This window comes from Streptomyces iranensis (assembly GCF_017874715.1).
In the GTDB taxonomy this organism is placed as follows: Bacteria; Actinomycetota; Actinomycetes; order Streptomycetales; family Streptomycetaceae; genus Streptomyces; species Streptomyces iranensis.
In genome coordinates this window covers 55,841-111,843 of record NZ_JAGGLR010000025.1, presented here as the reverse complement: position 1 = coordinate 111,843, position 56,003 = coordinate 55,841, and the positions used below count along the sequence as shown (strand labels likewise).

53 protein-coding genes, 7 tRNA genes and 3 pseudogenes (1 of these 63 cut by a window edge) are annotated in these 56,003 nt (G+C 70.2%); 22 read left to right on the top strand and 41 right to left on the bottom strand.

Features of this window, described 5'->3' with window-relative positions; all coding sequences use genetic code 11:
• Positions 1-76, top strand: partial view of a peptidylprolyl isomerase gene (locus J2Z30_RS37465; protein WP_044568560.1) — the final stretch only. Its footprint begins 791 nt before the window's first position; only the last 76 of its 867 coding nucleotides appear in the window; the start codon falls outside the window, past its left edge; its stop codon occupies positions 74-76.
• Between the two features lie 209 nt (positions 77-285).
• Positions 286-1,515, top strand: coding sequence for a DUF349 domain-containing protein (locus J2Z30_RS37460; RefSeq protein ID WP_044568561.1), 1,230 nt, complete (start codon positions 286-288; stop codon positions 1,513-1,515).
• Positions 1,516-1,601: 86 nt separating this feature from the next.
• Here the strand turns inward: J2Z30_RS37460 and J2Z30_RS37455 are convergent, their stop codons facing one another.
• The 15 genes from J2Z30_RS37455 to pgsA all read right to left on the bottom strand — a co-directional run bounded on the left by J2Z30_RS37455 (position 1,602) and on the right by pgsA (position 17,712).
• The gene (locus J2Z30_RS37455) at positions 1,602-4,133 is read right to left on the bottom strand and encodes a RelA/SpoT family protein (RefSeq protein WP_044568562.1); all 2,532 of its coding nucleotides are present in this window, start codon (positions 4,131-4,133) and stop codon (positions 1,602-1,604) included.
• 194 nt (positions 4,134-4,327) lie between these two features.
• Positions 4,328-4,924: an adenine phosphoribosyltransferase gene (locus J2Z30_RS37450; RefSeq protein ID WP_209469004.1), complete on the bottom strand. Its 597-nt coding sequence runs from the start codon at positions 4,922-4,924 to the stop codon at positions 4,328-4,330.
• A 17-nt stretch (positions 4,925-4,941) separates the two neighbouring features.
• Positions 4,942-6,060 carry a protein translocase subunit SecF gene (gene secF / locus J2Z30_RS37445; RefSeq protein WP_044568563.1) on the bottom strand — a complete coding sequence of 373 codons (1,119 nt, stop codon included), beginning with the start codon at positions 6,058-6,060 and terminating at the stop codon, positions 4,942-4,944.
• A gap of 1 nt (position 6,061) precedes the next feature.
• On the bottom strand, positions 6,062-7,846 hold the full coding sequence (secD, locus tag J2Z30_RS37440) for a protein translocase subunit SecD (protein WP_044568564.1): 1,785 nt from the start codon (positions 7,844-7,846) through the stop codon (positions 6,062-6,064).
• A 151-nt stretch (positions 7,847-7,997) separates the two neighbouring features.
• On the bottom strand, positions 7,998-8,561 hold the full coding sequence (gene yajC, locus J2Z30_RS37435) for a preprotein translocase subunit YajC (RefSeq protein ID WP_044568565.1): 564 nt from the start codon (positions 8,559-8,561) through the stop codon (positions 7,998-8,000).
• A gap of 273 nt (positions 8,562-8,834) precedes the next feature.
• On the bottom strand, positions 8,835-9,923 hold the full coding sequence (gene ruvB, locus J2Z30_RS37430) for a Holliday junction branch migration DNA helicase RuvB (protein ID WP_044568566.1): 1,089 nt from the start codon (positions 9,921-9,923) through the stop codon (positions 8,835-8,837).
• Positions 9,924-9,990: 67 nt separating this feature from the next.
• Positions 9,991-10,611 (bottom strand): Holliday junction branch migration protein RuvA, encoded by a 621-nt coding sequence (gene ruvA, locus J2Z30_RS37425; RefSeq protein WP_044568567.1) that lies wholly within the window; start codon positions 10,609-10,611, stop codon positions 9,991-9,993.
• Positions 10,608-11,213, bottom strand: a complete 606-nt coding sequence (gene ruvC, locus J2Z30_RS37420; RefSeq protein ID WP_044568569.1) for a crossover junction endodeoxyribonuclease RuvC — start codon at positions 11,211-11,213, stop codon at positions 10,608-10,610. Before ruvC ends, ruvA begins: the two co-directional genes overlap by 4 nt.
• 155 nt (positions 11,214-11,368) lie before the next feature.
• Positions 11,369-12,121, bottom strand: coding sequence for a YebC/PmpR family DNA-binding transcriptional regulator (locus tag J2Z30_RS37415; RefSeq protein WP_044568570.1), 753 nt, complete (start codon positions 12,119-12,121; stop codon positions 11,369-11,371).
• 105 nt (positions 12,122-12,226) lie between these two features.
• On the bottom strand, positions 12,227-12,847 hold the full coding sequence (pdxT, locus tag J2Z30_RS37410) for a pyridoxal 5'-phosphate synthase glutaminase subunit PdxT (protein WP_308280219.1): 621 nt from the start codon (positions 12,845-12,847) through the stop codon (positions 12,227-12,229).
• A gap of 91 nt (positions 12,848-12,938) precedes the next feature.
• Positions 12,939-13,859, bottom strand: a complete 921-nt coding sequence (pdxS, locus tag J2Z30_RS37405; protein WP_078956525.1) for a pyridoxal 5'-phosphate synthase lyase subunit PdxS — start codon at positions 13,857-13,859, stop codon at positions 12,939-12,941.
• 227 nt (positions 13,860-14,086) lie between these two features.
• On the bottom strand, positions 14,087-14,644 hold the full coding sequence (locus tag J2Z30_RS37400) for a hypothetical protein (protein ID WP_044568572.1): 558 nt from the start codon (positions 14,642-14,644) through the stop codon (positions 14,087-14,089).
• A 292-nt stretch (positions 14,645-14,936) separates the two neighbouring features.
• Positions 14,937-16,097: a glycosyltransferase family 4 protein gene (locus J2Z30_RS37395; protein ID WP_044568574.1), complete on the bottom strand. Its 1,161-nt coding sequence runs from the start codon at positions 16,095-16,097 to the stop codon at positions 14,937-14,939.
• The gene (locus J2Z30_RS37390; protein ID WP_044568575.1) at positions 16,094-17,047 is read right to left on the bottom strand and encodes a phosphatidylinositol mannoside acyltransferase; all 954 of its coding nucleotides are present in this window, start codon (positions 17,045-17,047) and stop codon (positions 16,094-16,096) included. The genes J2Z30_RS37395 and J2Z30_RS37390 overlap by 4 nt, the downstream gene beginning before the upstream one ends.
• A complete protein-coding gene (gene pgsA, locus J2Z30_RS37385; RefSeq protein ID WP_044568577.1) occupies positions 17,044-17,712 on the bottom strand; it encodes a phosphatidylinositol phosphate synthase in 669 nt (222 codons plus the stop codon). The genes J2Z30_RS37390 and pgsA overlap by 4 nt, the downstream gene beginning before the upstream one ends.
• A gap of 206 nt (positions 17,713-17,918) precedes the next feature.
• Between pgsA and J2Z30_RS37380 the strand changes: the two genes are divergently transcribed.
• Together J2Z30_RS37380 and J2Z30_RS37375 are read left to right on the top strand one after the other, a co-directional pair.
• Complete coding sequence (locus tag J2Z30_RS37380) at positions 17,919-20,126, top strand: elongation factor G-like protein EF-G2 (RefSeq protein ID WP_044568578.1); 2,208 nt, start codon at positions 17,919-17,921, stop codon at positions 20,124-20,126.
• 257 nt (positions 20,127-20,383) lie between these two features.
• Entirely contained in the window at positions 20,384-22,036 is a 1,653-nt protein-coding gene (locus J2Z30_RS37375) for an AbeC-like domain-containing protein (RefSeq protein ID WP_044581128.1), read from the top strand.
• Between the two features lie 105 nt (positions 22,037-22,141).
• Here J2Z30_RS37375 and J2Z30_RS37370 read toward each other — a convergent pair whose 3' ends face one another.
• The 4 genes from J2Z30_RS37370 to J2Z30_RS37355 all read right to left on the bottom strand — a co-directional run bounded on the left by J2Z30_RS37370 (position 22,142) and on the right by J2Z30_RS37355 (position 26,775).
• The gene (locus J2Z30_RS37370; protein ID WP_044568580.1) at positions 22,142-22,708 is read right to left on the bottom strand and encodes an HIT family protein; all 567 of its coding nucleotides are present in this window, start codon (positions 22,706-22,708) and stop codon (positions 22,142-22,144) included.
• Positions 22,709-22,799: 91 nt separating this feature from the next.
• Positions 22,800-24,779, bottom strand: coding sequence for a threonine--tRNA ligase (thrS, locus tag J2Z30_RS37365; RefSeq protein ID WP_044568582.1), 1,980 nt, complete (start codon positions 24,777-24,779; stop codon positions 22,800-22,802).
• A gap of 215 nt (positions 24,780-24,994) precedes the next feature.
• Positions 24,995-26,197, bottom strand: a complete 1,203-nt coding sequence (locus tag J2Z30_RS37360; protein WP_107073257.1) for a hypothetical protein — start codon at positions 26,195-26,197, stop codon at positions 24,995-24,997.
• A complete protein-coding gene (locus J2Z30_RS37355) occupies positions 26,197-26,775 on the bottom strand; it encodes a DUF4365 domain-containing protein (RefSeq protein WP_044568585.1) in 579 nt (192 codons plus the stop codon). Before J2Z30_RS37355 ends, J2Z30_RS37360 begins: the two co-directional genes overlap by 1 nt.
• 160 nt (positions 26,776-26,935) lie before the next feature.
• Here J2Z30_RS37355 and J2Z30_RS37350 point away from each other — a divergent pair, with 160 nt between their 5' ends.
• A complete protein-coding gene (locus J2Z30_RS37350) occupies positions 26,936-27,661 on the top strand; it encodes a 3'-5' exonuclease (RefSeq protein WP_044568586.1) in 726 nt (241 codons plus the stop codon).
• 72 nt (positions 27,662-27,733) lie between these two features.
• Here J2Z30_RS37350 and J2Z30_RS37345 read toward each other — a convergent pair whose 3' ends face one another.
• The 12 genes and pseudogenes from J2Z30_RS37345 to J2Z30_RS37290 form a co-directional block, all read right to left on the bottom strand.
• Positions 27,734-28,105 carry a VOC family protein gene (locus tag J2Z30_RS37345; RefSeq protein WP_020867103.1) on the bottom strand — a complete coding sequence of 124 codons (372 nt, stop codon included), beginning with the start codon at positions 28,103-28,105 and terminating at the stop codon, positions 27,734-27,736.
• A 114-nt stretch (positions 28,106-28,219) separates the two neighbouring features.
• Positions 28,220-28,294 (bottom strand) — tRNA-Val (locus J2Z30_RS37340).
• A gap of 66 nt (positions 28,295-28,360) precedes the next feature.
• The gene (locus J2Z30_RS37335) at positions 28,361-28,870 is read right to left on the bottom strand and encodes an SRPBCC family protein (protein ID WP_044568588.1); all 510 of its coding nucleotides are present in this window, start codon (positions 28,868-28,870) and stop codon (positions 28,361-28,363) included.
• Positions 28,871-28,874: 4 nt separating this feature from the next.
• A pseudogene (locus J2Z30_RS37330) lies at positions 28,875-29,093 on the bottom strand (exo-rhamnogalacturonan lyase family protein); the annotation flags it as partial.
• Positions 29,094-29,202: 109 nt separating this feature from the next.
• Positions 29,203-30,369, bottom strand: coding sequence for an RNA-guided endonuclease InsQ/TnpB family protein (locus J2Z30_RS37325; protein ID WP_245388876.1), 1,167 nt, complete (start codon positions 30,367-30,369; stop codon positions 29,203-29,205).
• A gap of 115 nt (positions 30,370-30,484) precedes the next feature.
• Positions 30,485-31,456 (bottom strand): annotated as a pseudogene (locus tag J2Z30_RS37320) (exo-rhamnogalacturonan lyase family protein); the annotation flags it as partial.
• A gap of 92 nt (positions 31,457-31,548) precedes the next feature.
• A complete protein-coding gene (locus tag J2Z30_RS37315) occupies positions 31,549-32,172 on the bottom strand; it encodes a YesL family protein (RefSeq protein ID WP_078956526.1) in 624 nt (207 codons plus the stop codon).
• Positions 32,173-32,179: 7 nt separating this feature from the next.
• Entirely contained in the window at positions 32,180-33,025 is an 846-nt protein-coding gene (locus J2Z30_RS37310; protein WP_044568591.1) for a carbohydrate ABC transporter permease, read from the bottom strand.
• Entirely contained in the window at positions 33,022-34,071 is a 1,050-nt protein-coding gene (locus J2Z30_RS37305) for a carbohydrate ABC transporter permease (protein WP_044568592.1), read from the bottom strand. Before J2Z30_RS37305 ends, J2Z30_RS37310 begins: the two co-directional genes overlap by 4 nt.
• An 11-nt stretch (positions 34,072-34,082) precedes the next feature.
• Positions 34,083-35,363 carry an ABC transporter substrate-binding protein gene (locus tag J2Z30_RS37300; RefSeq protein WP_044568593.1) on the bottom strand — a complete coding sequence of 427 codons (1,281 nt, stop codon included), beginning with the start codon at positions 35,361-35,363 and terminating at the stop codon, positions 34,083-34,085.
• Positions 35,364-35,617: 254 nt separating this feature from the next.
• A tRNA-Val gene (locus J2Z30_RS37295) sits at positions 35,618-35,689 on the bottom strand.
• A 90-nt stretch (positions 35,690-35,779) separates the two neighbouring features.
• A complete protein-coding gene (locus tag J2Z30_RS37290) occupies positions 35,780-36,235 on the bottom strand; it encodes a TIGR02611 family protein (RefSeq protein WP_044568594.1) in 456 nt (151 codons plus the stop codon).
• A 190-nt stretch (positions 36,236-36,425) separates the two neighbouring features.
• On the opposite strand from J2Z30_RS37290, the gene J2Z30_RS37285 reads away from it, so the two are divergent.
• Positions 36,426-36,839, top strand: coding sequence for an SsgA family sporulation/cell division regulator (locus tag J2Z30_RS37285; RefSeq protein WP_003959770.1), 414 nt, complete (start codon positions 36,426-36,428; stop codon positions 36,837-36,839).
• 308 nt (positions 36,840-37,147) lie between these two features.
• The gene (locus J2Z30_RS37280; protein ID WP_044568596.1) at positions 37,148-37,717 is read left to right on the top strand and encodes a CGNR zinc finger domain-containing protein; all 570 of its coding nucleotides are present in this window, start codon (positions 37,148-37,150) and stop codon (positions 37,715-37,717) included.
• A 37-nt stretch (positions 37,718-37,754) separates the two neighbouring features.
• On the opposite strand, the gene J2Z30_RS37275 is transcribed toward J2Z30_RS37280, so the two are convergent.
• Together J2Z30_RS37275 and J2Z30_RS37270 are read right to left on the bottom strand one after the other, a co-directional pair.
• Entirely contained in the window at positions 37,755-37,928 is a 174-nt protein-coding gene (locus tag J2Z30_RS37275) for a hypothetical protein (RefSeq protein ID WP_209469003.1), read from the bottom strand.
• A 68-nt stretch (positions 37,929-37,996) separates the two neighbouring features.
• Entirely contained in the window at positions 37,997-38,458 is a 462-nt protein-coding gene (locus J2Z30_RS37270; RefSeq protein ID WP_209469008.1) for a hypothetical protein, read from the bottom strand.
• A gap of 133 nt (positions 38,459-38,591) precedes the next feature.
• On the opposite strand from J2Z30_RS37270, the gene J2Z30_RS37265 reads away from it, so the two are divergent.
• Entirely contained in the window at positions 38,592-39,107 is a 516-nt protein-coding gene (locus J2Z30_RS37265) for a DsbA family protein (RefSeq protein ID WP_044568598.1), read from the top strand.
• 45 nt (positions 39,108-39,152) lie between these two features.
• Here the strand turns inward: J2Z30_RS37265 and J2Z30_RS37260 are convergent, their stop codons facing one another.
• The 3 genes from J2Z30_RS37260 to J2Z30_RS37250 all read right to left on the bottom strand — a co-directional run bounded on the left by J2Z30_RS37260 (position 39,153) and on the right by J2Z30_RS37250 (position 42,014).
• Positions 39,153-39,998, bottom strand: a complete 846-nt coding sequence (locus J2Z30_RS37260; protein WP_044568600.1) for a GNAT family N-acetyltransferase — start codon at positions 39,996-39,998, stop codon at positions 39,153-39,155.
• Positions 39,999-40,116: 118 nt separating this feature from the next.
• Entirely contained in the window at positions 40,117-40,944 is an 828-nt protein-coding gene (locus J2Z30_RS37255) for an aminotransferase class IV (RefSeq protein ID WP_044568601.1), read from the bottom strand.
• Entirely contained in the window at positions 40,941-42,014 is a 1,074-nt protein-coding gene (locus J2Z30_RS37250) for a chorismate-binding protein (protein ID WP_044568602.1), read from the bottom strand. The genes J2Z30_RS37255 and J2Z30_RS37250 overlap by 4 nt, the downstream gene beginning before the upstream one ends.
• A 160-nt stretch (positions 42,015-42,174) precedes the next feature.
• Between J2Z30_RS37250 and J2Z30_RS37245 the strand changes: the two genes are divergently transcribed.
• From J2Z30_RS37245 to J2Z30_RS37225, 5 genes are all read left to right on the top strand, one after another.
• Positions 42,175-42,247, top strand: a tRNA-Gly gene (locus J2Z30_RS37245).
• A 28-nt stretch (positions 42,248-42,275) separates the two neighbouring features.
• Positions 42,276-42,346: transfer RNA gene (locus J2Z30_RS37240), tRNA-Cys, on the top strand.
• Between the two features lies 1 nt (position 42,347).
• Positions 42,348-42,419, top strand: a tRNA-Val gene (locus tag J2Z30_RS37235).
• Between the two features lie 24 nt (positions 42,420-42,443).
• Positions 42,444-42,515, top strand: a tRNA-Val gene (locus tag J2Z30_RS37230).
• An 11-nt stretch (positions 42,516-42,526) separates the two neighbouring features.
• Positions 42,527-42,598 (top strand) — tRNA-Val (locus J2Z30_RS37225).
• 66 nt (positions 42,599-42,664) lie between these two features.
• Here the strand turns inward: J2Z30_RS37225 and J2Z30_RS37220 are convergent.
• Positions 42,665-42,946: a TFIIB-type zinc ribbon-containing protein gene (locus J2Z30_RS37220; RefSeq protein WP_044568604.1), complete on the bottom strand. Its 282-nt coding sequence runs from the start codon at positions 42,944-42,946 to the stop codon at positions 42,665-42,667.
• Between the two features lie 77 nt (positions 42,947-43,023).
• The gene (locus J2Z30_RS37215) at positions 43,024-44,100 is read right to left on the bottom strand and encodes a phosphotransferase family protein (protein ID WP_052701278.1); all 1,077 of its coding nucleotides are present in this window, start codon (positions 44,098-44,100) and stop codon (positions 43,024-43,026) included.
• A 174-nt stretch (positions 44,101-44,274) separates the two neighbouring features.
• Here J2Z30_RS37215 and J2Z30_RS37210 point away from each other — a divergent pair, with 174 nt between their 5' ends.
• Positions 44,275-45,174, top strand: a complete 900-nt coding sequence (locus J2Z30_RS37210) for a cyclase family protein (protein ID WP_044581141.1) — start codon at positions 44,275-44,277, stop codon at positions 45,172-45,174.
• A 7-nt stretch (positions 45,175-45,181) separates the two neighbouring features.
• Here the strand turns inward: J2Z30_RS37210 and J2Z30_RS37205 are convergent, their stop codons facing one another.
• Together J2Z30_RS37205 and J2Z30_RS37200 are read right to left on the bottom strand one after the other, a co-directional pair.
• Positions 45,182-46,168, bottom strand: coding sequence for an IS481 family transposase (locus J2Z30_RS37205; RefSeq protein WP_044568606.1), 987 nt, complete (start codon positions 46,166-46,168; stop codon positions 45,182-45,184).
• 87 nt (positions 46,169-46,255) lie between these two features.
• Positions 46,256-46,621, bottom strand: coding sequence for a VOC family protein (locus J2Z30_RS37200; RefSeq protein WP_044568607.1), 366 nt, complete (start codon positions 46,619-46,621; stop codon positions 46,256-46,258).
• Positions 46,622-46,717: 96 nt separating this feature from the next.
• Here J2Z30_RS37200 and J2Z30_RS37195 point away from each other — a divergent pair, with 96 nt between their 5' ends.
• The 5 genes and pseudogenes from J2Z30_RS37195 (at position 46,718) to J2Z30_RS50205 (ending at position 52,785) form a co-directional block, all read left to right on the top strand.
• Entirely contained in the window at positions 46,718-47,683 is a 966-nt protein-coding gene (locus J2Z30_RS37195) for a helix-turn-helix transcriptional regulator (RefSeq protein WP_044568608.1), read from the top strand.
• A gap of 138 nt (positions 47,684-47,821) precedes the next feature.
• Positions 47,822-48,409, top strand: a complete 588-nt coding sequence (locus tag J2Z30_RS37190) for a TetR/AcrR family transcriptional regulator (RefSeq protein ID WP_044568609.1) — start codon at positions 47,822-47,824, stop codon at positions 48,407-48,409.
• 105 nt (positions 48,410-48,514) lie between these two features.
• Positions 48,515-49,767 (top strand): annotated as a pseudogene (locus tag J2Z30_RS37185) (MFS transporter).
• Positions 49,768-49,878: 111 nt separating this feature from the next.
• Positions 49,879-50,907 (top strand): PBSX family phage terminase large subunit, encoded by a 1,029-nt coding sequence (locus J2Z30_RS37180; RefSeq protein ID WP_308280218.1) that lies wholly within the window; start codon positions 49,879-49,881, stop codon positions 50,905-50,907.
• A 537-nt stretch (positions 50,908-51,444) separates the two neighbouring features.
• Complete coding sequence (locus J2Z30_RS50205; RefSeq protein ID WP_245388874.1) at positions 51,445-52,785, top strand: phage capsid protein; 1,341 nt, start codon at positions 51,445-51,447, stop codon at positions 52,783-52,785.
• A 69-nt stretch (positions 52,786-52,854) separates the two neighbouring features.
• Here the strand turns inward: J2Z30_RS50205 and J2Z30_RS37170 are convergent, their stop codons facing one another.
• A complete protein-coding gene (locus J2Z30_RS37170) occupies positions 52,855-53,352 on the bottom strand; it encodes a hypothetical protein (RefSeq protein ID WP_044568610.1) in 498 nt (165 codons plus the stop codon).
• 86 nt (positions 53,353-53,438) lie between these two features.
• Between J2Z30_RS37170 and J2Z30_RS37165 the strand changes: the two genes are divergently transcribed.
• From J2Z30_RS37165 to J2Z30_RS37155, 3 genes are all read left to right on the top strand, one after another.
• The gene (locus J2Z30_RS37165) at positions 53,439-54,056 is read left to right on the top strand and encodes a phage minor capsid protein (RefSeq protein ID WP_107073258.1); all 618 of its coding nucleotides are present in this window, start codon (positions 53,439-53,441) and stop codon (positions 54,054-54,056) included.
• Positions 54,057-54,255: 199 nt separating this feature from the next.
• Positions 54,256-55,485: a helix-turn-helix domain-containing protein gene (locus tag J2Z30_RS37160; protein ID WP_044568611.1), complete on the top strand. Its 1,230-nt coding sequence runs from the start codon at positions 54,256-54,258 to the stop codon at positions 55,483-55,485.
• Between the two features lie 55 nt (positions 55,486-55,540).
• Positions 55,541-55,981, top strand: coding sequence for a hypothetical protein (locus J2Z30_RS37155; protein ID WP_209469002.1), 441 nt, complete (start codon positions 55,541-55,543; stop codon positions 55,979-55,981).
• The last annotated feature ends 22 nt before the right edge of the window (positions 55,982-56,003 follow it).

Genomic DNA, 56,003 nt, shown 5'->3' with positions numbered 1-56,003 from the left:
TCCCCCGGACCAGACGATGAACACCGCCCCGAACGCCAGTGTGGTGATCAACAAGGCGACCGTCGGCAAGTCCTGAGGTCGCCGGGCTCGCGTACTGCGAAATTTCGGTCGCGCAGGATACGGACAGCCGGGGCACCGGTCGCCTATGTTGGCGTTGTGTAGGGTGCCTGGCCCGACGGCCGCCACCCTGATATGAGACCGGCCAGGGCGTATCCCGGCCGGAAGAAACTGTGGACGATGCCCGCGGGCCGCGCGCCCGCCCCGGCATCATGTGGAGGAGGCGCTGTGAGCAGCGAGCCTTGGGGCCGCGTCGACGAGGCGGGGACCGTGTACGTGCGTACGGCCGGCGGGGAGCAGGTCGTCGGGTCGTGGCAGGCGGGATCGCCGGAAGAGGCCCTCGCCTACTTCGAGCGCAAGTACGAGGGTCTGGTCGTCGAGATCGGCCTCCTCGAGCGCAGGGTCAAGACCACCGATCTGTCGGCCAAGGACGCGACAGCGGCCATCGAGCACATCCGCCATCAGGTCGACGAGCATCACGTGGTCGGCGATCTGGACGCGCTGAGGAAGCGGCTCGACAAGCTCGCCGGGGAGATCGAGGTCCGCCGCGAGCAGCGCAAGGCGGCCAAGGCGGTCCAGGCCGACGAGGCCCGCAGGGCCAAGGAGGACCTGGTCGCCGAGGCCGAGCAGCTGGCCGCCAGCGAGCAGTGGCGGGCGGCCGGGGAGCGGCTGCGCGCCCTGGTGGACACCTGGAAGGGCCTGCCCCGGCTGGACCGCAAGACCGACGACGAGCTGTGGCACCGCTTCTCGCACGCCCGCTCGGCGTTCTCCAAGCGGCGCAAGGCGCACTTCGCGGCCCTGGACGCACAGCGCGAGGAGGCCCGGCAGACCAAGGAGAAGCTGGTCGCCGAGGCCGAGGCGCTCTCCGGCTCCACCGACTGGGGTCCGACCGCGGCCCGGTACCGGGAGCTGATGTCGGACTGGAAGGCCGCGGGCCGTGCCCAGCGCGAGTCCGAGGAGGACCTGTGGAACCGCTTCCGCGGTGCGCAGGACATCTTCTTCCAGGCCCGTAGCGAGGTCTTCGCGGAGCGTGACGCCGAGCAACGGGAGAATCTCACCCGTAAGGAGGAGCTCGTCGTCGAGGCCGAGAAGCTGCTGCCGATCTCGGACCTGAAGGCGTCCCGCGCGGCCTTCCGGTCGATCAACGAGCGGTGGGAGGCCATCGGCCATGTGCCGAGGGACGCCCGCGCCCGTATCGAGGGCCGGATGCACGCGGTGGAGCGCGCCATCCAGGACGCCGAGGACACGGAGTGGCGGCGGACCAACCCCGAGGCGCGGGCGCGCGCCGCGGGGCTCACCGGCCAGCTGCAGGACGCCGTCGACAAACTGCGGTCCCAGATCGACGCGGCCCGCGCGGCGGGGAACAACGCGAAGGCCGACAAGCTCTCCAAGGAGCTCGAGGGCCGGCAGGCGCTGCTGGACCAGGCGCTGAAGGGCCTCCAGGAGTTCGGCGGCTGAGCGCGCGCTGATCCGCGTACGGCGGCGGCCCCGGTGTGAAGGCACCGGGGCCGCCGCCGTCGTGTGTGCTCCGTGAGGGCCCGCTCTCAGCGGGCGCGGGCCGAGGTGACCCGGTAGACGTCGTAGACGCCCTCCACGCCGCGTACGGCCTTCAGGACGTGGCCCAGGTGCTTGGGGTCGCCCATCTCGAAGGTGAAGCGCGAGGTGGCCACCCGGTCGCGGGAGGTCTGCACGGCCGCGGAGAGGATGTTGACGTGCTGGTCGGACAGTACGCGGGTGACGTCCGACAGCAGCCGGGACCGGTCCAGCGCCTCGACCTGGATGGCCACCAGGAAGACCGACGACTGGGTGGGCGCCCATTCGACGTCGAGGATGCGCTCGGGCTGCTGGGAGAGCGAGTCCACGTTGACGCAGTCGGCACGGTGCACCGAGACGCCGCTGCCACGGGTGACGAAGCCGATGATGGGGTCGCCGGGCACCGGCGTACAGCAGCGGGCCAGCTTGACCCACACATCCTCGACGCCCTTGACCACCACGCCCGGATCGGCGCTGGAGCGGCGCTTGGTGCGGCGGATGGGCGGGGCGGTCTCGGCGATGTCCTCGTTGGCGGCCTCCTCGCCGCCGAGCGCCTGGACGAGCTTCTGCACCACGTTCTGCGCGGAGACATGGCCCTCGCCGATCGCCGCGTAGAGCGCGGAGATGTCGGGGTAGCGCATCTCATGGGCGAGGGTGACCAGCGAGTCGCCGGTCAGGATCCGCTGGATGGGCAGGTTCTGCTTGCGCATCGCCCGGACGATCGCGTCCTTGCCCTGTTCGATGGCCTCGTCGCGGCGCTCCTTGGAGAACCAGGCGCGGATCTTGTTACGGGCGCGCGGCGACTTGACGAAGCCCAGCCAGTCGCGGGACGGCCCGGCGCCCGCGGCCTTGGAGGTGAAGACCTCCACCAGGTCGCCGTTGTCCAGGGTGGACTCCAGCGGCACCAGCCGCCCGTTGACCCGGGCGCCGATCGTACGGTGGCCGACCTCGGTGTGCACGGCGTAGGCGAAGTCGACCGGGGTGGCCCCGGCCGGAAGCGCTATGACGTCGCCCTTGGGCGTGAAGACGAAGACCTCGTTGCGGGACAGGTCGAAGCGCAGGGACTCCAGGAACTCGCCCGGGTCCTCGGTCTCCTTCTGCCAGTCCAGGAGCTGCCGCAGCCACGCCATGTCGTTTATGGCGTCGTCCTTGCCCGCCTTACGGGGCACATCGGTGCGCACCTTGGAGGCGCCGGCCACCGCCTCCTGCTTGTACTTCCAGTGCGCGGCGATGCCGTACTCGGCGCGGCGGTGCATGTCGAAGGTGCGGATCTGCAGCTCGACCGGCTTGCCGCTGGGCCCGATGACCGTCGTGTGCAGCGACTGGTACATGTTGAACTTGGGCATCGCGATGTAGTCCTTGAACCGCCCCGGCACCGGGTTCCACCGCGCGTGGATGGTCCCGAGCGCCGCGTAGCAGTCGCGGACGGTGTCGACGAGGACGCGGATGCCCACCAGGTCGTAGATCTCGGCGAAGTCGCGGCCGCGCACGATCATCTTCTGGTAGACGGAGTAGTAGTGCTTCGGCCGGCCGGTGACGGTCGCCTTGATCCGCGCCGCCCGCAGATCGCCCTGGACCTGGTCGGTGACGACGGCCAGGTACTCGTCGCGCTTGGGGGCCCGCTCGGCGACCAGCCGCACGATCTCGTCGTACATCTTGGGGTAGAGGATCGCGAAGGCGAGGTCCTCCAGCTCCCATTTGATCGTGTTCATGCCCAGGCGGTGGGCGAGCGGGGCGTAGATCTCGAGGGTCTCGCGGGCCTTCTTCTCCTGCTTCTCCCGCTTGAGATAGCGCATGGTGCGCATGTTGTGCAGCCGGTCGGCCAGCTTGATCACCAGCACCCGGGGGTCCCGGGCCATGGCGACGACCATCTTGCGCACGGTCTCGGCCTGGGCCGCCTCGCCGAACTTGACCTTGTCCAGCTTGGTGACGCCGTCGACGAGCAGGGCGACCTGGTCGCCGAAGTCGCGGCGCAGGGTGTCCAGGCCGTACTCGGTGTCCTCGACGGTGTCATGCAGCAGCCCGGCCATCAAAGTGGCCGGATCCATACCCAGCTCGGCCAGGATCGTGGTCACCGCGAGGGGGTGGGTGATGTACGGATCGCCGCTCTTGCGCTTCTGGCCGCGGTGCCAGCGCTCGGCCACCTGGTACGCGCGCTCGATCTGGCGCAGCGTCGCGGCCTCCGCCTTGGGGTCGTTGCCGCGCACGATGCGCAGCAGCGGCTCCAGCACCGGGTTGTACGGGCTGGAGCGCTGGACGCCGAGGCGCGCCAGCCGGGCCCGGACGCGGTTGGACGAGCCCGAACGGGGCGCGGGGCTCTGTGCGGGGCGCGCGGGGGGCGTGGTGGCGGGCAGGCTGTTGCCGCGGCCCGCGGCGGGCTTCGGGCTGGTCTGCTCGGGGCCGCGCCGGACCGCGCCGTCACCGCTGTTCCTGGGCACGCCTGGGGCCGCCGTCGGCTCGGCGGCGGTGGGCGCGTCCGGCTGTGCGGAGGGGTTTCCGCCCGGACGGACTTTGGGCGAGAGCGGCTGGGCCTCGTCTGGCAAGAGCACTCCTAGCGGTCCGGACCCGAAAAGGTCGGGCTGCCATGGTATCGATCCCGCCACTCCGCTTGCCTCCCGACCGCCAAGCCGGGCATGACGGGGGCGTGGGGCGGCATGGCGGAGGGCGGGGACCGGCGGTGCGCGTCCCCGCCCTCCGGCGGTCCTCCCGGCCCGGTGTACGGGCCCGTAAGCCCGGCTCAGACCGTGATCAGGGCCTCCAGCGGGGCGCTGTCGAGGGAGCCCAGCAGCCGGTCACGGCCGGCGAGGAAGCCGAGCTCCAGCAGCACGGCGAGCCCGGCGATCTGGGCGCCGGCCCGCCGGATGAGCCGCAGGGACGCCTCGGCGGTGCCGCCGGTGGCCAGCACGTCGTCGATCACCAGCACCCGGTCGCCGGGCTCCAGCGCGTCGGCGTGTATCTCGATCTCGGCCGTGCCGTACTCCAGCTCGTACACCTGGGCGAGCGTCGCCCCGGGGAGCTTGCCGGCCTTGCGGACCGGTACGAAGCCGATTCCGGCGCGGACGGCGGCCGGGGCGGCGAGGATGAAGCCGCGCGCCTCCAGGCCCACCACCTTGTCCGCCCGGTGCCGGAGGCACAGCTCGGCGAGTGCCTCGGTGAGCGCGCCGAAGGCCGCGGCGTCGGCGAGCAGCGGGGTGATGTCCTTGAACATCACGCCGGGCTTGGGGTAGTCCGGCACGTCCTGGATGCGGCTGAGCAGCAGCGTGCGCAGCTCCTCGGCGGAGGCTCCGCCGAATCCGTCCGGGCTGCCCGCCGTGGTCCCCGTCGTCTCGGTCATCTCTCAGGCCGCCCCGCTCATCGCCGCTTGCCCGACGGCCGGCCGCGCCCCCGGTTGCGGGAAGGCTGACGGCGCTGGCCGACCACTCCGGCGGGGGCCGCGGCGGCGTCCTCCAGGGCGGGCGCGTCGTCCTCCTCGGAGGCCGAGTCGGCCGACTCGGCCTTGGCGGCCGCGGCACGCTTGGCCTTCACCCGCTTGGCCAGGGACTTCATCCTCGGGTCGCGCTCCTTCAGATCGGCGACCAGCGGGGTCGCGATGAAGATCGAGGAGTACGCACCGGCGGCGAGACCGACGAAGAGCGCCAGGGAGATGTCGTTGAGCATGCCCGCGCCGAGCAGACCGCCGCCGATGAACAGCAGCGCGCCGACCGGCAGCAGCGCCACGATCGTGGTGTTGATGGACCGCACCAGGGTCGAGTTGAGGCTGCGGTTGGCGATCTCGCGGTAGGTGAAGCGGGTCTGCTTGGTGATGTCCTTGGACGCTTCCTTGAGACCGTCGAAGACCACGACGGTGTCGTAGAGCGAATAACCGAGGATCGTCAGCAGACCGATCACGGTGCCCGGGGTGACCTCGAAGCCGACCAGCGCGTAGACACCGACCGTGATGGTGAGGTCGTGGATCAGGGCGATCAGGGCGGCCAGCGCCATCCGCCACTCGAAGGCGATGGCGAGATAGATCACCACCAGCACCATGAAGATCGCCAGACCCTGCCAGGCCTTGCTGGCGATCTGCTCGCCCCAGCTCGGGCCGACCAGCTGGGTGTCGATCTTGCTGGTCTTGACGCCCAGCTCCTTGGCGAGCTGCTCCTGGACCGGCAGCGCCTCCTTGGTGCCCAGCTCGCTGATCTGGATCCGCAGCCCGCCGCGGCCGAGCTCCTGGACGACTACGGTGTGGCCGCCGGAGGCGTCCTCGGCCGCCTGGCGCACATCGGTGCTGGAGACCTTGGTGTTGGGGGTCGTGAAGACCGCGCCGCCGGAGAACTCGATGCCCATGTTCAGACCGCGCACCGCCAGGCCCACGATGGCCGTGATGGTGATCAGTATCGAGATGCCGTACCAGATCTTCCGCTTGCCGACGAAGTCGTAACCGACCTCGCCTCGGTAGAGCCTGGCGCCGAGAGTGCCGAGTCGCGACATCTCACGCCTCCTTCGTGTCGGCGGGGCCGGGGGCGGCGGAACGGCGGCGGCGCAGCGGCGGCGTGGCCCCGAGGCGCTTGGGGTCAAGGCCGGACCACGAGTGGCCGTTCCCGAAGAACGGACGGCGGGCGAGGATCGTCATCAGCGGCTTGGTGAAGAGGAACACCACGGCGATGTCGAGCAGCGTGGTCAGGCCCAGGGTGAAGGCGAAGCCCTGCACCTTGCCGACGGTGACGATGTAGAGCACCGCGGCGGCCAGGAAGGACACGAAGTCGGACACCAGGATGGTGCGCCGGGCCCGCGGCCAGCCGCGCTCGACGGCGGGGCGCAGCGAGCGGCCCTCCCGGATCTCGTCGCGGATCCGTTCGAAGTAGACGATGAACGAGTCGGCGGTGATACCGATGGCCACGATCGCGCCACAGACCGCCGGGAGGTTCAGCGCGAAGCCGATGCCCGGACCGAGCAGCACCATGATCGTGTACGTCAGGATCGCGGAGACGCCGAGGCTGGCCATGGCCACGAGGGCGAGACCGCGGTAGTAGACCACCAGGTAGATCACGACGAGCGCGAGGCCGATGGCACCGGCGATCAGACCGGCGTCCAGCTGCTCACCGCCGAGCGCGGCGGAGACGGTGGTCTCGTCGGCGATGTCGAAGGACAGCGGGAGCGCGCCGAAGGACAGCACGTTGGCCAGATCCTCGGAGCTCTGCTGGGTGAAGCCGCCGGAGATGGTCGCCCGGCCGCCGGTGATGGCGCCCTGGGTGACCTCGGGGTCGGAGACGACCTCGCCGTCCAGGGCGATCGCGAAGCGGTTCTGCGGGGACTGCTGCTTGGTCAGCTCGCCGGTGGTCTTGGCGAACTTCTTGGAGCCCTTGCTGTTGAAGTCGAGCTGGACGATCCAGCCCGCCCCGTTCTGGCTCTCGAAGACCGCCGAGGCGTCGTCCACGTCGGTGCCCTCGACCTCGGAGGGGCCGAGGACGAACTTGGCGTCGCCCTTCTGGCTGCAGGCCAGCACCGAGTCGGTCGGCTTGGCGTTGGCCGCCTTCTCGGCCGCCGCGGCGCGTCCGGCCGGCTTGGTGCAGTCCAGCTTCGCGAACTGCTTGGCCAGCTCTTCCTGGTCGCTGGAGCCCGAGGGGCTCTTGGACGGGTCGGGCTTCGGGGTCTTCGACGGCGAGGGGCTCCCGCTGGGCTTCTCGTCGGCCTTCAGGCCCTTGGAGAGGGCCCGCCCCTGGGTGCTGGGGCTGGCGGATGAGGATGAGGAGGCCGATGAGGAGGCCGACGGCTTGCCGCCCTTGTCGTCACCCTTGTCCTGGCCCTTGCCGCTGGCGCTGGCCGACGGGCTGGGGGTGGACTTGGGCTTCTCGGGGGTCTTCTGGCCGCTGGTGGTCGTGACCACCGGCCGGAAGTAGAGCTGGGCGGTGGTGCCGACCTGCTGCCGGGCCTGCTTCGCGTTCGTCCCCTTGGGGATGTTCACGATGATGTGCTTCTCACCCTGCGTCTGGACCTCGGCCTCGGACACACCCAGACCGTTGACCCGTCGCTCGATGATCCCCACGGCGGTGTTCATGTTGTCCGTGTTGATCGCGTTGGGCTTGCCCGGTTGGTTCTTGGCCTCCAGCGTGAAGCTGGTGCCGCCCGCGAGATCGATGCCCAGTCGCGGCGTGGTGTGACCGGAGACGAACATGCCTCCGGTCAGCGCCGCGATGGCGATCAGGATGACGGCCAAGGGGCGCCCTGGCCTGCCCTGTGACCCGGAGGACCTGCGGCCCTTCTTCGGTGCTGCCACCTTCTCGTATCTCCCTGTCCAACCGCCCCGCATCGGGTGTGCGCGGGGCGGCCACGAAGTCTTGTGGGGACAAGCCCCCGCCGGAGCCTAGACCGTCCAGGGAACCGCGGCGCACCGATCGAGGGCGCGCCGCGGTTCCCGGATGACGGACTTACTTCGCGTCGGTGCCGCCGTCCCGCTTGTCGTCCTCGGAGGTGCCCGCCGCGGCGGCGGCGTCGTCCTTGCCGAGGTCGATCTTCTTGACGTCCGTCTTCCCGGCCTCGTCGTCCGCCTCGCCGGCCGCGTCGGCCTTCTCGACCGCGGTGTCGTCGGCAGCGTCGGCCTTGTCGGCCTTGCCGGCCTTGTCGGCGGACGAGCCGGCGTCGGCGACCTCGGTCAGCGAGGAGGCGTCATCGGGAACGACAGGGGTGTCGGCGGCGTCCTCGTCGGGGTCGATGCCGTGCACCACGCGGTTGTACTCGTCGTCCGGCAGGACGGCTCCCACCGCGTTCTTCGCGTAGATCGCGTGCACGCCGGGGGCCACCTCGAGGAGGACCGTGTCGTCGTGGACCTCCTTGACCGTCGCGTACATGCCGCCGATGGTCCGCACGCCGGAACCCGGCTGCATGTCATTGCGCATCGACTGGGCCTGGCGCTGCTTGTTCTTGGCCGAACGCGTCATCAGGAACATGGCCCCGATAAGCACGATGAACGGCAGGAGAGTCACGATATTCACGGGACGGAAATTCCTTCGCACGACCGCGGGGAGCGGCCTGGTCTACGGGGATGGGTATACCGCACAGTGAGCGGACGGCATACGGACGGCATCGGCGGAGTCTAAGCGAGCCCACGCCAATGGAACAACGCCCGGCGCGGTACCGGGGTTCCTGACCCCGCCATTATTGGTCCTCTACGCCATGATGCAGGGTAAGCGAGCGCTTATGCCTTGCCGCGGCCCGTCCGGCCCGTCATGGCGCCTCACACACCATCCTGCCGCGTCCCCGGCTCCTCATGTCCCGAAGAGGCCCGCCTGACCACCGGCGGCGGTCTGCGGCGGAGGGGTGAGCCCCATATGCGCCCAGGCCGCCGGGGTGCCGATCCGCCCCCGGGGGGTACGGGCCAGCAGCCCCTCCCGGACCAGGAAGGGCTCGGCGACCTCCTCGACCGTCTCACGCTCCTCCCCCACCGCGACCGCCAGGGTCGACAGGCCCACCGGCCCGCCGCCGAACAGCTTGAGCAGGGCGCTGAGCACCGCCCGGTCCAGCCGGTCCAGACCGCGCTCGTCCACGTCGTAGACGGCCAGGGCGCTGGCGGCGATGTCGCGGTTGATCACGCCGTCCGCCTTGACCTGGGCGTAGTCGCGCACCCGGCGCAGCAGACGGTTGGAGATCCGGGGGGTGCCGCGGGAGCGGCCCGCGATCTCGGACGCGCCCTCCGGGTCGATGGTCACGTCGAGCAGCCCGGCGGAGCGGTGGACGACCCGCTCCAGCTCGGCCGGGGCGTAGAACTCCATATGGCCGGTGAAGCCGAAGCGGTCGCGCAGCGGGGGCGGCAGCAGCCCGGCCCGGGTGGTGGCGCCGACCAGTGTGAACGGCGGCAGCTCCAGCGGAATGGCGGTGGCCCCGGGGCCCTTGCCGACGATGACGTCGACCCGGAAGTCCTCCATCGCCATGTAGAGCATCTCCTCGGCGGGCCGGGACATCCGGTGGATCTCGTCGAGGAAGAGCACCTCGCCCTCGGTGAGGGAGGAGAGGATCGCGGCCAGATCACCGGCGTGCTGGATGGCGGGGCCGGAGGTGATCCGGATCGGGGCGCCCATCTCGGCGGCGATGATCATGGAGAGAGTGGTCTTGCCCAGTCCGGGCGCGCCGGAGAGCAGCACATGGTCGGCGGTGCCGCCGCGCTGCCGGGCCGCCTTGAGCACCAGGTCCAGCTGCTCGCGGACCCGCTCCTGCCCGACGAACTCGCCGAGGTCCTTGGGGCGCAGCGCGGCCTCCACCGCCTGGTCGTCGCCGTCCGCGTCGGCGCCCACCAGCCTGCCGCCCGCGCCGGACGGGGCGTCGTCGGCGGTGGCCGGTGGGGTCTCGTCCCAGTTCACTGCGTTTCGCCTCGCGATGTCGTCTTCGGTGGTGCCGCCGGTCGCGGCCTGCCGCGGCCGCGGTGGCTCACCGTGTGCGGTTCAGGGTCTGCAGGGCGGCCCGCAGCAGCTGAGCCACCTGGGGCGTGCCGCCCGCGGCCATCGTCTCCTCGGCCCGCGGGGTGACGGCGGCCACCGCCTCGTCGGCCTCCCGGGTGGCGTAGCCGAGGCCGACCAGCGCGGTGTGCAGCTGGTCGCTCCAGCCGGGGGCGGCCGCCGAGCGGGCGCCGGGCACGGCGGAGCCGAGCGGCTCGCCGAGCCGGTCCTTGAGCTCCAGCAGCAGCCGCTGCGCGCCCTTCTTGCCGATGCCGGGGACGGCGGTGAGCGCCTTCTCGTCCCCGGTGGACACCGCGAGCCGCAGCGCGTCCGGGGAGTGCACGGCCAGCATGGCCTGGGCCAGCCGGGGTCCGACCCCGCTGGCGGTCTGGAGCAGCTCGAAGGCCTGGCGCTCGTCGTCGTCGGCGAAGCCGTAGAGGGTCAGCGAGTCCTCACGGACGACGAGGGAGGTGGCCAGCCGGGCCTGCCGGCCGACGCGCAGCCCGGCCAGGGTGGCCGGGGTGCACTGGACCGCCATCCCGACCCCGCCGACCTCGATCACGGCGGTGTCCGGGGCGACGGCCGCCACCGGACCGGAGACGAACGCGATCATGAGGTACGGCCTTTCGTGGTGCGCGCGCCGCTCGGAGTGCGGGCGGGGCTCGTCGGGCGAGCGGGGCTCGTCGGGCGGGCGGGGCTTGTGGCGCGGTGGGCGGCGACGGCCTGCTGGAGGCGGTTGGTCGCGGGGGCCCGCCAGATGTGGCAGATGGCGAGCGCCAGCGCGTCGGCGGCGTCGGCCGGTTTGGGCGGTGCGTCCAGCCGCAGCAGCCGGGTCACCATCGAGCCGACCTGCGCCTTGTCCGCGCGCCCGGATCCGGTGACGGCCGCCTTGACCTCGCTGGGGGTGTGCAGCGCGACCGGCAGCCCGCGGCGGGCCGCGCACAGCATGGCGACGGCGCTGGCCTGCGCGGTGCCCATGACGGTGCGGACGTTGTGCTGGCTGAACACCCGCTCCACGGCGACGAATTCCGGCCGGTGGGCGTCCAGCCACTCCTCGATGCCGCGCTCGATGAGGACGAGCCGGTCGGCGGTCGCGGCATCCGCCCCGGTCCGTACGACGCCGACCCCGAGCATCCGCAGCGGGCGGCCCGCGACCCCCTCGACCACGCCGACACCGCACCGGGTCAGCCCCGGGTCCACGCCCAGCACACGCACCGCGCCCCTCCCCTCACCGCGCTTCGGTCACCTGTTCCTGCAGGCTAGCGGCTACCGCCGACAACACCCGCGGACAACGCCGACGGGCCGGTGGGGTGCTGCCCCGCCGGCCCGTCGGCGTGTCCGACGGCGTCGACCGCCGTGCCGATCCGCCGTCAGGCGTCCACCTTGGCCATGACCTCGTCGGAGACGTCGAAGTTGGCGAAGACGTTCTGCACGTCGTCGCTGTCCTCGAGAGCGTCGATCAGCTTGAAGATCTTGCGCGCGGCATCTTCCTCGAGCTGGACCTGCATCGTGGGCACGAAGTTGGCATCGGCCGAGTCGTAGTCGATGCCCGCCTCCTGGAGGGCGGTGCGGACCGCGACCAGGTCGGTGGCCTCGCTGATGACCTCGAAGGACTCACCGAGGTCGTTGACCTCCTCGGCGCCCGCGTCCAGGACCGCGCCCAGCACGTCGTCCTCGGCGAGCTCGCCCTTGGGGACGATGACGACGCCCTTACGGTTGAACAGGTACGACACGGAGCCCGGGTCGGCCATCGAGCCGCCGTTGCGCGTCATCGCGACGCGGACGTCGGAGGCCGCGCGGTTGCGGTTGTCGGTCAGACACTCGATGAGGACGGCCACGCCGTTGGGGCCGTAGCCCTCGTACATGATCGTCTCGTACTCGGCGCCACCGGCCTCGAGACCGGCACCACGCTTGACCGCGCTGTCGATGTTCTTGTTCGGAACCGAACTCTTCTTCGCCTTCTGGATGGCGTCGAAGAGCGTCGGGTTGCCCTCCGGATCGGCACCGCCCATCCGGGCCGCGACCTCGACGTTCTTGATCAGCTTCGCGAAGAGCTTGCCGCGCTTGGCATCGATCACGGCCTTCTTGTGCTTCGTCGTAGCCCATTTAGAGTGGCCGGACATCCGCCTGTCTCCTTCGCGTAACCCATTGCTGTACGAACGCCTGAGATCCTACCGGGATCGGCCCAGCCTGCGGCGAGGTCTCCCGCCACCACTCTCCACCGAGCGCTACGCGCGCCGCACCATCTCGACGAAGAGCTTGTGCACCCGGTGGTCCCCGGTCAGCTCGGGGTGGAACGAGGTCGCCAGGACATTGCCCTGCCGGACGGCGACGGTGTGCCCGTCGAACGTCGCGAGCACCTCGGCACCGCCGCCCACGGACTCGACCCACGGCGCGCGGATGAAGACCCCCTCGACCGGGCCGTCCTCGATGCCCTGGATGTCGACCCCGGCCTCGAAGGACTCGTTCTGCCGGCCGAAGGCGTTACGGCGCACGATCATGTCGATGCCGCCGATGGTCTCCTGGTCGTCCCGGCCGTCGAGGATCTTGTCCGCGAGCATGATCATGCCCGCGCACGTACCGTACACCGGCATCCCGGCCCGGACCCGGTCGCGCAGCGGCTCCAGCAGCCCGAAGATGATCGCGAGCTTGGACATGGTGGTCGACTCGCCCCCGGGGATCACCAGGGCCGCGACCTCGGCGAGCTCCTCGGGCCTGCGGACCTGCCGGGGCGTGGCCCCGGCCGCGGTGAGCGCGGCGAGATGCTCGCGGACATCGCCCTGGAGGGCGAGCACACCGATCACGGGGGCGTCGGCGGTGGACGTAGCCGGTATGGACGACGTGGTCACGGAAGCGAAGACCTCTCGAACGTCAGGGGCACCACGCACCGGGCCGCCGGGCCGGGGCGCGTGGTGCCATGTGATGCCGTACGGGCGCCGGTTACCAGCCGCGGCTGGCGTAGCGCTCGGACTCGGGGAGGGTGTCGCAGTTGATGCCGACCATGGCCTCGCCGAGGTTCCGGGACGCCTCCGCGATGACCTTGGGGTCGTCGTAGAAGGTGGTGGCCTTCACGATCGCGGCGGCGCGCTTGGCCGGGTCGCCCGACTTGAAGATGCCGGAGCCCACGAACACGCCCTCGGCGCCGAGCTGGCGCATCAGCGCGGCGTCGGCCGGGGTGGCGACGCCACCGGCGGAGAACAGCACGACCGGCAGCTTGCCGGTCTGCGCGATCTCGGCGACCAGCTCGTACGGGGCGCGGATCTCCTTGGCGGCCGCATAGAGCTCATGGTTGTCCAGGCCGCGCAGCCGGGCGATCTCGCCCCTGATCTGGCGCAGGTGGCGCACGGCCTCGACGACGTTGCCGGTACCGGCCTCGCCCTTGGAACGGATCATGGCCGCACCCTCGGCGATCCGGCGCAGCGCCTCGCCCAGGTTGGTGGCTCCGCAGACGAACGGGGTGGTGAAGGACCACTTGTCGCTGTGGTTGACCTCGTCGGCGGGGGTGAGCACCTCGGACTCGTCGATGTAGTCGACGCCGAGCGACTGCAGCACCTGCGCCTCGACGAAGTGGCCGATCCGCGACTTGGCCATCACCGGAATGGAGACGGCGTCGATGATGCCCTCGATCATGTCCGGGTCGGACATCCGGGCCACACCGCCGTCCTTACGGATGTCGGCCGGCACCCGCTCGAGGGCCATGACCGCGACGGCTCCGGCGTCCTCGGCGACCTTGGCCTGCTCGGGGGTGACGACGTCCATGATCACGCCACCCTTGAGCTGCTCGGCCATACCGCGCTTGACGCGGGCGGTGCCGGTCGCGGGGGCGTCGGAGTTGGACGTGCTGGCGGGCGTGATGGACACGGTTTGACCTCACTCGATAATGAAAAGTGCGATGAGCCCATCGTAGGGCCGTTCGATACCGATACATGACCCGGCCATCTGGTCCAGGTCATGAGCGTGTGTGCTACACGAATGACAAAACCGCGTCGGGGCGGGGATCGGCAAGGGCCAATCAAAGGCCGGTGGCTCGAAGCGACCGGTGAATCCTCGGTACGCGAAGGGCGGTCACCCCCTCGGCACAGGGCTCCTCAGCGCTCGGCCTCCTCGGTGCCCGGCACCCGCCCCAGCGCCGCCGGTGGCTCGTCGTCCATCTCGAAGGCGAGCGGGAACGGAGCGTGGCCCGCCAGCCGGAACCAGCGCACCGTCCGATGGCGGCGCAGCGCCCGCGCCGCGCGCACCGCGTCGTTGTGGAACCGCCGGGCCATCGGCACCCGCCGCACCGCCTCCGTGAGCTCCCCCAGCGCCTCCTCGCCGCCCGGCGCCTCCCGTACCGCCTCGGCCTGGGCACTGTCCTCGAAGACGGCCCGCAGCGCCTGGCTCAGCTCGCTCTCGGCGACCTCGCGGTGCTCCTCCTCGGACTGCCGGGCGGCGTGCGCGGCCTGGTACAGCACGATCGAGGCGGCGGGGTCGAGCACTCCGGCGGTGGCCAGCTCCTGGGCGACGGAGGCACGCCGCAGCAGCTGCGCGTCCAGCGCGGCCCGCGCCGCGTCCAGACGGCTGTGCAGCCGGTCGAGGCGGCCCGCGGTCCAGCTCAGATAGACGGCGATGACGACCAGTGCGACCGCGATCCAGATCAAGGTGCTCACGGCCCGCCACGCTACCGCGTGCGGCCCCCGGAGCCCGGGGCGGAACCCTCGGCCGGGGCCGCCGCGCGCGGCGGTGTGAGGCCCCTCCGGGCGGGTCCTGAGCAGGTCGGAGGAAGTCCGCTACGGTTCGGGCAGCGCCCCGAAGGGGCGCGGGGGTGTGTCGATACGCGGCACCACCGCACAGGCACGACCAGCGGGGTGAGTCGATGCGCGGCACCACCGCACAGGCGCGACCAGCCGCGACGGCGCCGCAGCCGACCGACGACCCATCGCGACACTCCCAGCGGAGCGCCTAGTCCCTGGCGAGCCCCAGCCGCGCCCACAGCCGCGTACGGTCGTCGGCGGCCACCGACGCCGCCCCGTCCGTCACCGTCTCGTAGACCGCGAGGATGTCCGCCCCCACCGTCGACCAGTCGAAGCGCCGTACATGCCGGCTGCCCCGCGCCCGCAGCTCGGCCAGCCGCTTCTCGTCGCCCAGCAGCCGCACCGCGGCCGCCGCAAGGGCGTCCGCGTCCTCGTTGGCGAACAGCTCGCCCGCCGCTCCCCCGTCCAGCACCTGGGCGAACGCGTCCAGATCGCTGGCCAGGACCGCGGCCCCCGCCGACATGGCCTCCACGAGGATGATGCCGAAGCTCTCGCCGCCCGTATTGGGCGCGACGTAGACATCGACGCTACGCAGCAGCCGCGCCTTGTCCTCGTCGCTGACCATCCCCAGGAACTCCACGCGCTCCCGCAGCGGAGCGGGCAGATCGGCCACGGCCTCCTTCTCGTCACCCCGACCGGCGATCAACAGCCGCACCCCGGGCCGGGCCTCGAAGATCTTCGGAAGGGCGCGCATCAGCACCGGCAGCCCCTTACGGGGCTCATCGATCCGGCCGATGAAGCCGATCGTCTCCCCCCGCCACTCCTCCTTCGGCTCGGCGTCGGCGAAGAAGTCCACATCGACGCCGTTGGGGATGACCACCGCGTCACCGCCGAGGTGCTCCACCAGCGTCCGGCGCGCGTACTCGCTCACCGCGATCCGCGCGCTGATCTTCTCCAGCGCCGGCTGCAGGATCGGATAGGCGGCGATCATGGCCCGGGAGCGCGGATTGGAGGTGTGGAACGTCGCGACGATCGGCCCCTGGGCCGCCCAGCAGGCCAGCAGCCCCAGCGAGGGCGAGGTGGGCTCGTGGATGTGAATGACGTCGAAGGCGCCGTCGTGCAGCCAGCGGCGCACCCGCGCGGCCGACAGGAACCCGAAGTTCAGCCGGGCCACCGAGCCGTTGTACGGCACCGGCACGGCGCGCCCGGCGGAGACCACGTACGGCGGCAGCGGCGTCTCGTCGTCCGCCGGGGCCAGCACGGAGACCTGGTGGCCGCGCCGGATCAGATGGTCGGCCAGATCGCGGATGTGGAACTGGACGCCGCCTGGGACATCCCAGGAGTACGGGCAGACGATCCCGATCCTCAAGGCTTCTCCATTTCAGGCCGTCCAGGGCTTCCGGGGCCCTCGGGACTTCCAGCGTTCCCTGGACCGCGGTCCAGATCCGCGAGCCACAGCCGCTGCAGCATGTGCCAGTGCTCCGGGTGCTCGGAGATCCCCGAGGCGAAGGCGTCGGCCATCTCCTGGGTCATGACGGAGACCCGCTCCGCGCGGTTCCCGTCCCCGGGCGCCTCGACCGGCGGATGCACCCGCCCGCGCATCACCGGCGACTCGTCGTACCAGAGGGTCACCGGCAACAGCAGGGCGCCCGTCTGCAGGGCGAGCGCGGCCGGCCCGGCCGGCATCTTCGCCCGCTCGCCGAAGAACGACACCTCCACGCCCGAGGCCGACAGATCGCGGTCGGCCACCAGACACACCAGACCGCCCGCGCGCAGCCGCCGCGCCAGCGTCCCGAAGGCGCTCCCGCCCTGGTGCGGCAGCACCTCCATGCCCAGCCCCTCGCGATAGGCCACGAACCGGTCGTACAGCGACTCCGGCTTCAGCCGCTCCGCGACCGTGGTGAAGGGCACCCCCAGATGGGTGGTCACCCAGGCCCCCGCGAGGTCGTAGTTGCCCATGTGCGGCAGCGCCAGGATCACGCCCCGGCGCTCGGCGAGACCGTCCACGAGATGGTGCACGTCCTTGACGTCGAAGCCGCCCCGTATCCGCTCCGGGCTCCACGCCGGAAGCCGGAAGGACTCCATCCAGTAGCGCAGGTACGAGCGCATGCCCGCCCGCGACAGCTCGGCCAGCCGCCGGGGCGAGGCGTCCGGCACCACGCGTGCCAGATTGGCCTCCAGACGCAGCACGCCCTTGCCGCGCCGCTTCCACGTCTGGTCGGCGATGCGCTGACCGAGGCGTACGGCGACCGGCTCCGGGAGCTTCTTGACCACGCTCCAGCCGAGTCCGTACAGCGCGTCGGTCAGCCTCTCCTTCACCGCGCCTCGCCCCCCTGGGGCACCGTCTGCTCCCCGGCGTCCGCCTCGGCGGCCTCCCGGCGCACCGTCACCACCCGCTGGACGAGGGTCACCGCGCTGCCGACGGCCACGATCCACAGCGCGATCGGGAGGAGGATGTCGATATGCGGCACGCCGAACTTGTGCAGCCCCGAGAAGCCGCACGCCACCAGCGAGATCACCAGCCGCTCGGCACGCTCCACCAGCCCGTTGACGTTCACCGGCAGGCCGATGCTCTCGCCGCGAGCCTTGGTGTACGAGACCACCTGGCCGCTGGCGAGGCAGAAGATCGTCACCGCACACAGCACATTGTCGTCCCCGCGGCCCGCGTACCACAACGTCAGACCGCCGAAGATCGCGCCGTCGGCCACCCGGTCCAGCGTGGAGTCGAGGAACGCGCCCCAGCGGCTGGAGCGCCCCAGCTGCCGTGCCATATTGCCGTCGACCAGGTCGGAGAAGACGAACAGCGTGATGACGACGGTGCCCCAGAAGAACTCCCCCCGGGGATAGAAGACCAGTGCGCCCGCGCACACGCCGGCGGTGCCGGTGAGGGTCACCGCGTCGGGGCTGACCCCGAGGCGGATCAGCAGGGCGGCGAACGGTGTGAGAACACGCGTGAAGAATGCACGCGCGTACTTGTTCAGCATGGCCTTCCCGGGGGGTCGAAACGGGCCGGGTGGTCAAGAGGCCACCGGCGCGCCCATCGTAGCCACGCCCCGGAGGGGCGCCGTGCACCTGTCGGACGGCTCAGCGACCCCGCGCGCGGTACGGCCGCTTGTGTGACGTATGGACGCACCGTTACAGGGGTGGAAAGCTCGAAGTATCGCAAGGTGTCGACCGGGAGGCGAGACACATGGGCGACAAGACGAGTACACACCCAGGGGCCGCCGGAAGGGCAGTGGCGGCCGACCGGCCCAGCTCCCTGCGGAATGTGGTTCTGGTCGGCCACAGTGGGACCGGAAAGACGACGCTGGTGGAGGCCCTCGCACTGGCGACGGGCGCGGTCAACCGGGCAGGCAGGGTCGAGGACGGCGGCTGTCTCTCGGACTACGACGATATCGAGCACCGGCAGCAGCGTTCGATCCAGCTGTCGCTGATCCCCGTCGAATGGGGCGGGATGAAGATCAATCTCCTGGACACCCCCGGCTATGCCGATTTCGTCGGGGAACTCAGGGCCGGTCTGCGAGCGGCGGACGCGGCCCTTTTCGTTGTCTCGGCCGCCCAGGACGCCCTGGGCATCACCGGGGCCACCCGCATGATCTGGGAGGAGTGCGCCGCGGTCGGGATGCCGCGCGCCATCGTGATCACCCACCTCGAAGCGGCCCGCGCCAGCTTCGAGGAGATGACCGAGCTGTGCCGGGACAGCTTCGGCGGCGACGACCCCGACGCCGTACTGCCGCTGTACCTGCCGCTGCGCGGCGAGCCGGGGCCGGACGGGCACGCCCCCGTGACCGGGCTCATCGGGCTGCTCACCCAGCGGGTCTTCGACTACTCCTCGGGGGTGCGCACCGAATCGCCGCCCCGGGAGGACCAGGAGCCGCTGGTCGAGGAGGCCCGCGGCCGGCTCATCGAGGGGATCATCGCCGAGAGCGAGGACGAGACCCTCATGGACCGCTATCTCGGCGGTGAGGAGATCGACGTCAAGACGCTGATCGAGGACCTGGAGAAGGCCGTCGCACGCGGCAGCTTCCACCCCGTGCTGGCGGCGGCGCCCGCCGCGGCGGGGTCCAAGCAGGGCCTGGGCACCGTCGAACTGCTGGACCTGGTGACCGGCGGCTTCCCGTCCCCGCTGGAGCGCGAGACGCCCGACGTCACCACCCCGCAGGGCGCCGCACGCCCGCCGTTGAGCTGCGATCCGGACGGTCCGCTGGCCGCCGAGGTGGTCAAGACCTCCTCCGACCCGTATGTCGGCCGGATCTCCCTGGTACGGGTCTTCTCCGGGACCCTCCGCCCCGATGAGACCGTCCATGTGTCCGGACACGGTCTGGAGGACCGCGGCCATGAGGACCACGACGTGGACGAGCGGGTCGGCGCCCTGTCCGCGCCCTTCGGCAAACAGCAGCGCACCCTCCCACAGGCCATCGCGGGCGATCTGGCGTGCGTGGCCAAGCTGACCCGCGCCGAGACCGGGGACACCCTCTCGTCCAAGGACCAGCCGCTCCTGATGGTGCCCTGGCAGATGCCCGATCCGCTGCTGCCGGTGGCCATCCAGGCGCACAGCAAACCGGACGAGGACAAGCTGTCGCTGGGCCTGTCCCGGCTGGTCGCCGAGGACCCGACGATGCGCCTGGAGCAGAACCCGGACACCCATCAGGTGGTGCTGTGGTGTCTGGGCGAGGCGCATATGGACGTCGCGCTGGAGCGGCTGCGCAGCCGGTACGGCGTCCAGGTGGACGCGGTGCCGTACAAGGTCTCGCTGCGCGAGACCTTCGGGGCGAGGTCGGCCGGGCGCGGCCGCCATGTCAAGCAGTCCGGAGGACACGGCCAGTACGCGATCTGCGAGATCGAGGTGGAGCCGCTGCCGGAGGGCTCGGGCATCGAGTTCGTGGACAAGGTCGTGGGTGGCGCGGTGCCCCGGCAGTTCATCCCGTCCGTCGAGAAGGGCGTGCGCGGCCAGGCGGCGCGCGGCGTCGCCGCCGGGTATCCCCTGGTCGATGTGCGGGTCACGCTGCTGGACGGCAAGGCGCACTCGGTGGACTCCTCCGATGCCGCCTTCCAGACGGCGGGCGCGCTCGCGCTGCGCGAGGCGGCCGCCGACGCCCGGATCGACCTGCTGGAACCGGTGGTGGAAGTGGGCGTGCTGGTCTCGGACGACTATGTCGGCGCCGTCATGAGCGATCTGTCCGGCCGGCGCGGCCGGGTCGTCGGCACCGAACAGTCCGGCGGCGGACAGACCTTGATCAAGGCGGATGTGCCGGAGATCGAGATCGGTCGGTACGCGGTCGATCTGCGATCACTTTCGCATGGCACGGGGCGGTTCAGCCGCTCCTACGCCCGGCATGAGCCGATGCCCCACCAGCTGGCCGAGCGGATGCGCGAACACGTCGCCGCGGAGGCGTAGTTGACGGCACATCCGTGGCGTAGTTCACGGCCATGTCACGGCCCGTCCGTGGCGTAAGTCACGGCCTGCCCGCCCCAACCGCGCCGGGGCGGGCGGGCCTTCGCCGTCGGCCGTCCACCGGCGGTTCCGCGAGCGGTTCCGCGGGCGGTCTTCTCCACGAGGGTTTTCCACAGGCCGCACACGCCCTGGCGACAGGCGGTGCACACCCCGGATACGCTGAGGTCGCAGCGCAAGAGCGTGCCGTATTGGGGGCGTTGGTGACGGACGGATTCGACTTCAGTCCCGGGGCGCAGGTTCCCCTGTCGGGAGCGGCGGGACAGACGGCGGCGACGCAGGCCCTGGCCTCGGCCGCCTACCGCGACGACCCCGTGGCAAAGTTGCTCGACGCCAATTCGGAGTGGACGGTCTCGGAGGTCAAGAAGCCGAGGATCTCCCTCTTCGAGCCGAACCTGGGCGAGGCGTTCGCGCGCGCCGTCCAGATGAGAATGCTCGGCGGCGGCCGGGCCCAGGTGATCCAGTCCTTCGGCACAGAGCCCCAGACGGTCGTCGAGCACTGTCTGGCCGCCAACCGCATCCGCAAGACCCGGGACGCCCGGCTCACCGCCGTCATGGTGATCTTCGGGCTGCTGTTTTTGCCCGGGACGCTGCTGTGGCTCGGCGTCTTCCAGCTGCGCCGCTCGGTCGCCGGGGCGCAGGACAAGCGGATGGGGGCGCTCGGCACGGCGCTGCTGGTGGCGCTCGGCGTGATGGTCCTCATCTTCCTGATCAAGCTGCCCTTCGGCGGATTCTGGGGAATCTATCTCCGGGGCGTCGTGGTCGCCCCGGTGATCGGCTGGTACATCGCCAAGCAGATCTGCGAGCGCACCGCCAAGGATCTCCGGGACTCCTGGGGCGGGCTGCTCTCCGGTGGCGGCGTCGGCGCCAAGGTGCCCGAGACGGTGCCCAACCACCCGGGCCAGACCGCCGCCGAGGAGCTGCGCAAGTCGCTCCACAAGCTCACCGCCGAGCAGCACAGCAATGTGGTCTTCTACGCCGGCCCCAAGGGCATATTGGGCATGGGCACCCGCTGGGGCAGCTGGCAGCTGGCCGAGGATCTGGTCTCGGCCGATCCCGACAAGGAGATCGACCCCTTCCGCAGCTGGGACGTCATACGGGCGATCCACGACCAGCTGCGCATGCTGGAGCGCACCCCGCTGCACACCGGCGGCTTCCCCACCCCCTCCGTGCGCCACTGGGTGGTCTCGCCGATCGGCGAGGAGGCCAAGGCGGTCGAGCGCGGCGGCACCTCCGAGGAGGAGGGCTTCCAGATAAAGGGCGTCGAGCTCCAGCGGATCTGCGACAAGCAGCAGTTCGGCGCCGGTGACCGGCACTACCTGGGCGTGCAGTTCGTGCTCTGGGACGGCCAGTTGGTGATCACCCTGATGATCACGGTGACCCTGCTGCACAAGACGCTGCGGATCGAGGTCACCGGGCATGCGCTGGGGCCGATACACCCGCTGTTCCGCAACAAGCCGTCGGCCCCCAGCAAGACGGTCGCCAAGACCTTCCGGTTCTGGGAGACCAAGTCCATCCCGCTGCCGCTGGTGAACGCGAAGGAGGTCGTGCGGCTGACCGCGCGCGCCCCCTTCACCTGGTACCCGCCGATACTGGACCACCTCGGGGGCAAGCTGGTGCTGCCCGAGCCGTTCGGTCTGCGGCACGCCTGGGCGGACAAGCCCTGGCGGCACCGCTTCATGGCGGACGACGCGCTGCGCGCCGCGACCCCCGTGCTGCGGGTGGTCCATGAGGCGGCCATCGGGGTGCTCAAGAACCACGGCGTGGACACCGAGCGCTTCGGCAACCGCTCGCTGGCGCTCAGCGGCCAGGTCCAGGACGTGGCCCCGAAGAAGGCCGATCTGTACGACGCGTAAGGGCACGGCGCGTAAGGGCGCGGCGCGTAAGGGCGCGGCGCGTAAGGCAAACGCAAATGCGTCGGGCCCTGGCCACACGGCCGGGGCCCGACCCTTGAGCTGCCGCTAGGCCCCCGGCCGGGGCCAGGCGTCGGCGAGCAACCGGCGGGTGTCGGCGAGGAGTTGCGGCAGCACCTTGGTCGTGCCGATCACGGGCATGAAATTGGTGTCCCCGCCCCAGCGCGGCACCACATGCTGATGCAGATGCGCCGCGATTCCGGCGCCCGCCACGGTCCCTTGGTTCATGCCGATGTTGAAACCGTGCGCACCCGAGGCGGTACGCAGCGCGGTCATGGCGGCCTTGGTGTACTCCGCGAGCTCCACCGTCTCCTCGGCGGTGAGGTCGGTGTAGTCGGCGATGTGCCGGAACGGGACGACCATGAGATGGCCGCCGGTGTACGGATACAGATTGAGCACGGCGTACACGGACTCGCCGCGAGCGATGATCAAGCCGTCCTCGTCGGACTTCTCCGGAATGGAGCAGAACGGACAGCCATCGCCCGCGCCCGGACCGGTCGGCTTGTTCTCCCCCTGGATGTAGGCCATCCGATGGGGCGTCCACAGGCGCTGGAACGCGTCAGGCGTCCCCACTCCGATCTGCTGTTCCGGCTCACTCGTCATGCGGGCCAGCATATTCGCCCCGCAGGGGTGAGGAAGAGCCGAGGGGCGGCCCTGGCCAGGGCCGCCCCTCGGAATCCTGGCCTCCGTGGAGACCGCTGTTGGATCAGACCTGGATCCGGCGCTCCACGGCGTCGGCGATCTCGGCCAGTGCCTGGTCGATCGGGACGCCGTTCTTCTGCGAGCCGTCGCGGTAGCGGAAGCTCACCGCACCGTTCGCGACGTCCTCGTCACCCACGATCACCATGAACGGGATCTTGGACTTCTGGGCGTTGCGGATCTTCTTCTGCATCCGGTCCGAGGACGAGTCCACCTCCATCCGCAGGCCCTTCGCCTTGGCCTGCGCGGCGAACTCCTCCAGGTACGGCACATGGGTGTCGCCGATCGGGATGCCGACCGCCTGGACCGGGGCGAGCCACACCGGGAAGGCGCCCGCGTAGTGCTCCAGCAGCACCGCGAAGAAGCGCTCGATCGAGCCGAAGAGCGCCCGGTGGATCATGACGGGCTGCTGGCGGGAGCCGTCCGCCGCGGTGTACTCCAGGTTGAACCTGGCGGGCTGGTTGAAGTCGACCTGGATGGTCGACATCTGCCAGGTGCGGCCGATCGCGTCCCGGGCCTGGACCGAGATCTTGGGGCCGTAGAAGGCCGCGCCGCCCGGGTCCATGACCAGCTCCAGGCCCTGCTTCTCGGCGGCCTTGCGCAGCTCCTCGGTGGCCTCTTCCCACTGATCGTCGCTGCCCATGAACTTGTCGGAGTCGTCCCGGGTGGACAGCTCCAGATAGAAGTCGCTCAGGCCGTAGTCGCGGAGCAGGTCCAGCACGAAGGTGAGCAGATTGTCCAGCTCATCGGCCATCTGCTCCTTGGTGCAGTAGATGTGCGAGTCGTCCTGGGTGAAGCCCCGGGCCCGGGTCAGGCCGTGGACGACGCCGGACTTCTCGTAGCGGTAGACCGTGCCGAACTCGAAGAGTCGCAGCGGCAGCTCGCGATAGGACCGCCCGCGCGCCCGGAAGACCAGGTTGTGCATCGGGCAGTTCATGGCCTTGAGGTAGTAGTCCTGGCCCTCGAACTCCATGGGCGGGAACATGCCGTCCATGTAGTGCGGCAGATGGCCGGAGGTCTCGAAGAGCTTGGCCTTGGTGATGTGCGGGGTGTTGACGAACTCGTACCCCGCCTCCTCGTGCCGCTTGCGCGAGTACTGCTCCATCTCCTTGCGGATCACGCCGCCCCGGGGGTGGAACACCGCGAGGCCCGAGCCCAGCTCATCGGGGAAGGAGAACAGGTCCAGTTCCGCGCCCAGCTTGCGGTGGTCGCGCTTCTCGGCCTCGGCGAGGAAGTCCAGGTACGCCTTCAGCTCGTCCTTGGTCGGCCAGGCGGTGCCGTAGATCCGCTGGAGCTGGGGGTTCTTCTCGCTGCCCCGCCAGTACGCGGCGGCGCTGCGCATCAGCTTGAAGGCCGGGATGTTCCGCGTGGTCGGCAGGTGCGGACCGCGGCACAGGTCCTTCCAGCACAGCTCGCCGGTCTTGGCGTCGAGGTTGTCGTAGATGGTCAGCTCGCCTGCGCCGACCTCGGCCGACGCGCCCTCGGCGGCGTCCGCGGCCGACCCCTTGAGCCCGATCAGCTCCAGCTTGTACGGCTCGGCGGACAGCTCCTCGCGCGCCGCCTCGTCGGTGACCGCGCGGCGGGAGAACCGCTGCCCCCTCTTCTGGATCTCCTGCATCTTCTTCTCGATGCGCTTGAGATCGTCCGGGTGGAACGGGGTCTCGACGTCGAAGTCGTAGTAGAAGCCGTCCTTGATCGGCGGGCCGATGCCCAGCTTCGCCTCCGGGAACAGCTCCTGCACCGCCTGGGCCATGACATGCGCGGTGGAGTGGCGCAGGATGTCCAGACCGTCCTGGCTGGTGATCTCCACCGGCTCGATCTCATCGCCCTCGGCCGGCCGGTACGCCAGATCCTTGAGCTGCCCGCCCACGCGCACGGCGACGATCGAACGGTCGCCGGTGAAGAGGTCCGCCGTCGTAGTGCCCGTGGCCACCACGCGTTCTTCCCGCTCGGAATCGCGTTGGATGATCACACGGACGTCTGACACCGGTCTCTCCTGACTGATGGATGGCTCCCCGCGGCGAATGCCGCGCAGCGTGAATCGTACCGAGCCGACGGGCGGGACCGCGAAACGGTTGTGGACGCCGTCACCGCGCGGGGTGACGGTCACCGGGCGCCGTCACCGCGCGCGAGGGCCGTCGGACGGACGCCGTCACCGCCCGGGGCGGCCCTCGCCCGGCCCATCACGATCCCCGGCGGCGGTCAGGGGCCGCCGCCGCACGCCTCCTCGAAGAAGTCCAGGTTCTCCTGGAGCGATTTGACCAGCCGGTCCCGCTCGGCCTCGTCCACCTGGACCGGGGCGACACCGCCGGCCCCGCTGAGCCGCCGGAAGCCGCCGCTGCTCTCCAGCCGCCCCCGCACCCGGATCGGCAGCCCCACCAGATGGGCATGGCCCGCGATGCGGTAGTCCTCCTCGTCCAGGGTGATCCGCACCTGCGCGACCTCCGCCCCGGAGAGCACCCGCAGCCGCACCGTCCCGGGACCACCGGGTCCGGTACGGCGCAGCCGTACCACCGCACCCGTGAGGCACACCGGTACGGACGGCTCATCCCGGACATAGCGGGCGCCCGCCTCCCTCAACCCCGGGAGATCTCCGGGCGAGAACTCCACCGGATCGGGCCGGGCGGCGAACCCCTGGGGCGGACCGGCGGCCGGTGACCACTCCAGCGCCACCCGCGCCCCCTCCGTGCCCTGGACCAGCGCGATCACCGCCCCGGTCAGCTCCCGGCTGGCCCCCGCCGCGACCGCCACGTCATACGCCTCCATCCCGCCGGTCGTCCGGTGGTAGTCGGCGGCGTCCCGGAGGGCGTACAGCGCGCGCAGCAGGGTGACGGCGGTGACGCGGCCGTCCTCCTCGACGGGCACGAAGACGGTCAGCTCACGGCCGCCGGACTCGGTGCCCGGGGGCCCGGTCAGCACCCGCTCCAGGGACGCCTCGGCGGCGCGGCGGTGCCGGGCGCCGTAGTAGCCCGCGCGGCCGCGGGCGGCGAGCGCTCCGGCCAGCAGAGTGTCGCGGGCGGCGGCGCGCAGCCGCTCCTGCGCGGTCCAGGCGGAGGTGCCACCGGGGGATTCGGGCACCTCGCGCCGCCAGCGGATCTCGTCGCTGGGCACGGCGAGGCCGGTGAGCACCTCGCGGGCGGAAGGGGCGGCGCTGCGGCTGAGCGCCATCAGCGCCTCGCCGAGCAGATCGCCGCTGTCGGGGAAGTCCCGGCTCTCGGGCACCAGCAGACTGGTGCCGCCCGCGAGCCGCCCCGGCGGGGTCCAGCGGGCGTAACGCCCCGGGGCGCCGCCGCGGCGGCGCCAGCCGTGCCGGGCGAGCAGGGCGCCGAGGACAGCCGGATCCACCTCGCCGGGGCGCGGGACCGACAAGGGTGCCGGGTCGTCCTGGGGCCATGGCCGATCCATCACGGTCTCCCTCCCGCCCCGACCCGGGTCATGATCTCGCAGAGCGCGCGGTCGTCGAAGATCCGCGAGGTCGGGATCCGCACGGTGGTCCGGCGGCGGCCCGTGACCGCGTGGCCGGCCAGATTGATCCAGTAGCAGCAGTGGCGCAGGGACAGGCGGTCATGCCCGGCGCGCAGCCAGTCCTCCTGGCCGCGCGGCACGATCATCACCACGAGGATCTTGTGCACGGAGACCGGGCTGCGGGCCAGCTTGACCAGATGGTCGTTGTCGAGCGTGAAGGCGAAGGTCGGCCCCGGAGGGTCGGGCGCGATCTGGTACGTGGCCTTGAGCTGCACCTTGATGGTGACCTCGTCGTCCACGGCGTGGCCGGGGGCGCTGTGGCTGACGTGCCAGTCGATGCCGTGGTCGGGGAAGGGCTGGGCCAGTGAGCAGCCCGCGGCGGCGGCCACCGCGTGCAGATAGCCCACCTGAAGGGTCTCCATACAGGCGGTGGTGGCGATTTGGCCACGCACGGGAGGTGATCCGCTCAGGGCAAGGCCGCTCGCCGTCGGGGCCGGGTCGGGTGTTGCGAGCGTCATGTCCGTGACGCCTTCCGGTCGTCGCCGGCTTCGTACACCTGTGTTGTCTCCGCGTCAGGACCTCCGCAAACAGCGGCGGTTCGAGGCCCTCCCTCCGGGTATCACCTGGTCGGGGCGGGATCAGATGTCATCGAGGGGAAATGCACGAGGAGTTGAGGCCATGCCGTCCTGGTTCGAAGGGCCGCTCGCCGCCTTTGACACGGAGACCACGGGTGTCGATGTCGAGCATGACCGGATCGTATCGGCGGCCCTGGTGGTGCAGCGCGGAACCGGAAGTCTGCCGGAGGTCCGGCGCTGGCTGGTGAGTCCGGGGGTGCCGGTGCCGCCGGCCGCCACCGAGATACACGGTCTGACCGACGCTCACCTCCAGCGTCACGGCAGATGGCCGGCGCCGGTGGTGGACGAGGTGGCGCGGGCGATAGCGGAGCAGGTCACGCGGGGCACCCCGCTGGTGATCATGAACGCGCCGTTCGATCTGACCCTGCTGGACCGGGAGTTGAAGCGGCATCGCAACTCCAGCCTGGCGGGCTATCTTTCGCTGCGCTCGATGACCGTTCTGGATCCGCGGGTGCTGGACAAGCATCTGGACCGCTATCGCAAGGGCCGCCGCACCCTGATCGATCTGTGTGAGCACTACGGCGTGGAGCTGACCGGCGCGCATGACGCGGCGGCGGACGCGGCGGCCGCACTGCATGTCGTGCGGGCGGTGGGCCGCCGGTTCGCCTCCCGGCTGGAGACGCTGACACCCACCGAACTGCACGCGCGCCAGACGGTCTGGTACGCGGCGCAGGCCCGGGGGCTGCAGGCGTGGTTCGCGCTCAACGGCTCGGACGAGGTCTGCGACCCGGCGTGGCCACTGCGTCCGGATCTTCCGGCCGCGGCCTGACGTACGAACGCGGCGCGCGGTTGACCGCTCAGGCCCGGCGCGCCCGACGCTCAGGCCCGGCGCGCCCGACGCTCAGGCGCGGCGGAGCGAGAAGGGGTGGCCGGCCGGGTCGGAGTAGATCCGTATGTCGCGCAGACCACCGTTGTTCTTGGTGTCCAGCGGCCGGGCGCCCAGGTCGACGACCTGGCGCTCCGCGGCGTCGACGTCCTCCACCAGCAGGTCCAGATGCGCCTGCTGGGAGTCGTCCGGCCGTGGCCAGCTCGGTGGGGCGAAGCCGTGGTCGCGCAGGAAGGCCATCCGCGACCCGCCGGGTGCGACGATCTCAACCCGGTCGGGGGTGGTCAGCGGCTGGATCTCCGCGCCGAGCACCCGGGCGTAGAACTCGGCGAGCTCTTCGGGTTCGGCACAGTCCAAGGACAGTACGGCTGCGGTCGCGACGGCCATGAGTTCCCCTCCACATCGTCACTCACGGAAGTTTTATCCGGATACCCCGCTGCTGGCCGTACAAGCACACGAACATGAGGCCGGGCCGCCTGCTGGCGGCCCGGCCTCATGGGGTGGTGGGCGATACTGGGTTCGAACCAGTGACCTCTTCGGTGTGAACGAAGCGCTCTCCCACTGAGCTAATCGCCCGGGTTGTTCTCTTCGGGGTCTCCCCGGCGGAACGACCTGAACAATACAGGTCGCGACGGGTCTGGTTCAAACCGCATTTCCGCCGGAGGGCCCGGAGGCAGGACCGGGCGGCGCCCCGGCCGGACCGGCGGGCCGCGCGGCGAGATGCGCCCGCAGCCCCCGCAGCCCGGAGCGCATCATCAGGGCGTGGTTGGCCCGGAAGACGGGACGCCCGGGGAGCGCGAGACGGCGCAGCAGCGGCTTGCGGGCCACCACCTCCTGTTCGAAGAGGGCGCGGGTGCCGGTCCCCTGGGGCAGCACCGTCCAGCGCGCCCAGCCCTCCAGATCGCCCGCGAAGCCGATCTCCAGCACGCCGTCCGCCGGGTCCTGCCGTGCCTCGCTGACGATCAGCCGCAGGTCGTACGGGACGAGGGAGCGGAAGCGCGCGGCGCCGCTGCGCTCGTCGATCCGCCGGACCTCACGGACCTGGGGCCACCACCGCGGATAGTCGTCGCCGTTCGCCAGCGCCGCGAAGACGGCGGCGGGCGGAGCGTCGAGGTCCCATCGGCTGCGGAAGCGGTAATGGCACCAGTCCATGCCCTCAGTGTGGTCCGACCGTGACGGCGTGGCCAGCCGGCTGACCCGGCAGCTTGTCGCCGACGAGCGCGAGGTTCTGGATCGCGGCGAGGCCGTACTGGGCGGTGGCGTTGGTGCTCACCCAGGCCGCCTCGACGCCGGGTTCCAGCACATCCGGGCCCTTGAGCTCAACCGTCTTCCAGCTGGTGGTGACGTCGGGGTAGCCGTCGCCCTCGTGGTATTCGGTCACCTTCTCGGCCGTGAACGGCCGAGCTTGTGTGGCTCGGTGGTTCACGCCTTGTCGCGCTCCCGACTGCCCCCTACGACAGGACGGTCACGGGGCGCATCTCGCTTCAGGCCGGGGTGGGCCCTGGAGCGACGGGCATGGTGACGAATACCCACGCCGAGCGTGCGCGATCGCGCACGTTGACCCCGGCGACGAGGTCGGAGGGGCCAGCGAGCCCGCACCGACGACAACGGAAATGGTCCCGGTCGGGTCGGTTGGCCCGACCGGTGTGCCCACAGCGCGGACAGCGCTGCGAGGTATAGGCCGGATCCACTTCGAGGAACGGCACCCCGGCCCGGCGGGCCTTGTAAGCAAGGTGCTGTCCCAACTGGTTGAAGGGCCAGGCAGAGAGCGTGCCGCGCTGGTCGCGGCGTAGCCGTACCCGGTCCCGGACCCCGCCGAGTTCCTCGACAGCCATCCCGCGACCGGTGCGTTGCGCGACCGACACGATCTCCTTGCTGATCACATGGTTCATGTGGGTGGCATGACGGTGCTCCCTCTTGGCGCGGCGGGCCAGCCGACGGGTGGCCGAGCGGGTCTTCTTAGCCTGGAGTTCGGCACGTTTGCGGGCCTGCCAACGCCGGTAACGGGACAGGCGCCGTCCCTGGGAGTTGGTGTTGTCGCTGGTGGTGGCTAGATTGACGATGCCGCGGTCCACTCCGATCCAGTCGACCGGCTCGAAGACCTCGGGGTCGGGGATCTCACAGGTCGCGGCCAGAAACCACTTCCCGTCCCGGAAGATCAGGTCACTTTCGCCCTTACGGTACGCGACCAGAGTCTTGAGCTGGTCGGGCGAGGCGGCGAAGCCGATGTTCTTCAAACGGCCGTGGACGGTCCAGATCGAGATGGTGCGGGCGTCCATCTGCCAGGACAGGCAGCGGTCGTCGAAGGGCTGGGCCGCCTGCAGCCCGAAGGCGATCGGGGAACCGATGGCCTTGCGGTGCCTCTTCGAGTCCGCCGTGCCGAGATGGCCCGCCTTCAGGTTCGCGCGCAGGGTGGTGTAAGCGTCCACGACTTTCTTCACCACCCGCACCACGGGCTGCGCGGACAGTGCGTACTGGGCCTTCAGATCCGTGTAGACAGCCTTTTGCAGATCGTTGCGGCTCGTCACACCCGTCTCGTACGCAACCCTCGAAGCCTGGTCGACGGCCCGGTTGCAGGCACGCAAGGTGGCCTCAAGTGCCGCCGCCTGCACGGGCGTCGGCAGCAGCTTCACCTGCACCGCCAGCTTCATGACCCAGACGATAGTGCGACCATGCAACAGACATGTCAGTTGTCCGGCCCCTTCATCACGATCGGCGAGCAGTAGTACGTATGTACGCATTGCCCGGCTCGCCGGACAGCTGAGGCGGACGCTCCGCGCTTACAGAAGATGACTGACGCAGGTCCGGGCCGGGGTCGCGGCGCAGCCCGGTGACGCCCTTGACGGCCTCGGTGAGAAAGCCCTTGCCCTCGCCCGCGATGCGGATGTGGCGGTCGTACGCCTCGTCGCGCATCGGCACGGAGAAGCGGACGCCGAGACCCCGGATGAAGTCTTCGTTCTGATCGCCGTCGAACGTGATGGTGTGCACCATGCGGAAGGAGTCGGCGCCCGCGTAGAAGTAGAGCCGGATGCTGAAGGGGAGCCAGGCGCGGCGGCCCTTGCGGTGCTTGCCGTCGATGCGGACGACGGCGCGGACGGGGCCCTTCTGCTCGACCTTCGCCCCGCTGATCTCGCCGTCGAACCGCTCCCACTCGGCACGGCCGTGGTCGCCGTCGTCCACGTCGCCCTGGCGGAGCAGGACCAGCCGACCGTCGCGGGCGATCTCGGTGGAGCCGCGGGTGACGGAGCGTACGAGCTGTTTGCCGTCCTTACCGATGACGGCCCTGATGACCCCGGTGTCGACGGTGATCCTGCCGTCGCTCTCGGAGACGGTGACCTTCTTGGCGGGCGCGGCGGGCGTGCCGGTGGTGAGCTGGTAGGCGCTGCCGGTGAGGCCCTCCCCCGCCGCGTGCGCGGTCCACTTCAGCGATCCGTCGGGCCAGTAGGCGGTGGCCCAGGTCTGCAGGGGCACGTGGGTGCCGTCGGCGGTGGTCAGCGCGAAGGTCCGGTCGCCGGAGTGGGCGCCCTTGGGCCAGGGGACGCCGAAGGTGGAGCCCGCGGCCGCGCCCAGGCCGCCGTCCTCCAGCCAGGTGATGTCCACGGGCTCGGCGGCGGCCTTCTCGGCGGGGCTGTCGGCGGCGGCCTGCGGGGCGTTGTGGGCCAGCAGCCAGGAGAACGGCACGGCGGCGCCGGTGGCGGCGGCGGCCTTGAGGAGGTTGCGTCGGGGGATCGGGGGCATGTCCGCTTCACCTTTCGTACGGGGGCAGGTGCATGACATGAGTGAGGGAGAGGCTCCGGGGTGGGCGGCGCCTGGGCAGGGGTGGAGCCGGGTCAGACGCGGGCGCGGCGCTCCACCGCGACCGCACAGCCCGCGAGGGCGCCCGCGGCCGGGGCGATCAGCGGCAGCATCTGCCAGGCGGCGACGGCGAGTACGGCGAGCCCGCCGATGAGCAGCAGCGATCCACCGGGGTCGGTGGCCAGCCCCTGGCGCGCGGCGGTACGGGCGGCGTCCGGCCAAGCGGCGCCGGGCCGCCGTAGAGCCGCCGTCCGCAGCCCGAGGACGACCACCGCGAGCAGACCCGCCACGCTCACGGCGATCAGCGCGGGCCCGCCGGGCAGGGCCCCGGAGCGGGCCACCCGCAGATCGAAGGCGAGCAGCGCGAGCGCCGCCCACCACAGCAGGGAGAACCGCCAGCCGCTCCGGGTCGCCTCCCGCAGCCCGGCCAGGAAGTCCCGCCAGGTGGACCGCTCACCGTCCAGATGGCGGCCCAGGTGCGCACAGCCGGCGGCGAACGCGGGCAGCAGGGTGATCACCGGCAGGGCGGCGAGCACCACCCAGACGCCGGTCAGCAGGCATTCGGCGAACAGCGCGAAGCGCAGCGGGCCGTGCCCGGGGCGCCGTACGGCGGCTGCTCGCCCGACTTCTGGCCCGGCGGCTCCCATGATCTTCCCCATGACGGCCTCAGCCCTTCAGTCCGGAAGTCGCCGCGCCCTCGACCAGATGGCGCTGGAAGGCCAGGAAGAACAGCAGCACCGGCAGCAGGGCGACCATCGACATGGCGACCATGCCTCCGTAGTCGGCGACGGAGTCCTGGTCGATGAAGAGCTTCAGGCCCAGCGAGACCGTGTACTTGTCCGGTTCGTTGAGGTAGAGCAGCGGTCCGATGAAGTCGTTCCAGGACCAGATGAAGGTGAAGATCGCGCTGGTGATCAGGGCCGGGCGGCACAGCGGCAGCACGATGTTCCAGTAGATGCGCAGATGGCCACAGCCGTCCAGCCGGGCCGCCTCGTCCAGCTCCCGGGGCAGCCCGCGCATGAACTGCACCAACAGGAAGACGAAGAAGGCGTCCGCCGCCAGGTACTTGCCGAGCAGCAGCGGCGCATACGTATTGATCAGGTCCAGCTTCTGGAACAGGATGTACTGCGGAATGATCAACACCTGGAACGGCAGCAGCAGGGTGGAGATCATGAGCGTGAAGAGCGCGTCGCGCCCCGCGAAGCGGATCCTGGCGAAGGCATAGGCCGCCAGTGAGCAGGAGAACAGCACGCCGATCACCGAACCGGCCGCCAGCAGCAGCGAGTTGGTGAAGAAGGTCGAGATCGGCACGTCCGCGATGCCGTCGCTGAGCCGGAGGTAGTTGTCGGTGATCGGATCGGTGGGCAGTAACTGGAGGCTGCCGACGATCTGGTCACCGGGCTTGAACGAGCCGCCGATCACCCACACCACGGGGTAGAGGATCACCGCCAGCACGGCGAGCGCCCCCACATGCCAGATGACAGCCCGCGCAGCGCGCCGGGACACGCTCATTGGGCATCCTCCTCGTAGTGCACCCAGCCGCGCTGGGTCCTGAACAGCACGGCGGTCACCAGGCCGATGCCGAGCATCAGCATCCAGGCCATCGCGGCGGCGTAGCCCATGCGCAGATTGCGGAAGCCCTGCTCGTAGAGGTACCAGCCGTAGACCAGCAGGGAGTCGCCCGGTCCGCCGGTGTTGGTGCCCGACCCCGCGATCACCACCGCCGAGGTGAAGACCTGGAACGAGTGGATGAGCTCCAGCAGGAGGTTGAAGAAGAGCACCGGCGAGATCATCGGCAGGGTGATGGACCGGAACCGCCGCCAGCGGCCGGCGCCGTCCATCTCGGCGGCCTCGTACAGCTCGCCCGGCACCTGCTTCAGCCCGGCCAGGAAGATCACCATCGGCGCGCCGAACTGCCAGACGGTCAGGGTGATGAGGGTGGGCAGCGCCCAGTCCGGGTCACCGATCCAGCCGCCGACGTCCCATCCGAAGAGACTCATCGACTTGTCGACGACCGCGTTGTCGTTGAAGATCGCCCGCCAGACGACGCCGATGCTCACACTGGCGCCGATGAGCGAGGGGGCGTAGAACGCCGAGCGGTAGAAGCCCTGGCCCTTACGGGGTTTGACCAGCAGCAGCGCCACGGCGAGCGCCGCCGCCAGCTTCAGCGGGGTGCCGATCAGTACGTACTTCAGCGTCACCTGGACCGAGGTCCACCAGCGGTCGTCCTCGAAGAGGTCCCGGAAGTTCTTGAACCCGATCCACCGGGGCGAGTCGAAGAGGTTGTAGTCGGTGAACGCCAGATAGAGCGAGACGAGCATCGGGCCGAGGGTGAGCAGCAGGATCCCGATACACCAGGGTGTCAGGAAGAGATAGCCCGCGAGGGTCTCCCGGCGGCCCTGGCGCCGCCCCGCCGCCGGGGCGGGGCGGGCGCCGCGGGCCGCCGCCCCGGGGGTCGTCCCGGGGGTCGTCCCGGGGGTCGCCCCGGGGGTCGCCCCGGGGGTCGTCCCGTCGGGAGGCCGCACTCCGTCCGCCGCACGCGTCGTGGTCGGTGTCACGGAAGCTCTCCTCACGAGCCGAGCGCGGACTCGGCCTCGCTGAAGAACTGGTCGACCGCCTTGCCCATCGAGGTCTGCCCCAGCGCGACCTGGGTGTAGATCCTCAGGAAGGCGGCCTCGGCGACATCGGCGCCGGCCGGATGCGGAGTGATCGGCTCCAGCTTGGTGCTCACGCTCTTCTCATACGCGGCGATCTTGGCGTCGACGCCCTGGGGCCGGTAGGCGTCGTACTGGGCGGTGGTCGCCGGGATGCCGCGGTTGTAGCCCATGATCTTGCCCACCTCGGGGTCATGGGTCATGAAGTCGATGAACTGGGCGACTTCCTTGGGGTGCTGGGTGCGGGCGGAGCCGCTGAGCATCAGCGAGGAGAGGTACTGGGCGGTGCGCTTGCCGTCCGTGGTCGGGATCGGTCCGAGGTCGAGGGTGGTCTTGGTCTCGGCGGCGAAGCGGACCAGGAAGTTGTCCCAAGTGAACTCGGAGGCCGACAGATCGGCGCTGATCGACGCCTTGGGCTTGGCCTGCTCGGACTTCTTGCCCGGCACCAGCTCATCGGCCTTGGCGTGCTGCTGCCAGCGGCCCCACCACTCGGTGAGGTCGTCCTTGGTGAAGCCGAGCTTGTTGTCCTTGGTGAAGAACGCCTTGCCGTTCTGCCGCAGATACAGGTCGTAGAGGTACATCACATTGGCGTTGTCGCTGGCGCCGTAGAGGGTGCCGCCGCCCTTGCGCACCTTCTTGGCGGCCGCGAAGAAGTCGTCCCAGGTCCATCCGTCCTTGACGGTCACGCCGGCCTTCCGATACGCGTCCGGGTTGTAGAAAAAGGCGAAGGTATTGGCGCCGACCGGCACTCCGAGGAGCTTGCCGTCGATATCCCCGGCCTTCTCCAGTCCGTCGCGGAATCCCTTCAGGCTGAGATTTCCGGCGTCGGCCTGACCGTTCAGATCCAGCAGAAGGTTCTTGTCGCCGTATTTGCGCAGGAAGGCGTAGGAGTTCTGGAAGACGTCCGGGGCGTTTCCGCCCGCGGCCTGGGTATTGAACTTGCTCCAGAAGTCGGTGTATTCGGAGAAGTCCGTCTTGACCTTGATGTTCGGATGTTCCTTCTCGAAGAGCTTGACCGTCTTCTGGATCAGCTCCGCGCGGTCCTTGGCGCCCCACCACGAGTAGCGGATGGTCACCTTGCCGTCTCCGGAACCGCTTCCCCCGCCGCAGCCGGTGGCCAGCAGCCCCAGCGCGGCCACCACGGCCGCGGCCACCCGGACCCCTCTCGCCTTCGCCGTCCATCGCCCAGCACCCATGACACGCCCCTCCCGGGCAGGTCGTCCGACTGCCCCCGCTAGCTTGAAACGTTTTAGGCAAGCGCTTGCCGGGACAAGTTAGGGACCAGCGAGGCGTACGTCAACGGTTCGGACAGGATCACTCAGGATCGCGGTGAAGCGCTTCGACGAAAGCGCTCAGAGGGACCGCCGACCACCCGGCACCGGACACCTTCGGACATGCGACAACACCGAGGGCCCGGAAGGCAGATGCCTTCCGGGCCCTCGGTCCAGGGTGGGCGATACTGGGTTCGAACCAGTGACCTCTTCGGTGTGAACGAAGCGCTCTCCCACTGAGCTAATCGCCCTGGCGCACGCCCAACATTAGCGTATGCCGGACCGTGCTCATGACCAGTCCCATGACCAGTCCCATGACCGGTCCTACGACGCCGGGCCGCTCACTGCTCGATCTTCCACGGCATCACGACACCGAACTTCCACACATAGGCCGACACCGCCACGGCGCAGATCACCACCGCGATCGAGGTCAGTATGAGATTGCGCCTGCGCACCCTCGGATCCAGGGCACGGTGTGCCGCCTCGGTGACCTTGCGCTTGGTCCAGGCCAGCACCAGCTGGGCCCAGACGAACTCGGTCGCCCAGATCGCCATTCCGGCGAAGATCACCAGCCATCCCGGACCAGGCAGGGGCAGCAGGACGACACCCAGACCCACGACCCCGAGACCGACGATGAACACGCCGACCTGCCAGCTCAGGTGGAGCGGGCGGGACCGTTTGATGAACCGCGGCGCCCGGGAGCCCCAGACCGGCTCCTTCTTCGGCGCATCGCCCCCCGTCGCGACCTGGGGCCCCGTTTCGGCAGTCCCGCGCCGCCCGTCACTCTCCGCATTCATGTGACCCAACTTACCTGATCGTTTGAAGTCACCGGAACGGCGGTAGTGGCCGGTCCGGAGCTGGGCCGCATGAGCTACCAGAAGAGCCGCAAAACGGTCAGAGGGGTTTACAACGGCACCGTAGGTGGCATGTCGATTTCGCCGACGTGCGAATCCCCGAGCGCACACTGAGCGAAAGGCCCTGGCGCTTATGAACACCACGGTCAGCTGCGAGCTGCACCTGCGCCTCGTTGTGTCGAGCGAATCCTCACTGCCTGTACCCGCGGGCCTGCGGTATGACACGGCCGACCCTTACGCCGTGCACGCCACCTTCCACACCGGAGCCGAAGAGACGGTCGAATGGGTGTTTGCCCGCGATCTTCTCGCCGAGGGTCTGCACCGGCCCACCGGCACCGGCGACGTCCGGGTGTGGCCGTCCCGCAGCCACGGCCAGGGAGTCGTCTGCATCGCCCTGAGCTCCCCGGAGGGGGAGGCACTGCTCGAAGCCCCGGCGCGGGCCCTGGAGTCGTTCCTGAAGCGAACCGACGCCGCGGTGCCACCCGGTACCGAACACCGCCATTTCGACCTCGACACAGAGCTCTCCCACATCCTGGCGGAGAGCTGAGACCCGGCGAGAGCTGAGCGCTCGGCCGTCCGACTCGGGGAGACGGCGCGAGCCGGGGCGCGACCGCATCACGTACCGACGATCCCGACCATGGCAATCCCGACAACGGCAGAGGCAGGCGACGGTGCCGTCGCCGCGGCAGCGCCCGCGGTGACGGCACCGTCGTGTGACCGTCCGGCACCGTCGCATGACCGCCCGGGGCCGCCCTGGGCCGCCTGGTGACCGTCCGGGGCCCGGCAGGACTAGAGTCGGGCAGATCGAGGGCAGCCCAGGGGCAGCCGCCGACCCAGCCGGCCAGGGAGCCAATCGTGCTGATCAACCACGACACCCGGTGCGCGCTCGACGCCGTCGTCGATCTGGTGAACACCGCGCCCGAGGGCGCGGACAAGGACGACCTCGCCGATGTCGCCGCACTGCGCCGGTTCGTCGAGCGCAATGACATCAGCGACATCGGCACGCTCGGGGAGCGCGACCTCACCGCGGTACGGGCCGTACGGGCCCGGTTCGCCGAGGTCTTCGCGGCGGCCGGGAACGAGGCCGCCGCCCGCCGCACCGCCGAACTGCTCAACGCGATGATCGCCGCGGCCGGCACCACGCCCCGGCTCACCGACCACGACGACTACGACTGGCATGTGCACTACTTCGCGCCCGGTGCCTCGCTGGCCGACCACCTCACCGCCGACTGCGGGATGGCGCTGGCGTTCCTCGTGGTGGGGGGCGAGCGGGAGCGGCTGCGCCGCTGTGAGGCCCCGGACTGCCGCCACGCCTTCGTGGACCTGTCCCGCAACCGCTCCCGGCGCTACTGCGACAGCCGCACCTGCGGCAATCGGCTGCATGTCGCCGCGTACCGCGCCCGGCGCCGCGAGGCCGCGAGCTGACCACCCGCGTACGGGGTCGGAGGCCGGGCGGGACGCCTCACCACCGGTAGAGGTCGTGGACGGCGGTCACGAAGAGCAGGGTGCCGATGAACGCGAGGAACCACATCAGCGGCGGCTGCGAGAGGGCGAAGAGACAGCCACGGGCCTCGTCGCTCGGCGGAACAGGGGGTCCTTCGATGGGGGAGTGCTCCCCGGGCGGTGATTGCAACATCTCGCGGAGATCATGACCCAGCCATGAACCCGCCTGCGACCGGTGATCGTTTTTTGATCGGTCGCTTGTCAGATCCCGTGCTTTTTGAGTATGGCCTCGATGTCGGAGAAGTCATCTGTGCCAGAGCTCGTTCCGCCCTTGGTCTTCGGCTTCCCCGACGCCTTGACCCCGGTGGCTCCCCGGCCGGGCCCCAGAGCGGGCTCGGACGCCCCCGCGGACACCCCGCCGGCCCGTTCGGCGGCGGCCGCCGCGCGGCGCTCCTTACGGGTGCCGCCGGAGCGGTGCTCGACCGCCCGCGTGATCATGAACAGCGCCCAGGAAATGCCCAGCAGGCCGAAGCCCAGCCAGATGCTCGGCTTGAAGACCAGGTCGGTCAGCCAGTCCAGGATCCCGGTCATGGCCAGGCCCAGCGGGATCAGGGCGTAGGCGGCGATCCGCGTCGCCGCCAGGAACCGCTTGCGGTAGGCGGTCAGCCCGGCGATGCCCAGACCGGCCGCGGACAGCGCGGCGCAGATGGTGTCGGTCAGCATCGTTCCTCCCGCGAACTGGGCTTCCGGTACGTCCATCGTGCACCCCGTAAGGCGGCCGGGGCCATGGCCCGAGCCCGGGATCAGGGACATCTCCGGGTACGGATCAGGGTCCGGGGGCTGGAAGACTGGCCCCATGAGCCACACCGACCCCTCCCCCCGTCCCGTGCTCGACGTCTGGTGCGAGCTGCAGTGCCCCGACTGCCGTACCGCCCTGGGCGATCTGCGCGCGCTGCGCGACCGCTTCCAGGACGCGCTGGAGATCCGGCTGCGCCACTTCCCGCTGGAGCGCCACGGGCACGCCCACGCGGCGGCGCAGGCGGCCGAGGAGGCCATCGCCCAGGGGCGCGGCTGGCCGTTCGTCGAGGCCGTCCTGGAGCGCACCGAGGAGCTCGGGACCCGCGGTGAGCCGGTGCTGGTGGAGGTGGCCCGGGAACTGGGGCTGGACGCCGAGGAGATGGACACCGCGCTGGTCGACGGGCGGCACATCCTGATCGTGGACGCGGACCAGGCCGAGGGCAAGGCGATCGGGGTCACCGGCACCCCCACGTATGTGATCGGCGGCGAACGGCTCGACGGCGGCAAGAGCCAGGAGGGGCTGCGGGAGCGCGTCGAGGAGATCGCCGCCCGCCTCCTCGCCGAGCGGTCCTGAAGCCCTGAAAGCCCTGGAAGCCCTGGAAGCCCTCGGAACAAGCCCTTACAGCAGCGGCTTGTAGAACAGGTACTTGATCGACTCGTAGCCCAGCGACTCGTACAGCCGCAGCGCCGGGGTGTTGCCGCCGAAGACGTGCAGGCCCAGGCTATGCGCCCCGTGCGCCAGGCTCGCGCGCTCGGCGGCCAGCATCAGGGTGCGGCCGTGTCCGTGGCCGCGGTGCTCCTCGGCGACCTCAACGGCGCAGACGTACGCCTCACCGCTCTCGGCGGCGTCGGGCTCCCCCTCGCGCAGCGCGATCCAGATGGTGCCCACGTCCGTGCCGCCGTGGGTGAGGACGCGCAGCAGGGCCGCGGGGGTGTCCGGGCCCTGCGGCAGCAGCGTCGCGTATTCGGTGTCCGCCTTGGTGTCGGCCTGCTGCCGGGTGAGCCCGCGCGCCAGCAGATCGGCGACGTATCCGGCCCGCTTATGGGCGTGCCACGCCGGGTAGTCGGCCTCCGTAAGGGGACGTATCGCGCTGCCCTCGGGCAGCTCGGGCGGGTCCGTGAGCCGCTTGAGCATGTTGCGGCCGCGCTCGCGGTAGCCGAGCGCGGCCGTGAGCCCGAGGGCGGTCGTGGCCGACGCGGGGACGCTCACCACCAGCTGGGTGCAGCCCCAGCCGCGCAGCACCTCCTCGGCGGCGAGCGCGGCGACCGTGCCGCGACCGCGGTGCCGGTCGGCCTCGTCGATGTGGAGCTGCTCGATACGCCCGGCCGCCGGGCCCAGACGGGCGTCGGTGGCGAGGCGTACGGAGCCGACGGGGCGGCCGTTGACGCACACCTCGTACGCGCGGGCACGCCCGCCGCCGTCGGTGTGCCGTTCGGGCGCGGTGGGCCGCAGAGTGGTGGTCACGAAGGTGTTCTACCGGCCCGCCGGGCGATCGTCACCCGTTTTCCGGCGCGGATCCGCCACGACGGGCCGGTCGGGTCCCTGGCCCGCCCGCTCAGGGCCCGTTGCCCCCGCCACCCGCTCAGGGGTCGATGTCCGCGGCCGCCCGCTCGACGAAGATCCGCAGGGCCTCGGCGGTGACCGGCCCGGGGGCGCCGGGCAGGGTGTGGCCGTCCACGCGGTGGACGGCCTGTACGTCGCGGGTCGTGGAGGTCACGAAGACCTCCTCGGCCCGGTACAGCGCGTCCAGCGGCAGATCGGTCTCCTTGGCGCCCACCCACTCCAGCACCAGGGCGCGGGTGATCCCGGCGAGGCAGCCGGAGGAGAGCGGCGGGGTGTGCAGCTGGCCGTCGAGGACCACGAAGACATTGGAGCCGGTGCCCTCGCAGAGCGCGCCGACCGTGTTGCCGAAGAGGGCCTCGGTGGCGTCGTGCTCGCGGGCGCGGGCGAGCGCGACCACGTTCTCGCCGTACGAGGTGGTCTTCAGGCCGGTGAGCGCCCCGCGCTCGTTGCGCGCCCAGGGGACGGTGACCACGGCCGTGGCGTCGGGCCTGCGGGCCGCCTCGACCAGCGCGACCACCACGGTGGGCCCGGCCGTGCCCCGGTCGGAGCCGAGCGGTGAGATCCCTCCGGTGTAGGTGATCCTCAGCCGCCCGAACGCCGCGGGGTGGGCCTTGAGCACCTCCTCGCAGCCCCGCCGCACCTCGTCCAGGTCCGGCTCGGGGAGCCCCAGGCCCGCGGCCGAGCGGGCCAGCCGCCGCAGATGGCGGGTGAGGGCGAACGCCCGCCCCTCGGTGGCCTTGACGGTCTCGAAGACGCCGTCGCCGACCGTGAGCCCATGGTCGAACACGGACACCATGGCGCTGTCCGGGTCGCGGAGGGATCCATCGAGCCAGATGGCCGGTTTCATCGCGTCGCCCTTCCCGTTGTCTGCTGTACACCCGTTGTCTGCTGTACACCCGACGCTACCGCGAGCAGCCGGGCGGCCTTGAGTTCCGTTTCGTCCCATTCGCGCTCCGGCTCCGAGCCCCATGTGATGCCCGCCCCGGTGCCGAACCGCAGCACGGCCCCGGCCGGGCCGCGGTCGATCCAGAAGGTCCGTATCCCGACCGCCAGCTCACCGGTGCCGCGGTCGGCGTCGACCCAGCCGATACCGCCGCAGTACGGGCCGCGGGGCGCGGTCTCCAGCTCCTCGATGACGCGCAGCGCGCTGGACTTGGGCGCGCCGGTGACCGAGCCGGGCGGGAAGGTGGCCGCGAGCAGTTCCGGCCAGCCGGTGCCGGGGGCGAGTTCGCCCCGCACCGTGGAGACGAGATGGACCAGACCGGGGTGCGGTTCGACCGCGCACAGCGCCGGGACGGTCACCGAGCCGGTGGCGCAGACCCGGCCCAGGTCGTTGCGGACCAGGTCCACGATCATCACGTTCTCGGCGTGGTCCTTCTCCAGCAGGTCCTCGGGGGCGCGGCCGGTGCCCTTGATGGGGCCGGACTCCACGGTGCGCCCCGTGCGCCGCAGAAACAGTTCGGGCGAGGCCGTGGCGACCTCCACCCCGTGGGCCGGCAGCCTTACGGTGCCCGCGTACGGGGCGGGGTTGCCCAGGGCCAGCAGCGCGGTCAGCGCGTCCACGTCGGCCCCGGCCGGATCGGGCAGCGGCGCGGACAGCACCCGGCAGAGGTTGGCCTGATAGACCTCGCCGGCCGCGATCCGCCGCCGGACGTCGCGCACCCCCGCGGTGTAGGCGGCCCGGTCCAGTGACGAGGCCCACTCCCCCGCCGTGGGGCCGCGCCAGCCGCCGGGCGCGGGCGGCGGCACCGGCTCGGCCCGTACATCCCCGAAGCGAGCGCAGACCAGACGGCCCTCGAAGTCCGCGACAACGGCCCAGAAACCCTGGGTTTCCAGGGCCGACGGGTCGCTGGTGACATCCCGTAGATCGGTGGCGAGCAGGCCGCCGAAGCGGGCGAGCGGGGGCAGGTCGTGCACGGTTGCGAGTCTATGGTGCCCAGGTCAGGGCGGCCTCGGGAGGGAGTGCGGCGCGCGAGCAGGGCAGCACGCTGCGGAAACGGAATTTGAGCTGGCCCCGGAATCCGCTAGAGTTCAACACGTCGCCGGGACGCGGAAGCGCCCCGGAGAAACGACACCTGCGGACGTGGCTCAGTTGGTAGAGCATCACCTTGCCAAGGTGAGGGTCGCGAGTTCGAATCTCGTCGTCCGCTCGGTGTGGGGGTTTCGACCCCCACGGCTGGTGGAGTGGCCGAGAGGCGAGGCAACGGCCTGCAAAGCCGTCTACACGGGTTCAAATCCCGTCTCCACCTCGGACGATTAGCTCAGCGGGAGAGCGCTTCCCTGACACGGAAGAGGTCACTGGTTCAATCCCAGTATCGTCCACTCGGATCCTCGCGGATCCACCCTGCGCGATTAGCTCAGCGGGAGAGCGCTTCCCTGACACGGAAGAGGTCACTGGTTCAATCCCAGTATCGCGTACGCAGTCCTGAGGACGATTAGCTCAGCGGGAGAGCGCTTCCCTGACACGGAAGAGGTCACTGGTTCAATCCCAGTATCGTCCACACCGATCGGCGGAGGGCCGGAGCGAAAGCTCCGGCCCTCTGACGTTTCTCCGGCCAGGAAGCTTCTCAGGACGAGAAGAGCATGTGCCCGAAGCCGCGCTTGTGGTGGCCGTGATGGCCGCCATGGTGCCCGTGCTGCGGGGCGCCCCACGCGGGTGCGGCCGGGTACGCCTGCGGGGCACCGGGCGGGGCGGGCGGCGCCGCTTGCGTCCACTGCGACTCAAGGCGGGTCAGCGCCTCCAGCTCCCCATAGTCCAGAAAGATCCCCCGGCAGCCGCTGCACTGCTCTATCTGCACGCCATTGCGGTTGTACGTGTGCATCGGCGCATGGCACTTGGGACACTGCATGGTCCGCTCAACTCCTCATGCTTCTGACAGAGCGCGCCGGAACATGCGTCCGGGCGCGTGGACTTCACCCTACGGCCTCAGCCGGCGGCTTCCATGAAGTGGGCGATGCGGACGGACGCCTCCACCATCGCCTCCTCGGCCTCGTCCAACGCCCGTCCGGCAGCAGCCGCCTTGGCGAGTGCGAGCGCGGCGGTCTGGACGGTGAGGGCGCGGGCGGGCACGTCCAGCCGCGGCCAGGGATCGCCCTCCCCCGCGGCGGAGCCGCCCGCGGCCCGGTACGCCCCGAGGAACCGCTCCCAGTCCTCGGCGGCGAGCAGCCCGGCGGCGTACCAGGCGGCGGGGCGGGCGAGGTCCCAGGCCGGGTCGCCGAGGCCGAGGTCGTCGATGTCGATCAGCCGCCAGTCGGTGGCGCGGTGGCGGATGAGCTGACCGAGGTGGAGGTCGCCGTGGCAGAGCCTGTTGTCTTCGCCGCCGAAGCCAACGCCGTCGCCCTCGCGTGGGTCCACGCGGTCGCCGTGTTCCCGGCCTTCAAGGCGGTCGGCGCGGTCCTGGCCTTCCACGCGGTCGGCGCGGTCCCGATGATCCGGGCGGCCCACGCGATCCAGCCGGTCCATACGGTCCACGCCACGATCCATACGGTCCACGCCCCGGGCCCAGCCGGGCAGTCCGGCCCAGGCCCGCAGCACGGCCCGGGTGGCCACGCTGTCGGGGAGCGCCGCCGCCCGTAGCCGGGCGATGGCGCGGGCCGCCTTGGCCGGACCGCGCATCGCCGGGAGCGGGCCGGGCAGTTCGGCGATCGGTACGGAGTGCAGCCGGGCCAGCAGCTTCCCCGCCTCGGCCCAGGGGGCGGCGTCCGGCGCGTCGGGTGCCACGGGTTCGCCGTACGGCCAGAGGGTGACCTGTCGCCCGTCGGGCAGCGCGGCCATGCCGTCGACCGGCGGCAGCAGTATCCCCGCGCACCGGGGATGGGCCGCGACGCCCAGCCGGACGGCCAGCTCGGCCGGGTCCGTGCCGGGCGGATGCGCCTTGGCGACGATATGGCCGCACCGGACGACGGTGCCGTCGGGCCGGTCGGCCAGGACGGTCACCTCGGCGGTGGCGTCGCGCCGGGCCCGGCGGAGGGCGGTGGCGAGCTGCGCCGCGGTTTGGCTCACGGCTCCCCCCATGTCATCGGCTGCCCCGGGATCGTAGCTCTTGCCGGGCGGGGTGCCGGGGCTCCGGGCCTCCTGGTGTCGGGCGATACACCCGCGCGCGGGCTCCACGTGCCCCGCCCTTAGATGGGTTACAAACTTTGAACTCTGTAACCCATGGCGGTACGTTTCGGCGCCATGGACACACAACACACGGGAACCGACGCGCCGGAGGATCCGCCGAGCAACTGGGGCCGGTGGGGCGAGGACGACGAGCGCGGCACGCTCAACCTCATCACCGGGGAGGCCCGGACCAGGGGCGCCGCGGAGGCCCGCACCGGGCGGACGGTGTCACTCGCGCTTCCGATCCGGCCGACGCCACTCATCAGCGGCCCCTTCGCGCCCTCCACCCAGGACGCCTCGCCGGTCCAGCAGATGATGGTGTACGTCGGCTCCCCGGCGCCCGCCACGGCGGATGTGATGCTGGTGACCAACCACCACCCGCGCTCGACGCACCTCGACGCACTGGGGCACACGATCCGCGACGGGCGGGTCTATCCGGGGCGGCCCGTGGACGAGGCCGTGACCCCGGCCGGCGCCCGGCACGGCTCCACGGCGGCGTACGCCGCCGGGATCGCCACCCGGGGAATCCTGCTCGACCTGGCGGCCGACGGCCCGCTGCCCAGTGGCCATGCGGTCACCTCGCGGGACTTCGAGGCGGCCGAGGAGCGCCAGGGCGTACGGCTGGAGTCCGGGGACGCCCTGGTGGTGCGCTGCGGATGGTCCATGACACCCGACCCCGACCGCCCGATGCCGGGGATGAGCCTGGACGCGGTGCGCTGGATGCACCGGCGCGGTGTGTCGCTCTACGCGGGCGACATCGGCGACGCGCACCCGGACCTGGACCCCGCCTGCCCCTTGCCGCTGCACCGGGTCGCCCTGCCGATGATGGGCCTGCCCCTGATCGACGCAGCCGAGGTGGACGAGCTCGCCGCCGTCTGCGCGGAGCTGGGCCGCTATGCTTTCCTGCTCACCGTGGCGCCGCCGCGTATCCACGGGCTGACCGGGGTGCCCGTCAACCCGCTCGCGGTCTTCTGACGAGCCACTAGGTGTACTGACCGGGCACGTTGATCAATCGTGAGAATGGCGGCTGGTTGTCGCACGCGGTGTGGGGGCGGTGGTGGTTGTACTGGTGGAGCCAACCGGCCAGTGCGTCGCGTCGTTCTTGCTCGCTGGTGTAGCAGCGGGCGTAGGCCCAGCCATCGGCCATGGTGCGGTGGAAGCGCTCGACCTTCCCGTTCGTCTGCGGGCGGTAAGGGCGCGTGAACTTCGAGGTGATCGAAAGCGCTTCGCAGTTGTCGCGCCACAGGTACGAGCGGTACGCGCCGCCGTTGTCCGACAGGACCCTCTCAATGGTGACGCCACGGTCAGCGAACCAGTCGACAGCCCGGTGCAGGAAGCCGACGGCGGTGACGGCTGTTTCGTCGTCGTGGACCTCGGTGTAGGCGACGCGGGAGTGGTCGTCGATGACGGTGTGCACGAATGCGTATCCGACCTTCGGGCCGCCGTAGGCGTTGCGTGACTTGCTCTGCGTCGCGGCGCGGTGCTTCTCGCCTTGGTGGCGGCCGACGTAGCGCCAGCCGCCACCGTCGGGGATGTTCCCGAGCTTCTTCACGTCCACGTGCACCAGTGATCCCGGTTGGTCGTGCTCATACCGGCGGACGGGCTCACCGGTCTCACGGTCGACGTAGGCGAGTCGGTTCAGGCGGGCCGATCGCAGGATTCGATGCACTGTCGACGGGGCGATATTGAGTCTCGCAGCGAGCTGGACCGGCCCTTCCCGCAGACGTAGTCGCAGGCTGACGCACCTCTTCGTCACGGTCTTGGGTGTCTTGGCCGGAGAGCTCCGCGGTCGTGAGGATCGGTCCTGCATGGACTCGCCTGCGAGGTAGCGATCGACCCAGCGCTTCACGGTCGGCCAGGACACCTGGAAGCGGGCCGCGACTTCGCTGACTGGCCAGCCGTCGTCAGCGACGAGTCGAGCGACTTTCAGCCGGTGGCGCGGGATGAGGGCCGCGTTCGAATGCGACATTTCTGAGCTCCTAGACAGGCTGAAAGGCCGGCCATGGTGTGTGGCCGGCCCTTCAGCTTGGAGATATGCGGGGAGGGATAGTGCAGGTCAGTCGACCGGGGAGACTCGGATGAGGTTGCCGTCAGGGTCCGTAATCACGAACGTGCGGCCGAAGACAGCATCATGCGGCTCCTGCACAACGTGGACCCCCTTCGAGGCCCACCTCGTGAAGATCTCGTCAATCGCCTCCGATGGCCCCGGCACCATGAGTCCGATCTCTGTCGTACGAGGGAGGCTCGGGACCGCGTGCTCGCTGTAGCCCGTCCACAGTGCGAACAGGACACCGAGGGCAGCTTCGAAGGCTACGTAGTGGGGACTGGTGAAGGTCGGTTCGATCTCGAACAGGTCGCTGTAGAAGCCGGTGGCGGCCTCGGCGTCGCGGACGCCGATCAGGAACAGGTTCGGTGCGGGCATGGAGTGCTCCTCAACTCGTTGATTACTCGGTCCAGCACCCAGCGGATCACCCAATCGCGACGGGACCTGTCACCTTTTCTGAGAACATGGGTAAGCATGAAGGCTTCAAGGCTCCTGCATCTCCTGCTGCTCCTGCAGACCCGTCAGCGGCTCACTACCACGGAGCTCGCCGCGCGTCTTGAGGTGTCCCGGCGGACTGTGCTGCGGGACGTCGAGGCGCTATCGACAGCGGGCGTGCCCGTCTATGCCGAACGTGGGCGGAACGGCGGGATCGTCCTGCTCCCCAGTGCACGGCTCAACGCATCCCATCTGGAACCACCAGAACTGGAGGCCCTATCCGTGGCCGGCTTGGACAGCGCACTACGTGAGCGAATGGGTCTAACTGCGGTGTGGGAGTCGGCCGAGCGCAAGATCGCCGCCCGCCAGGCTGCTGCACCTGAGTCGCCGAGCCCGCTGCGGCTGGCTGACCTGGTGCTTGTCGACAGCACCGCGTGGTTTGCTGCCCCCGAGGCAGCGGTCGAAGTATCGGCTCTGGCCTCGACCCTGCGACACCGGCGACGCCTTCGAATCCTGTACCGGCGCAGCGCCGAGAGCCAGGCCTCGACACGGGTGGTCGACCCGTACGGGATCGTGGCGAAATCAGGTCGCTGGTATCTCGTCGCCGATGACCAGGGTGACAGCCGGCTGCTCGCTCTGGAACGACTATCGGCCTTCGAACAGTTAGACGCACCAGCTGTGCTCCAACCAGGCGAAAGCCTCCGCACCATATGGGCCGTGTTGAAGAAACGCACCGAGGGGCAAGATCGCGTGAGCGTGACCATCCGCCTGCCGGAAAAGGGTCTCGACCTGGCGCGGCGCATCCTCGGCACCCGCATCCACCATGTCTCCGACGCGGGAAAAGGCTCGTGCGTCGTCGTCGTGCGCTACCCCGACATCGAGTCGGTGCGTCAGCTTCTTCAGTTCGGCGACCACATCGAGGTGCTCAACCCTGAGACGGCCCGCGCACGCATCAGTCAGCTCGCCAGGGACCTGGCTAACAGACACTCAACCCCCGCATCGTGATTGCCGATCAGGTCCCCTGTTCTCAATCAACGTGCCCGGTCAGTACAACTAGGAGGAACTGGAGTTGAGGGAGCAGTCGGTGCCCGCCGCCGGGGCCGGGAGCCGCGCGGTGCGGTTCGTACGGAACGGCGAGCCCTGATGCGTTCCGGCCCCCTCGACGCCGAGACCATCCTGACGGCCACCGAGGACGTGCTGCGCCGCCATGGACCGGCGAAGGCCACGGTGCTGGACGTGGCGCGGGCTCTGGGAGTCAGCCACGCCAGCGTCTACCGCCACTTCCCGTCCAAGGCGGCGCTGCGCGAAGCCGTCACCCGGCGCTGGCTGGGCCGGGCGCGCGACCCCCTCGCGGCGGTCGCGGCCGACACCCGGCAGGCCCCGCCCGAGCGGCTCCGCACCTGGTTCACCACGCTGTTCGCCGCCAAGCGGACCCTGCTGTCCGAGGACCCGGAGCTCTTCGCCACGTACCGGGTCCTGGCGGCCGAACACAGCAGCGCGGCCGCCGACCATGTGACCGACCTGGTCGAGCAGCTGCGCGTCATCATCGCCGACGGCGTCACCAGCGGCGACTTCACCTCCCCCGACCCCACCGCGACGGCGCGAACCGTCTTCGACGCCACCATGGCCTACCACCATCCGGCGCACGCCCCCGAATGGCGGTCCCCGGGGTCCGAGGCCGCCCTGCAGTCCATCTGCACCTTGCTCATCGACGGCCTGCGCCCCCGCTGATCAACCGTCTCCTCAGACCGGAGGGCTGGTCATAGGCGCTCGCGGGGATACAACATCACCCGTGAACGGCAAGGGTGCGGTCGCAGACCTGCCAGCCACCTCTTGATGAAACCTGCTGGGCTGATGGCGAACGCGCTGCCTCTCACAGGACGGAACGCCATGCCGATCACCATCACCGCTTCGGTCGACGGCCAACTCTCGCCCCATCGGGCCCCGCTGAAGGGGTGGCCGGCCGTGGTCTCGGTGATGCTGGGGATCTTCGCCACCGTCACCACCGAGATCCTGCCGATCGGTCTGCTGACCTCGATCGGATCCAGCTTCACCGTCTCGGACGGGATGGCCGGACTGATGATGGCCATGCCCGGCTTCCTGGCGGCTATCGCCGCTCCGCTGGTCACCGCGGCCACGGCACGCCTCGACCGCCGACTGATGCTGTGCGCTTTCATGCTCCTGCTGGCATTGGCGAACTTCCTTGCCGCCGCGGCGCCCGACTACTGGCCCGTACTGACCTCTCGGATCATGGTGGGGATCACCATCGGCGGCTTCTGGTCGATCGGGGCGGGTTGGCGGAACGACTGGTGCCGCCGGTCCCGGTCGGCAGGGCCACCGCTGTGATCTTCTCTGCCGTGCCGCTGGGATCCGTTCTCGGCGTACCAGCCGGCACCCTCATCGGAGATCTCGCCGGATGGCGAACGGCCTTCACCGTCATGGGAGCCCTGGCGGTCGGCGTACTGGTCATGCTGCTCCTGCTCGTGCCGCCGCTTCCGCCGATCCAGACCACACGGCTGGGCGTCCTCAATGGCATGCTCCGCAGCGCCAGCATCCGCTTCGCGCTCTTGCTGACGTTTCTTGTCGTGCTGGCTCACTTCGGCACGTACACCTACGTGACACCGTTCCTGGAACAGGCCACCCATGTCGGCGATGCTCTGATCACCACGTTCTTGCTGCTCTACGGTGCCGCCGGCATCCTCGGCAACTTCCTGGGCGGCGCCTGGGTGGCCCGGTATCCCCGGACCGTCCTCGGGCTCGCGGGCGGCCTGATCGCCGCGGTGACCCTCCTGCTTCCAGCGTTGGGCCGCTGGGAGGCCGGCGCGGTGGTACTGCTGATCGTGTGGGGCATCGCGTACGGCGCCGTGCCGGTCGCGTCGCAGACCTGCTTCGCCAAGGCGGCACCGCATGCCCCGGAAGCGGCATCGGTCCTGTTCACCGCCTCCTTTCAGGCCACGATCTCTATGGGTGCGCTCGTAGGGGGAGTCGTCCTGGACCGCAGCTCTCCGTCCGCGGTCATGGTGCTGGGCGGATGCACCGCGGTGCTCATGATCCTTACGCTGGGTGCGCTTCGCCGAACGCCTCACTGATCCGGGCACCCGGTACGACCGCGGGAAGGGGCCCCGGCGGCGGCCCGAATGGGCCCAGAAAAGCGCGATGCCCGGACAGCTCCCGCCCTGTTCGGGCCCCTCGCCCGGCACGTGCACCACACCCGCGGCGCCACCACGGCGACCATTCTCGGCCACACGGTCCACCTGATCGGCGCCGCCGACACCCGCGCCGAAGGCCGGCTGCGAGGCTTGACGGCGCAGCTCGCGTACGTCGACGAGGCAACCCTCGTACCAGAGGAGTTCTGGACGCAGCTACTCGCGAGGCTCAGCGTCCCGGGCGCGCGCCTGTTCGCCACGACGAACCCGGACTCGCCGCGGCACTGGCTCAAGGTCGGATACCTCGGCCGCGCCGCCGAGCTGAATCTCAGGTCGTGGCACTTCCGCCTGTCCGACAACCCAAGCCTGTCGCCCGAGTACGTCGCCGACCTCGCCGCCGAGTACGTCGGATTGTGGCGGAAACGGATGATCGAGGGTGCATGGGTCGTCGCCGAGGGCGCCATCTACGACACGTGGGACGAGGGCGCGCACGTCGTCGACGCCCTGCCCGACATGCGCCGGTACTGGCTCGGTGTCGACTACGGCACGACGAACCCCTTTGTCGCGCTGCTGCTCGGCGAAGGCGTCGACGACCGCCTGTACGCCTGTGGCGAGTGGCGGCACGAGGCGCGCGCCACGCACCAGAGCATGACCGACGCCCAGTACAGTGCCGCTGTCCGCAAGTGGCTCGGCCATTGGCGGCACCCGGATGCCGACCCGGACGCGCCCGCGGGCGTGGCGCCCGAGTGGACGTTCATCGACCCGAGCGCCGCGTCGTTCAGTACGCAGATGTGGGCCGACGGGCACCCGGGCCTCGCCCGCGCCACCAATGACGTAGCCGACGGCATCCGCAGCGTGTCGAGCCTGCTCGCCGCCGGCCGCCTGCTCGTGCACCGGTCCTGCGAGGGACTGCTCACCGAGCTACCCGGTTACAGCTGGGACCCCAAGGCGACCGACCGCGGCGAAGACGCCCCGCTCAAGGTCGACGACCACTCAGCCGACGCCCTGCGCTACGTCGTCCACTCGACGGCGCACGAGTGGCGGCACCTGCTCACCAGTACAAACGAGACTTCGGTACCTTGATCGTTTTCCCGGCTCGCCACCTCTTCAAGATCAGCGAGTAGTGCGTCAACCCATATACAGCTGCGGGGACAATGAAGACGGCCAAGGCGCTCAGAGAGAGCGTCACGGACGTCCTGATGCCCGAGGAATAGAGCGCCGCGCCCGCACTAAAGATGATCAAGACTAGAACATTCACGCGCCTCCTTACGCGGGCGTGGCGCACGTAACTCTCCGCCCGTGCCTGACCTTGCGCCTCCCTCGCCTCTTCTTCGTCCAAGAGGCGCCGCTGACGTGCTTCCCAGCGTCGTTGCAGATCTGCTGACTCCTGGCTCACAGGAGCAGTAGACGTCTCGAACCGGATGTCGCCGTGCACGGCCCCCGCTTGCACGACGTTCCCCCATCCGTGCCCGCTCAAATCATTCCGAACATCCCGCTGTTGACCCATGCGACGGAAGATTACGCCGGGGCCTCAAAAGATCACCAATGGGAGGTCACATGTCCTTGCCACATAACGGCGCAGCGTGGCCCCCACCGCAGTGGGCCCCCTACTACGCCAAGATGCGCATCGATGATGCGTGGTACAGCGGCGACCGGCACCGCCTCGCCCGCATCTACGGCCACCACCCCGAGGCCCGCGAGCGCCGCAAGCTGTGGGGACGCCGCTCGACCGAGCACCGCACACGCAAGCGCGAGCAGCGCCTACATGTGCCCCTGCCCGGCGATGTCGACCGCACGTCGGCCGACTTGCTGTTCGCCGACATACCGGCGATCCGCGTCGACGACACCCCGACACAGGAACGCCTCGAGCAGCTGCTCGACGAAGGCAGCGTTCAAGAGACCCTGCTCGGCGCCGCGGAGCAGGCCGCCGCCCTGTCCGGTTGCTTCCTGCGCGTGACGTGGGACCGCGACCTAGTGCCGCGCCCCCCTGCTCACCGTCATGCAGCCCGACGCCGCGATCCCCGAGTTTCGGTTCGGCATGCTGTGCGCCGTCAGCTTCTGGCGCGAGCTCGACAGCTCAACGGATCACACCGTATGGCGGCACATCGAGCGGCACGAACCGGGCCGCGTCGTGCACGCGCTGTACGAGGGCACGCCCGACAATATCGGCCGCCGCGTGCCCCCGAGCACCCCGACACCGCCGACCTCGCCGCACAGGTCGCCCCGGGCGACGACGGCGAGCCGAGCGTCACGACCGGGATCACGCAGCTCACGGCCGCCTACGTGCCCAACATGCTGCCCAACATGCTGCACCGCTCGAGCCCCATCGGCCGAAGCGACTTCGCGGGCGTACACGACCTGTTCGACGCCCTCGACGAGACATGGACGTCATGGATGCGCGATATCCGCCTCGCCCGCGCACGGCTGATCGTGCCCGATGGCTACCTTCGCAGCGAAGGCCCGGGCAACGGCGCATCGTTCGATGATGACCGCGAGCTCTGGCACGGCCTGAAGATGCCGCCCAACGAGGGCAGCGGCATCACACTTGCGCAGTTCGAGATCCGCGTCGAGGAGCACCAGCGCACCGCCGAGAGCGTCGTACGACAGGCCGTGCAGACAGCCGGGTACGACGCGCAGGCGTTCGGCCTCGACGGCGACGGGCAGCCCGTCACCGCGACCGAGGTCGACGCCCGCACCGCGCGCAGCATGGTCACCCGGAAGAAGAAGGCCGGGTACTGGCGACGCGCCGTCGCCGACATGCTGCATGTCCTGTTGCTGGTCGACGCTGCCCAGTTCAACAGCCCCATCACGCCCGACCGGCCGCGCGTCGAGTTCGGGGATGGAGTGGCGGAGTCCGAGCAGCAGAAGGCGACGACGCTCGAGCTACTGAGCAGGGGGGCGCCGAATCGACCGCAACCAAGGTCAAGGCCCTGCATCCGGAATGGGACGACACCGCTGTAAAGGCCGAGGTCGACCTCATCCTCGCCGAGACCGGAGCAGCCGCGCCCGATCTTGTCGGGACGTTCCCGTTCAGCTCGGCTGCCTAGGAGTCCAGCACTTCCCTTCGGGCTCCCACCGGTAGTGGGTGAACTCTCCGTCGACGCCGCCCCATCCCTCCCAACCACCCCGCCCGTAGTTGATCAGGAAGGACCCCAGCTCCGGGTGTGGCGGGTCGGCATTGCAGAGGTCAGATAGCTGCTGTAAAGCCTCTGCGGGCACGTCAGGCGTGAACGAGACCCGCCACCCTCGCTCTGTCCGGAGTTCGATTTCGGTCTCAAGGCTGCCTGCTTGGAGATTTTGGCGTCGCAAGAAGCGGCGCACGGCGGAACGTGTGCCGTCGTCGATAGTGCCAGCCAACCGATTACCGAAATGCTGAGTGACGGCTTGAAGGAACGTCGTCGCTGCAATCACCACGCCCGCCTGCGCGATTACGTGAGTGAGGCTGTGGGCAAGCCAGGGCCCATCCTCGGGATCTACGCGGAGCTGGAGCTCGCTCCATTCCTCGTTGTCTTCTGGCTGGTCCGTCACTGGAACCCCTCCCACCCCTCCGAGCATGGCACTGCTCGTGTCACGCAATCTTAGATTCGGGGTGTCTGATGGCAATTCACCCCGGCATGGTTGAACCCCTCACCGAGCGCACCCGCGATCTGTACGCCGCGGCCGAGCTGCACCTGGCGGGCATCATCGCTCGGCTACTCGCCGACGGCCTCGACGCTCCGGGGTGGGCCGAGCGCAAGCTCACCGCCGTGACTGCCCTGCGCCGTAGCGCACAGGGCGTCGACGAGCTCGGCAAGGCCGTACGCCTCGACGTGTTCGACGCGATCGCCGAGGCGTACAACACCGGGCACCGCGCCGCGGTCGCCGAGCTCGGCGCACTGCCCGACCGCGCCCGGCAGCTGGTCGACGAAATCACCCCGAACGCGCAGGCCGTTGACCACCTCGCACAGGAGACCGTCGACGTAGTGACCTCGACTCACCGCTCGATACTGCGCACGATCGTCGACAAGTTCCGGGCGATCGTCGCGGAGGTCACCACCGACGGCGCCCTCGCTCTGCTCGTGCAGCGCCACGACCAGAGCGACGAGACGCAGAAGGGACACGCCCGACGCCTCAACGCCCACGACGCGCGCCTCGACACCCTCGAGCGCGCACGCTGGCCACTCCCGTCCGTGGCCGCGCTGGTCGCCCTGTGCGGCCTGCTGCTGTCCCTACGGCAGCTCACCAGCCGATGACACGACAACGCCCCCGTACGGCCGCTCAAGGCCGCGCGGGGGCGCCTTTGTCGTCCCTGGCGCACTAATTGCCCTGCAGCGCTCCACACCCGTCGCGCACTCTGGGTACCGTCTGAGATATACGCCTGACGGATGGAGCACGGATGCCTCGCCGCCCGCTTGAACCCCGCTGGCGCCACACCGCAAAGGGGGCGCACTGATGTTGGAAGAAGCCGAGGAGATCGGCCGTCGCGCACGGCGCGCACGGCTCCGTCTCGGGATGCCCCAGGCCGACCTCGCCGCCGCCCTGGGGAAGTCTCAGGGGTGGGTGTCGAAGATGGAACGCGGCCTCATCGAACTTGATCGGGTCGGCCTGCTCAACCTGCTCGCCGCCGAACTGCACGTGCACCCGAACGACCTGATCGGCCGTCCGTACAACAGCTCACCCGACGAGAATCAGTGGCAGATCGCCGCGTCATCAGTCCTGCGGGAACTGCGCCGGTACGACCTCACCCCCATTTTCGACGGCATCCCGCGGCCGGCTGGTCAGCTTTGGCAGGAGACCACCCGACTGCACCGCCTACGCGACGCAGCTGCGAACGTGGCGATCATGCAGGTGCTTCCCGACCTGTTCCGGGAGGCTCGCGCCCTCGCCGAGGTATCGACCGACCATGAGCGCGAGGAAGCTTTCGCGATCTACGCCGTGTGCTGCAAGTTCGCGCACACCGCCGCACACGCCCTCGGCCACCCCGAATTGGTCGCGATGGCCTGTGAACGAGCCGCATGGTCGGCCCGGCTATCCGGCGACTCCGTCATGCCAGCCGTGGCCGACTGGATGCGGGTGTGGGACATGTGGGCAACCGCAGATTGGGCGGACGCCGTCGTCCTCTCGGACAAGGCGCTTCGAAGCGTGCAGCAGGGATACGACCAGGGCGAACCGCTGGCCATCCGCGCATGGGGCTCGCTGCAACTGCGCGCGGCAGTCTCAGCAGCACGGGGCGGACACCGGGCAGAGGCCGAAGACCGCATCGCGCACGCCAGGGACGCCGCAGATCGGTTGGGCGAACACTCCGGTCCCCCGGTGTACGACCGGCATTCGCTCACGTTCTCGCCGGGCAACGTCCAGATCCACGCCATCAGCGTTGCGCTTGAGATGCGCGAGCAGCGAAGGGCACTGGCCATAAACCGCAAGACCAGTTCGGAACTTGTCGCCGGGCTCCCCAACTCCCGCCAGGGACATCACCACATGGACCTTGCCCGCGCGTGGCTTTGGGATGGAAACCGGGACAAGGCGTTGAAGGAACTGGAGAAGGCCGAACACATCGCGCCCCAGCTCATCCGCAACCACCCCATTGCGCGGTCAACCCTGCGTAGCCTCGTCTACGCCGAACGAGCGACCACCCGTGAGAAGCTGCGCCGCATGTCAGACCGCTTTCACCTCGATGGATGAGGGCGATATTCCTGCGGTTCATATTCGGCCGCCGCCCTCCTCCTAGCTTCGGGGCATGGCCGAACAGACTTCGAAGCAACTCCCTGCACAGCGCGCCGAGTTACGCGCAGGCACCCCGTTTCGCCCCCGGCTCGGCGACCTCGCCTCAGACCTCGCGGAGAACGGGCGGATCGGCGTCGTAGTCCGTGTACCGGGCGCAAGCTCGGCGTCCTACCACCTGCGCCCGCCGGGAGGCGGCCGGGAATGGTCGGCCCCGTCCAGCGGTGACACCTTGCGCCCCGTGCCCGTGCCGGTCACCCACGTCAGTCCCCTGAAACGGGACGTCATCTACGACCACCGGGCGCAGCAGGCCGCCCTACCGGTCATGGTCCACCACGAAGACGGCGGCATGTCCGAGTCAGTCCTGATTCTGACGCCCAGGCAGGTCGAGCTGTACCGAATCCAGCTCGACCACATCATCGAGCAGCGGCACCAGGCCCGCGAGGGTAACCGGTGAGCACAGCTGTGCGGACGCTCGC

Excerpts from the sequence above, each read along its gene's own strand:
- J2Z30_RS37205 (WP_044568606.1), bottom strand. The coding sequence starts at position 46,168 with ATGTCGCATTCGAACGCGGCCCTCATCCCGCGCCACCGGCTGAAAGTC.
- J2Z30_RS37360 (WP_107073257.1), bottom strand. The coding sequence starts at position 26,197 with ATGGATCGGCCATGGCCCCAGGACGACCCGGCACCCTTGTCGGTCCCG.
- ruvA (WP_044568567.1), bottom strand. The coding sequence starts at position 10,611 with ATGATCGCGTTCGTCTCCGGTCCGGTGGCGGCCGTCGCCCCGGACACC.
- J2Z30_RS37290 (WP_044568594.1), bottom strand. The coding sequence starts at position 36,235 with ATGAATGCGGAGAGTGACGGGCGGCGCGGGACTGCCGAAACGGGGCCC.
- J2Z30_RS37265 (WP_044568598.1), top strand. The coding sequence starts at position 38,592 with ATGAGCCACACCGACCCCTCCCCCCGTCCCGTGCTCGACGTCTGGTGC.
- J2Z30_RS37285 (WP_003959770.1), top strand. The coding sequence starts at position 36,426 with ATGAACACCACGGTCAGCTGCGAGCTGCACCTGCGCCTCGTTGTGTCG.
- J2Z30_RS37315 (WP_078956526.1), bottom strand. The coding sequence starts at position 32,172 with ATGGGGAAGATCATGGGAGCCGCCGGGCCAGAAGTCGGGCGAGCAGCC.
- J2Z30_RS37270 (WP_209469008.1), bottom strand. The coding sequence starts at position 38,458 with ATGCTGACCGACACCATCTGCGCCGCGCTGTCCGCGGCCGGTCTGGGC.
- J2Z30_RS37300 (WP_044568593.1), bottom strand. The coding sequence starts at position 35,363 with ATGGGTGCTGGGCGATGGACGGCGAAGGCGAGAGGGGTCCGGGTGGCC.
- secF (WP_044568563.1), bottom strand. The coding sequence starts at position 6,060 with ATGTCGCGACTCGGCACTCTCGGCGCCAGGCTCTACCGAGGCGAGGTC.
- J2Z30_RS50205 (WP_245388874.1), top strand. The coding sequence starts at position 51,445 with ATGCGCATCGATGATGCGTGGTACAGCGGCGACCGGCACCGCCTCGCC.
- J2Z30_RS37275 (WP_209469003.1), bottom strand. The coding sequence starts at position 37,928 with ATGTTGCAATCACCGCCCGGGGAGCACTCCCCCATCGAAGGACCCCCT.
- J2Z30_RS37160 (WP_044568611.1), top strand. The coding sequence starts at position 54,256 with ATGTTGGAAGAAGCCGAGGAGATCGGCCGTCGCGCACGGCGCGCACGG.
- J2Z30_RS37210 (WP_044581141.1), top strand. The coding sequence starts at position 44,275 with ATGGACACACAACACACGGGAACCGACGCGCCGGAGGATCCGCCGAGC.
- J2Z30_RS37345 (WP_020867103.1), bottom strand. The coding sequence starts at position 28,105 with ATGGCCGTCGCGACCGCAGCCGTACTGTCCTTGGACTGTGCCGAACCC.
- J2Z30_RS37325 (WP_245388876.1), bottom strand. The coding sequence starts at position 30,369 with ATGAAGCTGGCGGTGCAGGTGAAGCTGCTGCCGACGCCCGTGCAGGCG.
- J2Z30_RS37190 (WP_044568609.1), top strand. The coding sequence starts at position 47,822 with ATGCGTTCCGGCCCCCTCGACGCCGAGACCATCCTGACGGCCACCGAG.
- J2Z30_RS37310 (WP_044568591.1), bottom strand. The coding sequence starts at position 33,025 with ATGAGCGTGTCCCGGCGCGCTGCGCGGGCTGTCATCTGGCATGTGGGG.
- J2Z30_RS37200 (WP_044568607.1), bottom strand. The coding sequence starts at position 46,621 with ATGCCCGCACCGAACCTGTTCCTGATCGGCGTCCGCGACGCCGAGGCC.
- J2Z30_RS37255 (WP_044568601.1), bottom strand. The coding sequence starts at position 40,944 with ATGAAACCGGCCATCTGGCTCGATGGATCCCTCCGCGACCCGGACAGC.
- J2Z30_RS37380 (WP_044568578.1), top strand. The coding sequence starts at position 17,919 with ATGGGCGACAAGACGAGTACACACCCAGGGGCCGCCGGAAGGGCAGTG.
- pgsA (WP_044568577.1), bottom strand. The coding sequence starts at position 17,712 with ATGCTGAACAAGTACGCGCGTGCATTCTTCACGCGTGTTCTCACACCG.
- J2Z30_RS37355 (WP_044568585.1), bottom strand. The coding sequence starts at position 26,775 with ATGACGCTCGCAACACCCGACCCGGCCCCGACGGCGAGCGGCCTTGCC.
- J2Z30_RS37370 (WP_044568580.1), bottom strand. The coding sequence starts at position 22,708 with ATGCTGGCCCGCATGACGAGTGAGCCGGAACAGCAGATCGGAGTGGGG.
- J2Z30_RS37450 (WP_209469004.1), bottom strand. The coding sequence starts at position 4,924 with ATGACCGAGACGACGGGGACCACGGCGGGCAGCCCGGACGGATTCGGC.
- J2Z30_RS37415 (WP_044568570.1), bottom strand. The coding sequence starts at position 12,121 with ATGTCCGGCCACTCTAAATGGGCTACGACGAAGCACAAGAAGGCCGTG.
- J2Z30_RS37350 (WP_044568586.1), top strand. The coding sequence starts at position 26,936 with ATGCCGTCCTGGTTCGAAGGGCCGCTCGCCGCCTTTGACACGGAGACC.
- J2Z30_RS37195 (WP_044568608.1), top strand. The coding sequence starts at position 46,718 with ATGAAGGCTTCAAGGCTCCTGCATCTCCTGCTGCTCCTGCAGACCCGT.
- J2Z30_RS37155 (WP_209469002.1), top strand. The coding sequence starts at position 55,541 with ATGGCCGAACAGACTTCGAAGCAACTCCCTGCACAGCGCGCCGAGTTA.
- J2Z30_RS37335 (WP_044568588.1), bottom strand. The coding sequence starts at position 28,870 with ATGGACTGGTGCCATTACCGCTTCCGCAGCCGATGGGACCTCGACGCT.
- J2Z30_RS37165 (WP_107073258.1), top strand. The coding sequence starts at position 53,439 with ATGGTTGAACCCCTCACCGAGCGCACCCGCGATCTGTACGCCGCGGCC.
- J2Z30_RS37220 (WP_044568604.1), bottom strand. The coding sequence starts at position 42,946 with ATGCAGTGTCCCAAGTGCCATGCGCCGATGCACACGTACAACCGCAAT.